Source organism: Streptomyces tagetis (assembly GCF_018069565.1).
In the GTDB taxonomy this organism is placed as follows: Bacteria; Actinomycetota; Actinomycetes; order Streptomycetales; family Streptomycetaceae; genus Streptomyces; species Streptomyces tagetis.
Genome location: NZ_JAGPNL010000005.1, coordinates 509,954 through 559,047, shown reverse-complemented (window position 1 = coordinate 559,047; position 49,094 = coordinate 509,954). Strand labels below are relative to the sequence as shown.

Here is a 49,094-nt window from a genome sequence, read left to right as displayed (position 1 = left end):
GTGGTTATAGCGTAGGGGAAACGCCCGGTTACATTCCGAACCCGGAAGCTAAGCTCTACAGCGCCGATGGTACTGCAGGGGGGACCCTGTGGGAGAGTAGGACGCCGCCGAACAATCATTGAAGAAGACCCCGTGCCTTTTGGGCACGGGGTCTTCTGCGTTTATGGTCCTTTCATGCGCTACGAACTGGTCCTCTTCGACAACGACGGTGTCCTCGTCGACAGCGAGCCGATCTCCAACCGGCTCCTCGCCGGCTACCTCACCGAACTGGGACACCCGACGTCGTACGAGGAGTCGTTGCGCGACTACATGGGGGCCGCGCTGCACCGCGTCCACGACCTCGTGCGGGAGCGGACCGGGCAGCGGCTGCCCGAGGAGTTCGACGACGTCTTCCACCGGCGCGTCTTCACCGCCTTCGAACGGGAGCTGGAGCCGGTCCCCGGCGTCGACGGCGTCCTCGGCAAGCTCGCCGCGGACCAGGTGCCGTACTGCGTGGCCTCCTCCGGGAGCCACCGGCGGATCAGGGTCGGCCACCGCAGGACCGGACTGGACCGGTGGTTCGACGACGAGCGCGTCTTCAGCTCCGAGGACGTCGGCCGCGGCAAGCCCGCGCCGGACCTCTTCCTCCACGCGGCGCGGCGGATGGGCGTCCCGCCCGAGCGGTGCGTCGTCGTCGAGGACAGCCCGCTCGGCGTCCAGGCCGCCGTCGCCGCCGGCATGGACGTCTACGGGTTCACCGCGATGACGCCCGCCGAGCGGCTCACCGGGGCCACCGGACTCTTCGGGGACATGGCCGAGCTGATCGGCCTCCTCGCCTGACGGAGCGGGTCCTCGCACCGGAGACGCGCCGGGGACACACCGGCGACGGCCCCTCATAGCTGAGGAAAATTCATCTTCGGCGAGATCTACCCACCGGTAAGCCGGGGCCCTACGCTCGCCGCCATGACGGATGTGCTGCGGCGCGGCAGGGCCTCGCTGGCCTTCTCCTTCTTCACCCAGGGCGTCGCCTTCGCCCTGCTCGTCACGCGCATCCCGGCGGTCCAGAGCCGGTACGGCGTCTCCGACGCGCTGCTGCCCGCCTTCCTGGCCGCCGTGCCCGTACTCGCCGGGGCCGGCAGCGTGGCCACCGAGCGGCTGGTGCGCCGGGTGCGGCCCAGCCGGGTCCTGCGCTGGTCCCAGCCGGTCGTGCTCCTCGCGCTGCTCGGCGTCGGCGCTGGCGACCGGGTGGCCCTCCTCGCCGTCGCCCTGGCCGTCTTCGGGCTCGCCGTCGGCGCCCTGGACGCCTCGATGAACATGCTCGGGGTGAGCCTCCAACGGGCGTACGGGCGCAGCATCGTGATCGGGTTCCACGCGGCGTACAGCCTCGGCGGCATCCTCGGTGCCTCGCTGGCCTGGGCAGGGGCCCACTGGCACCTGGCGCTGTGGGTGTCGTACCTGCCGGTCGTGGCCCTGCTGCTGCCGGCCGCGCTGACGGGCAGCCGGTGGTACGTCGACGGTGAAAGAAGCGGGGGCGAGCCCGACCACACGAGCGAGCGCACAGGTCAGCGCACGGGCGACCGCCCGACCGGCATCGGCTTCCGGATGCTGCTGCCGTTCTGCCTGGTGATGACGTTCGCGTACATCGGCGACTCGACCGTCTCCAACTGGAGCGCCAAGTACCTCCAGGACGTGCTGGGCGGTTCGGAGCAGCTCGCCACCGTGCCGTACAACGTCTACATGGTGACCACGCTGGTCGGGCGGACCGTCGGGGACGCCGGGGTGCGGCGCTTCGGCGCGGCGGCCGTCGTACGGGCGGGTGCGGTGCTCGCGGCGGGCGGGTTCGCCGTGGTGGCGGCGGCGCCCGGGGCGTGGCTGGGCATGCTCGGGTTCACGCTGCTCGGGCTCGGGCTGTGCGTCCTGGTGCCGCAGACCTTCGCGGCGGCCGGGCGGCGCGCGTTCGACCAGGGCGGCGCGGCGGCCTCCGACGCGGCCGTGGCGCGGCTCAACATCTTCAACTACGTCGGCTTCCTGGTCGGTTCGCCGCTGGTCGGAGCGCTCGGCGGTGTCTGGAGCTACCGGGGCGCGATGCTCGTGCCGATGGTGCTGGTGCTGGTGACCCTCGGGTACGCCCGCTCGTTCGCGCCATGGCCGGACCGATACGGTGTCGGGCATGAGCGGCCGCGCACAGTTGATGTGGGACGAGGCAGTGACGGGCTATGACTTCGGTCCCGAGCACCCGATGGACCCGGTCCGGCTCGCGCTGACCCGGCGGCTGGTCGACGCCCTGGGCCTCGACCGTGAGGTCGACGTGGTCGCGGCCAAGCCGGCCGGTGAGTCGACGCTGCGGCTCGTCCACCGCGAGGACTACATCGACGCGGTGCGCACGGCCTCCGCGGAGCCGGACGCGGCCGACGCCTCGTACGGGCTCGGCACCCTCGACGATCCGGCCTTCCCCGGGATGCACGAGGTGTCCGCGCTGATCGCCGGCCAGTCGGTGGGCGCGGCCGAGGCCGTGTGGCGGGGCGACACGCAGCACGCGGTGAACTTCGCCGGCGGACTCCACCACGCGATGCCCGGCGCCGCCTCCGGGTTCTGCGTCTACAACGACGCGGCGCTGGCCATCGCCCGGCTGCTGGAGCTGGGCGCGGAACGGGTCGCGTACGTCGATGTGGACGTGCACCACGGGGACGGCGTGCAGGCGGCGTTCTGGGAGGACCCGCGGGTCCTGACGATCTCGCTGCACGAGCATCCGCGGACCCTGTTCCCGCAGACCGGGTGGCCCGAGGAGACCGGGGCGCCCGGCGCGGAGGGCTCGGCGGTCAACGTCGCGCTGCCCGCCGGGACCGGCGACGCGGGCTGGCTGCGGGCCTTCCACGCGGTGGTGCCCGAGCTGATCGCCGACTTCCGGCCGCAGGTGCTGGTGACGCAGCACGGCGCCGACACCCACTTCGAGGACCCCCTCGCGCACCTCGCGGTGTCGCTGGACGCGCAGCGGGCGGTGCAGAACGCCTGCCACGAGCTGGCGCACGCGCACGCCGACGGGCGCTGGGTGGCGCTGGGCGGCGGCGGGTACGCGGTGGTCGAGGTGGTGCCGCGGTCGTGGACGCATCTGGTGGGAATCGCGGCCGGGCGTCCGGTGGAGCCGGAGACGGTGATCCCGGAGGGCTGGCGGCAGGAGGTGTACGCGCGGACCCGGCAGCTCGGGCCGATGCGGATGACGGACGGGCGGTGGCCGGTGCGGTGGTCCGAATGGGAGGCCGGGTACGACCCCGCGGACCGGCTGGACCAGGCGGTCCTGGCGGCCCGCCGCGCGGTGTTCCCGCTCCGGGGCCTGCTGGCCTGACCCGCCGGCCCCGCCTGGACCTGACCCGCCGGCCCCGCCTGGACCTGACCGCCGCCCCGACCTGACCCGGCCCGGCCCGCACCGACCCCGCGGGGTCCCCGCCGTCCCCGCCGTCCTCGCCGCACCCGCCGTCCCCGCCGCGCCCGCGATACGACACCGCGCCCGTCGGCGCCCGCCGGATTACCCCGGCCGTGGGGTGTTTCCCCGTTCCGGGGACCCTGGCGGTGGGCGTCCGGCACCATCCTGCGGGTGCTGAGCCGTGACGCCCTCAGGGCGCATCTCCTGGACACCCGCCTCGCCGGGGAAGTGGCCACCACCCGCGAGGCGAGCCTGCGCAGCTACCGGCTGTTCGCCGCCCGCGACCCGCGCGCCCTGATCGGGCTCGATCCGTACGGAACGTGGGAGCATCGGGAACTGATCGCGCTCATGGCCGACCGGTGCGGGGTCTCGGCCGATCCCCGGCACACATCCGGCCAGGACGTGATCGACCCCGAGCGGACGCTGACCGCGCTGGACGCCTTCGCCGACCGGATCGGCGCCGTCGCTCAGCGTGGCGGACCGGTGCTCCTCGGCACCGGTCACCCGCACCGGCTCCTGGGCTTCTACGCCGCCCTCGCAGACGCCCTGTCGGCGGCGGGATGTGAAGTCCTCACCCCCGCGCAGGGTCGCCGTGTCGACATATTGACCCGGTTCGGTCTACGCACGCACCGCCTCGACTACGTCCGCCGCGTCGCCCTGGTGCGGGAACCCGGCGCACAACGCGCCGGTGGTGAGCCCGGCGCACACACCCACTCCCCGCTGCCGGTCAGGGCGGTGCTGGACGCCGCCGCGGAGGCCGGCGGACCCCTGCCGGAGCTGGTCATCGGAGACCACGGCTGGGTCTGCGGGGCAGGTCAACTGGGGTTCGAGGCGATCGGGCCGGCCGACACGGACGATCCGGCGCTCTTCGTCGGGGAGGCGGAGGGCGTGGTCGCCGTCGCGGTCCCGCTCGACGACGCGGTGCGCTCCGTGTACTACCGACCACTCATCCGCTACGTACTCAATCGAGCGTGTCTGTCACGGTAGGCATGCGATGGGTGCACCTCTTCCCCATTCGCATCACCCGCCCCTAGTCTGGGGAGTGAGCACGCAGCGACGAAGAGTCACCGGAAGGGGAAGCCGGTGGCCGTCGCGTGCGGAAGGTTCAGGTGTGTCATGGCTCAAGTCGGCGAAAGGCCTCTGAACGAGGTTCAGTTCCTTACCGTGGCGGAGGTCGCCTCGGTGATGCGCGTGTCCAAGATGACCGTGTACCGCCTGGTGCACAGTGGTCATCTGCCCGCGATCCGGGTCGGACGGTCGTTCCGCGTCCCGGAGCAAGCGGTGCACGAGTACCTCCGCGAGAGCTACGTGGGGGTGGAAACGGCCTGAGGCGGTCCGGGGGAGGTCCAGACGGGGGCGTTCCAAGGGCCTCTCCCGGTCGTCACGACGCTCCGCCACTTCTCGGTCCGGGTTCGATTCACCTCGATTTACGACCTCGGTCACTGGGCGGGTAGGCTGGCCCCTCGTAGGTCGTGTGGGCCCATGGCGCCCAACAACCGAGTCATGAGAAGTGAGCGAGGGTAAGTCGTGGGCTCTGTTATCAAGAAGCGGCGCAAGCGGATGGCGAAGAAGAAGCACCGCAAGCTGCTCAAGCGCACGCGCGTTCAGCGTCGTAACAAGAAGTAGGCGACGCTGCGCCGTCTGTGTGTCCTGTGGCCCCCCACCGCGTCCGGTGGGGGGCCACAGTCGTTCCCGCGCCCGCGAAAACGCGTCATCCGCCGCCCCGGCGGTCGCCGCGGCGCCCCCCGGACCGGCTAAGTTGTGCCGCGTAACGGGAACGCGGCACGGGACGGACCGCGGGACGGACCGCGGGCCGGACACCGCACCGTACCGGTCGCAGGGACCGGCTCGCGGAGCAGGGCGGAAGGAAGGCGCTGGGCGTGGGGAAGATCGTGCTCGTCACCGGCGTGGCCCGCCGGCTGGGAGGCCGCTTCGTGCGGCGCATCCAGCGCGACCCCGACGTGGAACGGGTCATCGGCGTCGACGCCGTACCGCCCGAGCACGGCCTGGGCGGCGCCGAGTTCGTCCGGGCCGACATCCGCCGGGCCGGCATCGGCCGGGTGCTCGCCGAGACGGGCGCCGACACCGTCGTGCACATGGACGTCACCGGCACACCGCTGGGCGGCGGCAGCCGGACGTCGGTCAAGGAGACCAACGTCATCGGCACCATGCAGCTCCTCGGCGCCTGCCAGAAGTCCCCGGCCGTGCGGCGGCTCGTCGTCAAGTCCAGTACCAACGTCTACGGTTCCGCCCCCCGCGACCCCGCCGTCTGCACCGAGTCCACCACGCCCAAGTCCCTGCCCAGCGGCGGCTTCGCGAAGGACGCGGTCGAGGTCGAGGGGTACGTACGGGGCTTCTCGCGGCGGCGTCCGGACGTCGCCGTGTGCGTGCTGCGGTTCGCCAACATCCTCGGCCCCGGCGCGGAGACACCGCTCGCCTCCTACTTCGGGCTGCCGCTGCTGCCGACCGTCTTCGGCTACGACCCGAGGCTGCAGTTCGTGCACGAGGACGACGTGATCGACGTGTTGCGGATCGCCGCGCACCCGGCCCGGCGCTCCACGCTCAACAGCGGCACCTTCAACATCGCCGGGGACGGCGTGCTGCTGCTCTCCCAGTGCGCCCGCCGGCTCGGCCGCCCCACCGTGCCGGTGCTGCTGCCGGCGGTCACCTGGGCCGGCTCCCTCGTGCGTACGCTGGGGATGACGGACTTCTCCCCGGAGCAGATCCGGCTGCTCACCCACGGGCGGGTCGTGGACAGCACGCAGATGCGCGAGACCCTCGGCTTCCGGCCCGCCCACACCACGGCCGGGACCTTCGCGGCCTTCGCCGCCGCCCAGGGACCCGGACTGCTGCCGCCGGCGGCCCTCGCGGGGGCCGTCGACCGGCTCGCGGCGCTGTCCTCGCGGGGCGGCGGCCACCTCCCGACCCAGAGCGCCAACTGAGGAGCGCATCAACGATGGCGGACGCCAAGGTCATTCCGTTCGACGACGACCGGTCGCGGGGCGGCGCCGCGCAGCGCCCGACGCGGCGCCGGGGCGGGGGGACCCGGCGCGGCGGCGGGGGCGAGCCCGCGCCGGTGCGCGAGATCCAGCCCCTGCCCGAGTCCGAGGACCCCCCGCACGGCCAGGGGCCGCCGCCCGGCGACGACGACGGGCTGGAGCGGCGGGTGGCGAGCGGGCTGGCCTTCCTGCGCCGCCGCCTCACCGGCGAGTACGAGGTCGACGACTTCGGCTACGACGCCGAACTCACCGACCAGGTGCTGATGTCGCTGCTGCGCCCGCTGTACGAGCGGTACTTCCGGGTCGAGGTGAAGGGCATCGGCAACATCCCGTCCGAGGGCGGGGCGCTGATCGTCGCCAACCACTCCGGGACGGTGCCGCTGGACGCGCTGATGATGCAGGTCGCCGTGCACGACCACCACCCGGCCGACCGGCACCTCAGGCTGCTGGCGGCGGACCTGGTCTTCGTGCTGCCGGTCGTCAACGAGCTGGCCCGCAAGCTCGGTCACACCCTCGCCTGCACGGAGGACGCCGAACGGCTGCTGGGCCAGGGCGAACTGGTCGGGGTGATGCCGGAGGGCTTCAAGGGCATCGGCAAGCCCTTCGGGGAGCGTTACAAGCTCCAGCGGTTCGGGCGCGGCGGTTTCGTCTCCACGGCGCTGCGCAAGGGCGTGCCGATCGTGCCCTGCTCGATCGTCGGGGCGGAGGAGACCTACCCGCTGATCGGCAACGCCAGGACGCTGGCGCGGCTGCTGGGGTTCCCGTACTTCCCGCTGACGCCGACCTTCCCCTGGCTCGGTCCGCTGGGGGCGGTGCCGCTGCCGACGAAGTGGACGATCCAGTTCGGCGAGCCGATCCCGACGGACGGGTATCCGCCGGAGGCGGCGGACGATCCGATGCTGATGTTCAACCTCACCGACCAGGTGCGGGAGCAGATCCAGCACACGCTGTACAAGCTGCTGGTGCAGCGCCGCTCGGTCTTCTTCTGACCCGCCACGCCCGCGACCGGCCCTCCGCCACGCCCGCGACCGCCGCCCGCGACCGCGACCGGCCCTCCCCGCGACCGGCCCTCCGGCTGCCGCGCGGCACAGGTGGCACAGGGAAAGGCGCCGGGCGCACCCCCGTCGTCTGGGTGCTCCCGGCGCCTGGCCGTGCCGTCAGCCGGTCAGTCGGCGTCCTCCCCGTGGATGCCCAGGCCGGGCAGGAGACCCGGCAGGAGCGGCGGGAGGGTGACGTCCGGGCGGACGGGCGTGGAGGGGCCCTCCGGGGACTGCGAGGCGCTGCCGCCGCCGGTGTCCTTCGGCGGGTCGAGCAGGCCGCCGGTGCCGCCGCCGAGGAGGCCGTCGACGGGGTTGTCGGAGCCGGCCGACTCGCTGGGGCTGGTGCGGGTGTGGCCGCCCGGCGAGGAGCCGGTGGCGTCGCCGGGTGCCGGGGACTCGTGGGCGCCGGGCGTGCCGGTGACCTCCGAGTCGGGCCGGCCGCGGTGCCGGCCGGTGCCGCCCTCGTCCTCCTGGGGGGAGGGCGCCGGCAGCATCGGACGCAGCGGGGCCACGTCGTTCTCTATGGCGTCGAAGACCGAGGAGACCTGCTCGCTCACGTCTCCGAGCTGCACGGGCAGTTGGTCGCGCAGCGCGCTCCAGGTCTCCCGGTGCGAGCGGGAGAAGGCGGAGAGCGCCTGCATGGGGGCGAGCGAGTCGGGGTCCCGGGCGAAGACGGCGCTGAGCAGCCGGTGGCCCTCGGAGGCGTCGTGCCGCATCCCGGACAGGGCGCGGCGGACCTGGCCGAGGGACTCGTGGTCGAGGTCGCCGAGGCGACCGCGTTCCATCAGCCGGCGGGCCTCGCTGAGCCGGGTGGACGCCTGGTCCAGGTAGGCCTGCCCGCGCTCGTCGTCACCGTCGGTGAGACCGAGCCGGAAATCCTCTATGCCGCGTTTGAGGCCGTAGAGGGAGTCGCCGGGCAGGGCGTCGGAGCTGGCGGCGGCGACTCCGCCGAAGGCCCCGGCGGCGACGCTCACACTGAGCCCGCCGGCGGTGAGCCCCTTGGCCAGCCGGGAGCGTGGACGGAACTTCTTGAGCGGGGCCGCGCGGTGGGCGCCGCGGGCATGGCGTTGTCCGGGTACCGAAGGATTCGTTTCGCCCCCCGCGGTGCCCTCCTGGAGCATGGCCTCGAACGCCGCCACCAGCCGTGCGCGCTGGACGACTTTGACCTCGGGGTCCAGCTCCGGCTTGGGCAGCGTGTCCAGGTCGGCGGTGAGGGCCAGCAGGCGCCCCCGCTCGGCCTGGTCCGCGGTGGCCCCGGTGGGCGGCGATCCTTCGGGCTGCTCGGTCGCCGCCCCCGGATCGGACTGCTCCTCCAGAGCCTGGGCGAAGGCGTTCGCCCGCCGGTGTGCCGATACGTTCGCGATCACTGGCGGCACCTCCTCTCGTCATGACGGTCGACTCCCCAGGGGGTCCTGAGGGTCGCACACCCCGGCCCCGACCACACGCGAGTGCGGCCGGAGTCGGCCAGGGGCGATTGACCACAGGGAGCCTGCATCCCGCACAACGAGCGGCGCGGTACTTGGGTTACGGACGGTGGGTGATCGGACCGCGGTCTCAACTGACTTTCACCGATGGTGATTTGGGGAATGCGGAGGGTGGTGACGCCCCGGCGGGGCGCCCGGGGCTCAGCGAGCGTCTTCCGGCAGCAGCCGGGCGAGGGTGCGGACGGCCCGGTACTGGAGCGTTTTGATGGCTCCCTCGTTCTTGCCCATGACGCGCGCGGTCTCGGCGACCGAGAGGCCCTGGAGGAAGCGGAGGGTGACGCACTCCTGCTGCTGTGGGTTGAGCCGGCGTACGGCGTCGAGCAGGGCGGCGTTGGAGAGCGATTCGAGGACGGAGTCCTCGGGGGAGCGCTCGACCTCGTTGGCGTCGAGCATCTCGCCGGTGGTGATCTCCAGCCGGAAGCGGCTGGACTTGAAGTGGTCGGCGACCAGGTTGCGGGCGATGGTCACGAGCCAGGCGCCGAAGTCACGCCCCTGCCAGGTGAAGGTGCCGATGCGCCGCAGGGCGCGCAGAAAGGTCTCGCTGGTCAGGTCCTCGGCCGTCGCCTTTCCGCCGACGCGGTAGTAGATGTACCGGTACACGGTGTCGCTGTACTGGTCGTAGAGCCGGCCGAAGGCGTCGGCCTCACCGGCCTGGGCCCGCTCGACGAGGTCCATCATCCGGGCGCTGTCACTGTCCGCGGCGGGCCGGCGGTGGGTGGTGGCGGCACCGGACGAGGACGAGCGGGCGCGTCTGCCGACGGCGGCGCTGCCGTCGGCGAGTGCGTAGCACGGGCCGGCGGGGGCGGTGACCGCCGCGGCGAGTGCGGGGACGGCGTACGCGGTGGGGACGAGAGCGCGCAGCAGGTCCTGGGCTGTTTTGACCGTTGCGCGCAGCGTAGCCAGGCCCGAGGCGTCAACCCCGACGTGTGGGTACACGGGACTCCCAGAGGCAGAGCTTCCATCACGTGCAGTGCGGAACCGTTCACCCGTCGTAGCGACGGACGGGTACCGAATTGCGTCTGAGGAGAATAACGCTTCGTACAGGGACTGCTACACCCAGTTGCTCAAATCACCGATTACGTCGTTTCCGTAGCCGGTTGATGACTGAGTGAGTACGGGTTGCTGATCAGATCCTGATCGAAAACTTTCGAGTTCCGATGGGTGACCGTGCGGGTTGTGGCCAAAGTGCGCACGGGTGGACTGGAGGGGTTCCCTCCGGGGTAGGGCCGTCCGATCGGGCCGTTCACCGGCGGTGGTACGGCCCCGCCGTCAGCGGCGGCGGCGGTGCAGGGCGATCGCGGCGGCGGTGCCGCCGGCCACGGCGCCGACGCCGGCCGCCGCGGGGATGCCGACCTTCGCCGCCTTGCGGCCCGTGCGGTAGTCGCGCAGGCGCCACTCCAGGTCGCGGGCGTGCTTGCGCAGCTTGGAGTCCGGGTTGATCGCGTAGGGGTGGCCGACCAGCGACAGCATCGGGATGTCGTTGTGCGAGTCGCTGTAGGCGGCGCAGCGCGACAGGTCCAGGTTCTCCGCCGAGGCGAGGGCGCGTACCGCCTCCGCCTTGGCCGGTCCGTGCAGCGGTTCGCCGACCAGGCGCCCGGTGTAGACGCCGGCGACGGACTCGGCGACCGTGCCGAGGGCGCCGGTCAGGCCGAGCCGCCCGGCGATCACCTGGGCGATCTCCACCGGGGCCGCCGTGACCAGCCAGACCCGCTGGCCCGCGTCCAGGTGGGCCTGGGCCAGGGCCCGGGTGCCGGGCCAGATCCGCCCGGCCATGTACTCGTCGTAGATCTCCTCGCCGATGGAGCGCAGCTCGCTGACGCGGTGGCCCTTGACGATGGAGAGGGCCGAGTCGCGGGCGTCCCGCATGTGCTCGGGGTCCTCGGTGCCGGCCATCCGGAACCACGCCTGCTGCCAGGCGAAGCGCATCAGGTCGCGGGTCTCGAAGAACTTCCGCTTGTACAGGCCGCGGCCGAAGTGGAACAGCGCGGCGCCCTGCATCACGGTGTTGTCGAGGTCGAAGAAGGCGGCGGCGCGGTCGTCGCCGTGGACCGGGAACGGGGCCTCCCCGCCTTCGGCGGCCCGCTCGGCGGACGCGGCCTCGCGGAGGGTGGACTCGCGGGCGGCCTCCGCCGACGCCTCGCCCGCCAGCACACTGCGGGCCGTGGCGGAACGTCTGCGGGGGGAGAGCCATCGAAGAGCGGCCATGTCCGTGAGCATAGCCATTCTGTTCGGGTGTTCCGGAGCCGAGAGGTGGTGGGCACGTGAACCCGCGGCGACGGCGGCGTTGCCGGGTCCGGCGCACAGCGGGACGAGGCGGACGCCGACGCGGGGGCTCCCGACGGGCCGGAGCGCGCGAGAATGGCCGGCATGAGCCCCCTCTTCCGCCGGAGGGACCGGGAGACCGAGCAGTCCCCGCAGTCCCCGCAGCCCGCGCAGGCGCGGCCGTCCTCCCCGAGTACCGAGTCCCATGTCGTCACCCTCGTCCGCAAGCCCGGCTGCCACCTCTGCGACGACGCCCAGTCGGTCGTCGAGAAGGTCTGCGCCGACCTCGGCGTCGCCTGGGAGGCGAAGGACATCACCGAGGACCGCCGGCTGCACGACGCGTACTGGGAACAGATCCCGGTCGTCCTGGTCGACGGCAGGCAGCACACCTTCTGGCGTGTGAACGAGGAACGGCTGCGCAAGGCACTGACCGATCAGTTCAGGTAGTCCGGATGGTCGCTTAGGATCGATGGTGACGTGGTCCCGGGGGCGTTGATCGTGAGGAGTGTGCACGGCTTTGCCCCCGATGAGTGAGGAACGAGGGTGCGTATGCGCCGGTTCCACATCAGTGCGCCGGGGTCGCGTGACCCCGGTCACGTTGGCCGGGCAAATCGGACACCATCTTTGTGCACGCGTTCACAAAGACATAACCTGCATCCGACGGGGCGGTCATGTAGGGACGTATGACCGCCTACAGCCCCGCTCTACCCGCAGGAGCATCGTGGCAACTGGCCGAGCACACCGACCGGCGACCCGCAGCCGAGGGATTCCCGAGGCCACCGTCGCCAGGCTTCCGCTGTACCTCCGCGCGCTGACCGCGCTCTCGGAGCGTTCGGTGCCCACGGTCTCCTCCGAGGAGCTGGCCGCGGCGGCGGGCGTCAACTCCGCGAAGCTGCGCAAGGACTTCTCCTACCTCGGTTCCTACGGGACCCGCGGGGTGGGCTACGACGTCGAGTATCTCGTGTACCAGATCTCGCGTGAACTCGGGCTGACCCAGGACTGGCCGGTTGTCATCGTAGGAATCGGCAATCTCGGCGCCGCGCTCGCCAACTACGGCGGCTTCGCCTCCCGTGGCTTCCGGGTCGCCGCGCTCATAGACGCCGATCCGTCGATGGCCGGAAAGCCCGTCGCGGGCATCCCCGTGCAGCACACCGACGAGCTGGAAGCGATCATCCGGAACGACGGTGTCTCGATCGGCGTGATCGCGACCCCCGCGGGCGCCGCCCAGCAGGTCTGCGACCGCCTCGTGGCCGCCGGCGTCACCTCCATCTTGAACTTCGCGCCGACCGTCCTGAGCGTCCCCGACGGTGTCGACGTGCGGAAGGTCGACCTCTCCATCGAGTTGCAGATCCTCGCCTTCCACGAGCAGCGCAAGGCCGGCGAGGAGGCGACGTCCGGCGGCGCCGCGCCGCCGCCGCCCGCCGTGCGGACACGGCCGGCCGACGACGGACCGGACGGGGAAGTCCCCGCCGTGATGCCGGCATGAGTCTTCTCGTCGTCGGGCTGAGCCACCGCAGCGCGCCCGTGAGCGTGCTGGAGCGTGTCTCGCTGAGCGCGGACGCGCAGTTCAAGCTGGTCCAGGACACGGTCGCCGCCGAACCGGCCACCGAGGCGGCCCTGCTCGCCACCTGCAACCGCATCGAGCTCTACGCCGACGTGGACAAGTTCCACGCCGGTGTCGCCGAGCTGTCCACGCTGCTCGCCCAGCACAGCGGGGTCGGCCTCGACGAACTCACCCCGCACCTGTACGTCCACTACGAGGACCGGGCCGTGCACCACCTGTTCTCGGTGGCCTGCGGGCTGGACTCGATGGTGGTCGGCGAGGGGCAGATCCTCGGCCAGATCAAGGACTCGCTCGCCCGCGCCCAGGACCAGCACTCCGCCGGACGGCTGCTCAACGACCTGTTCCAGCAGGCGCTGCGGGTCGGCAAGCGCGCCCACTCCGAGACCGGGATCGACCGGGCCGGACAGTCCCTGGTCACTTTCGGACTGGAACAGCTCGCCGAGGGCGGCGACGTCGAGACCTGGGCCCGGGGCAAGAAGGTGCTGGTCATCGGCGCCGGTTCGATGTCCTCCCTGGCCGCCGCCACGCTGGCGCGGGCCGGGGTCGCCGAGATCACCGTCGCCAACCGCACCGCCGAGCGCGCCGAGCGCCTCGCCGCCATCCTCACCGAGGGCGGGACCGGCGTACGGGCCCGCGCGGTGCCGATGGACGCCGTACCGCACGAACTGACCCGCGCCGACCTGGCCGTCTCCTGCACCGGCGCGACCGGGCTCGTCCTCACGGCCGAGGCCGTGGCCGAGACCGTCGCCGCCCGCACCGGCGCCCCCGCCGAGCTGTTCCCCGCCGCCCGGGAGACGGGCGCCCGGGACAAGGGTGCCCGGGAGACGGGTGCCCGGGAGACGGGCGCCGCCGCCGAGACCATGCCCGCCGCGCGGGACGGCCGGACGCCGGCCCCCGCCGCCGAGGAGAACTGCCCGCTCGACCTCGCCTCCGTGCCCTCCGGCTTCTCCGTCATGGGCGACGCCGCCGTGGCCGGCATGGACGCGGCGACGCTGGAGCAGCACGCGGCCTGGGCCGCCGGCGGCACCGCCACCGAGCGGCGCGAGAGCGCACGCCGTGACCAGCGCGGCCCCGGCACGGACGCCGAGCTGATCACGGCGCTGGCCGCCACCGCGACCTCCGCCGGACGCGTCCCCGAGCGGCGCCGGCCCGAGCCGGTCGCCGAGGTGCCGCGCCCGAGGCCCTCCCTGTACCTGCTCGACCTCGCCATGCCGCGCGACATCGACATCGCCGTGCACCGGCTGGCCGGGGTCCGCCTGGTGGACATCGAATCGCTCGCCGAGGCGTCCGCCGACGCCCCCATGGCCTCCGATGTCGACCAGGTCCGCCGTATCGTCGGTGACGAGGTCACGGCGTTCGGCGCGGCGCAGCGGGCCGCGCGCATCACGCCCACCGTCGTCGCGCTGCGCAGCATGGCCGCCGACGTCGTGGCGGGCGAGATGGCCCGGCTGGAAGGGCGGCTGCCGGGCCTCGACGCCAAACACCGCTCCGAGATCACCCAGACCGTCAAGCGTGTGGTCGACAAACTGCTGCACGCGCCGACGGTCCGGGTCAAGCAGCTTGCCGCCGAGCCCGGCGGCGCCGGGTACGCGGACGCGCTGCGCACCCTGTTCGACCTCGACCAGGAGACGGTGGCCTCCGTCTCACGGGCCGAGAACAGCACTGAGAAGAACCGAGGGCCGGCATGACTGAGAAGGCACTGAGGCTTGGGACCAGGCGCAGCAAGCTCGCCATGGCCCAGTCCGGGCAGGTGGCGGACGCCGTGAGCCAGGTGACCGGACGGCCTGTGGAGCTCGTCGAGATCACCACGTACGGCGACACGTCGCGTGAGCACCTGGCACAGATCGGCGGCACGGGCGTGTTCGTGGCCGCGCTGCGCGAGGCGTTGTTGCGGGGAGAGGTGGACTTCGCGGTTCATTCGCTCAAGGACATCCCGACCGCACAGCACCCGGGGCTGGTCCTGGCCGCCGTCCCCGTGCGCGAGGACTTCCGGGACGTGATCGTCGCCCGCGAGGCGACGAAGCTGACCGACCTGCCGAACGGGGCACGCATCGGCACCGGGGCGCCGCGCCGCATGGCGCAGCTCAACGCGTACGCGCGGGCCCACGGGCTGGACATCGAGACCGTCCCGATCCGGGGTAACGTCGACACCCGTATCTCCTTCGTGGAGCGCGGGGAACTCGACGCGGTCGTGCTCGCCGCCGCCGGGCTGAACCGGGTCGGCCGCATCGACGAGGCGACCGACTTCCTGTCGCCCGACGTCATGCTCCCCGCGCCCGGCCAGGGCGCCCTCGCGGTCGAGGCCCCAGCGGGCGACCCCGACCTCATCGCCGCGCTCGCCGAACTCGACGACCCGTTCACGCGGATCGCCGTGACGGCCGAGCGGTCACTGCTCGCCGCCCTGGAGGCCGGTTGCAGCGCGCCCGTGGGCGCGCTGGCCGACCTGCTGGCCGAAGGGCAGGTTGTCAAGGAAATGCGCCTGCGCGGAGTCGTCGGTACCACCGACGGCGCCACGATGGTGCAGTTGTCCACCACCGGTCCCGTGCCCGAGACGCACGAGCAGGCGCTGGCGCTCGGTCGTGACCTCGCCACCGAGATGCTCGCCCAGGGCGCGGCCGGTCTGATGGGGGAGCGAGCACATTGAGCCCCACCGCCTTTCCCGCCTGTCCCGAACACGGGCACGTCACCTTCCTGGGTGCCGGACCCGGAGATCCGGGACTGCTGACTCTGCGCGCCGTCGAGGCGCTGGCCCACGCGGACGTCCTCGTCGCCGAGCACGAGGTGCTCGACGTGGTCCGCACGCACGCGCGGCAGGGCGTGACCGAGGTGCATACGGACGCGGACGCGTCCGCGGACTCCTCGGCGCAGCCCGGTCCGGGCGCAGGCGTGCCCAGGCTGGCGGTAGTTGACGGTTCGTCGACCACCACCGGCACCCCCGCCGTGCGGGATGCCGCACATCTTGTCATGGAGGCCGCGCGGGGCGGCAGGCGGGTCGTCCGTGCGGTCACCGGTGACCCGGGGCTGGACACGTACGCCGCCGAGGAGATGCTGGCGTGCGCCGCCGCGGGGGTGCCCTTCGAGGTCGTCCCGGGCATCGCCACCGCCGTCGGCGTGCCCGCGTACGCGGGGGTGCCGCTGAGGGACGCGGAGGGGACCGACGTGAGGTTCGTGGACGCGCGGACCGCCTCGGACCGCTGCTGGACCGAGCTGGGCGCCTCCGACGGCACGGTCGTGGTGTCGACGACGCTCGACTCGGTGGCCGCCACCGCCGGGGAACTGGTCGCCGCGGGCCGCAAGCCGGACACCCCCCTCACGGTGACCGTCGCCGGGACGACGACGCGCCAGCGCACCTGGACCGCGACGCTCGGCACGATCGCCCAGACGCTCAAGCAGGCCAAGGTGCTGCCCTCGCCGGACGGTGGGCGTCCGGTGATAGCCGTGGTCGGCGAGCGTTCCGCCACCGCCCAGCGCGAGCAGCTCTCGTGGTTCGAGTCCAAGCCGCTCTTCGGCTGGAAGGTCCTCGTGCCGCGCACCAAGGAGCAGGCGGCGTCGCTCTCCGACCAACTGCGGTCCTACGGGGCCGTGCCGCACGAGGTGCCGACCATCGCGGTCGAGCCGCCGCGCACGCCCCAGCAGATGGAGCGCGCGGTCAAGGGCCTGGTGACCGGCCGCTACGAGTGGATCGCCTTCACGTCGGTCAACGCGGTCAAGGCGGTCCGGGAGAAGTTCGAGGAGTACGGGCTCGACGCCCGTGCCTTCGCCGGGATCAAGGTCGCCGCGGTCGGCGACCAGACCGCCCAGGCCCTGATCGACTTCGGCGTCCGGCCCGATCTGGTGCCGAGCGGCGAGCAGTCGGCCCGTGGCCTGGTCGAGGACTGGCCGCCCTACGACCCGGTCTTCGACCCGATCGACCGTGTCTTCCTGCCCCGCGCCGACATCGCCACGGAGACCCTGGTCGCCGGGTTGATCGAGCTGGGCTGGGAGGTCGACGACGTCACCGCCTACCGCACGGTGCGTGCCTCGCCGCCGCCGGCGACCACGCGGGAGGCGATCAAGGGCGGTGGTTTCGACGCGGTCATGTTCACCTCGTCGTCCACCGTGCGGAACCTGGTCGGCATCGCCGGCAAGCCGCACAACGTCACGGTGATCGCCTGCATCGGCCCGGCGACCGCCAAGACGGCCGAGGAACACGGCCTGCGGGTCGACGTGATGGCCCCCGAGCCGTCCGTGCACAAGCTGGCCCAGGCCCTGGCCGACTTCGGCCTCCGGCGCCGCACCGCCGCCATCGAGGCGGGCGACCCGGTCACCCGGCCCAGCGAACGCCGCCCCGGCGCACGCCGCCGCCGCTCGACCACCTGACCGACCCGGCACCAGGAGCCCCGACAAGGAGGCGGAACGTTCTGCAGGAACGCTCCGCCTCTTTGTTTTCCTGGGCCGTCCCCGGTCGTCCCGGGCGCTGTCGAGGTGCTACAGGGTGGTGGACCACGACCCTCGGCTCAGGGTCGTCTCGCCGTCCGGGGTGATGCTGACCCGGGCTCCGTAGACGGGCAGCGAGCCGCTTCGGTTGAGTCGGTGGCGGATGCGTTCGAGGCGGTCCCAGAGCCGCTGTGGTCCGCTCTCGTGCACGACCGGCGAGTCCAGGAACCCGGTCGCCGAAGCGCGGGCCCACGACCCGTCGGGGTGCAGCAGCCACACGGTGCGGGTGCCGCCGGCCTCCCGGACCCGGTAGTCGATGCCGGGGCAGGTCAGCTCCAGCATCGACATCACGTCCCACGCGTCCCGCGGGTCGAGCAGCGGGTAGCGGCTGGTGCTCGTCTCCTCGCCGTCGCCTTCGCCGGCCTCCTTCCAGTGGGAATCGGGATGGTGAGAGCCGTCACCGTGCCGTGCCGCCATGAACCCGGCACGGTCCCACTCGATACGGCCGTCGGCGCCGCCGTCCGCGTTCTTGTCCGCGGTGAGGATCAGGCCGGTGCCGGAGACCGTCGTCACGAGCCTGCCGCCCGGCCTCAGCGCCCGCAGCCAGGAGACCGGGATCTGCCGCACCGACACGGTGGTCACGATCCGGTCGTACCGGCCGGGCAGAGGTCCCGTGATGTCGCGGACGAGCATCCGGGGAGCCTCCCCGTGGAGGGCGAGCCGGTCCGTGGCGAGCCGCACCAGGTGCTCGTCGACGTCGATGCTCGTGACCCGGCCGGCGCCGAGTCGGGCGCACGCGAGGGCGGTGCCGTAGCCGCTGCCGGTGGTCACGAGGATGTCGTCGCTGTCGGAGATCATCGCGTGCCGGTACATCCGTACCACCAGGCTGGGCAGCGTCGACGACGAGGCCGGACGGCCACTGGCCAGGACCGGGGCCTGTCCGACCAGGTCGGCGTGATGGCCGCCGACCTGGGTCACGAGCGTCCGGTCGCTGTACGCCGTCTCCATCCAGGTGACGGGGTCGTCGGGCCCGCTGTGCAGCCGCCACCCGTCCGCGTCGTCTCGTTCCCACCAGCCGGGCACGTACGCGTGCCGCGGCGTGGAGGCGACCGCGGCATGCCAGCGAGACTCCGGCCGGACGACCTGGTGTGCCAGGCGCCGGGCCGACGGTAGCCACTTCATCTTCACTGCCCTCTCAGTAGGCGGGGTCGCACGCCTCGGTGTTGGCCGGGTCGCAGTCGCCGGAGTCGTCGGGCGGGCAGGCGGTGACCCTGCGCGGCGGGATGCTCGCGGCGGTCTCCCGCCACCGCTGCCCGGCGAACACCGCGGCGAGGCCCTCGGCCTTCACGTTGCCCGTGCCGAGGAACCGTCCCAGAACGCACGGCGTGATGCCGCCGTCGGTCATGACGGCAGCCCGGCCGTCCGCGCAGCGCCCGCACAGGTCCGCGGTGCTTGGGACGTGAACCTCCCCCCGGCCGACGCTACGGACCCGGTCCACGTTCACGGTGCGCACCCCGAGCGCGAGCAGCTCCTCGCGGGCCTGCGCGGTGCGCTGTCCCTCGAAGACGTGGACGATGCCGACCTGGAGCGGGATGCCCCGGTCGAGTGCCTGCACGATGTTCGCGCGGGTAGCCCGGTGGGAGCCCTGCCGGCCGGTGACACGGTCATGCTCCTCGGCGACATCGCTGTGGTACGAGGTCGCCAGGGACGCCTTCGGGTGACGGAAGAGGTCCCAGTGACCGGCTCGGACGCGGTAGAGGTTGCTGTAGGTCTGCACGGCGAGGCCGAGGTCCAGGGCGTGCTGTGCCAGCGTCTCGAAGTCCGGGTGCGTGGTGGGCTCGCCGCCGATGAGCTGCACCCGCTTCACGCCGATCTCGGCGGCCTCGCCGATGACGCGCTTCCAGTCGTCGGTCGTCATGCTGCCGTGGCCCTCGGTGGGGCCGGCCTCGGCGTAACACAGGGACGGGCAGGTGAGCTGGCACTTGCCGGTGATCTCCAGCTCCAGGAACTCCGGGGCCTGCCGGGTGGGCGCCTCAGGGGCGACGGTCATGAGTGGTCTCCTGTTCGAAGGATTCGAAGGAATGGGACATGGCGGCCCGCCCCAGGCTCGACCTGTCCATGGTGGGGGCCTGGGGCGGGGGTATGAGAAGGTGCCGCCCCTCAGAGCTGCGGGTTCTTCAGCTCGAGGTGGCGCAGGGCCCGGCCGGTGTCGCAGACGCTCGGGTCGTCGACGCACTGCTCGCACGTCTCAGGGTGTGCGGTGTATGCCGTGAGTGCCGCCTTGCGGACGCAGGCGAGGCAGCCGCGGGGGTACCAGGCGGTGACGGCCCCGGCGAAGGTTCCCGAGCGTGCGCCGAAGTCGATCGCGGTCTCGATGGAGAGAGGGGTCTCGCACCAGACGCAATCGGCGCCTCGGATCTGTTCCTTGGTCAGACGGCCGGTGGCAAGGTCGGACAGAACCAGCAGTGCGAGCGTCTCAGCGGTGTAGGCGGAGGGGCTGATGCTCGACGGCGTGCTCACGGGCACTCCCTGGGCTGTGGGTGTGGGCGTGGCGGCGCCGGCCCGACGCTCTGTCGGGGGTACAGGGCCGACGCCGACCTTGTGATGATGACGCTACGCACATGTGCCATCACAGCCCAGTGGCGTAAGCCACCAGTCACGCCGTCAAATCCCGGCCATCCAGGGCGTGTTGTCCTACCTGATCACCAGACGGGCTCCATGCCGAGCCGCGCGGCCAGGGAGCGGAGAGGGGCGGACCGCCGCCGCTCCCCCTCCAGCATCTCCCGCACCGTGGACATGGCCAGAGCCTGGAACCGCATCCATTCGGGCTGGTCTTCCTCGACTTCCAGCAACGTCGTGAGGGCGCTGTCGCTGTCGCCGGTCTGGTACTGCGCCTGCGCGAGGTCCAGCCGGTACGCGGCGGAGTGCACGGGCCGGGAGATCGCCTCCACGTTCACGTCGTCGGCGAAGCCGAGCGCGGCGCCCGGCCGTGGTTCACTCCCCGCCAGCGAGATGTTGACCTTCTGGGTGCGGACGTCGACCACGCTGAACGCTGTCCCGTAGGCCCGCACCTTCCCGGAGCGGACGGCTGCGGCCTCCGCCGCGCTGAGGAACTGCTGGGCGTCGTCGTGGTTGTTCCGGCGGGCGGCGGGGGTGGCCGCGGCCACGAGCAGGTTGCCGTAGACGGCGAGCTGAGCGGGCGGCGACTTCAGGAAGGACGGCTCCAAGGACTCGGCCTTGCGGACGGCGATGTCCTGGGCCTGCTCCCACCGGCCCTGCCGCAGAAGCACCCACGAGAGCGTGCTGACCGCCATGCCCTCCAGGAGCGGGTCCGACGCCCGTGCCGCCGCGGCGAGTTGCTTCTCGACGGCTGTGTACGCCCAGTCGAGGTGTCCCGCCTGCGTGGCCAGGCACGCCGCGAGCTGGTAGACGAGCGCGAGTTGCCGCCACACGCGCTCGGTCGGGCCCTCGCGGACGGCCGCGAGCCCGTCCCGCAGGAGCAGTGGCAGCGTCCCCGCAAGCTCGGAGTAGTGGCCGTGCCAGTATTTCGAGGTCGCGTCCCGGACGTCGTCGACCCACGCGTCTTCCGTGGGCGGGTCCTCCAGGTTGTCCCCGGCCAGGACGCCGGGGAGCGTGCTGATGTCCTGGATGGCGTCCCGCAGGGCGATCAGACCGCCGCCGTCGTCGGTGAGTTGCCGGGTCACAGTGACCTGTCCCACCAGTCGCTCAAGCTGTACATCGAGCGCCCGCGCGAGGGCACGCAGCGTGGTGAGACGCGCGGACTGGCGCTGCCCCTGCTCCAGCTTGCGGATGGTGTCGACGTGGACGCCGGCCCGGTCGGCGAGTTGCTCCTGCGTGAGGTCACGGAACTCGCGCAGGCTGCCGATGCGGTCACCGAGGCTGGTGTTCATGAGTACCCCCGCCAGAAGGTATGCGTCCCTCCACGGTACTGCCGCGGCCTGGCCTGGACGCGCGAAAGCGGCCCCGCTCTTCCCGTACGAACGTCCCGATTCGTCCGCGAGGGCGCGGATCGAGGCGTCGGCGCCGTACCTCTTCCGTGCATCGCCACCGAGACGGGTTCTTCCTCTTCGCGGGCGGTGATGTCGGGCACGAAGGGGGGTCCGGGCCTGCGTCCGGCTCATGCCGCGATACCGGCGACGGGACGGTGGGGCTCGATGACCCGTCCGTCCGGCAGCAGCTCGCCGGTGTCCTCGAAGAGGATGACCCCGTTGTACAGGAGGCTCCAGCCCTGCTCCGGGTGGTGCGCCTTGGGACGCGCGGCCTCCCGGTCGGCGGGGGCAGCGAGGGCCAGTGCGTCGAGGTTGCCGACCTCACCGCTACTGCGACGCGCTGACGCAGGCTGGGGATGGGCGCGATGTTCGGCGCCTCGTCCAGGAACGGTCGAACTTCTCTTCCAGGCGGCCAACCGCTCGGAAGGTCCGGCCCTCGGTGAACTCGCGGCGGCCCGTACCCGGGGAGTCGGGTACGGGCCGTGTGTGTCGGCTTCGTCAACGCGCGGACGCGTACGGCAGGAAGGCTGTCCAGGTGGTGGGGGTGAGGGTGAGGCGGGGGCCGTGGGGGTTCTTGGAGTCGCGGACGAGGACCTGGCCGGGCACGGTGGCCATCTCGACGCAGTCGGGGCCCTCGTCTGTGCTGTAACTGCTCCTTATCCACGCGAAGTCGGGACGGGCTCCGGCATAGGGCTTGAGGGTCATGTCTCTCCAAGCACTTTCTCGATGAGGGCCATCGACTCCCGTGGGTTGAGAGCCTGCGCCCGGATGGTTCCATAACGCATGTCGAGGAGCTGCACTTCCCTCGGATCGGCGATCACGCGGCTGATGTGCTGCACTTCGACGTGTCCGACCGTGGTGCCGTCCTTGAGCCTGAGGAGTCTGAACGACCCGGCCAGACCCGAGTTCTCCTCATGGCTCAGTGGCAGCACCTGGAGGTCGACGTTGGGCAACCTGGCGACCTGCAACAGCCGTTCGAGTTGCCCACGCAGGACCATCCTGCCCCCGATGGGCCGACGGAGCGTCGACTCACACTGGACAAAACTGAAGAGGGGCCGAGCCGTTGCCTCGCTGATGATCTCCTGACGTGACACTCGGGCCGACAGCCGCTCTTCGAGTTCGTCCGTCGTGAAAGGGGGCCGCCGAGAGCCGAACACCGCCCGCGCGTACTCCGTGGTCTGCAACAGGCCGTGGACGACGGAGTTGTTGTAGGCCCCCAGCTCGACGGCCTCCGCTTCCAGCCTCTTCAGGCCGCGTACCTTCTTCGGGTACCGGACCTCCGCCACGTCGTGTTTGAGGGCGGCGATCTTGCCGCCCGCTCGCAGGGCCTCGTCCGCCGCGTCGAGGTATTCGGGCCGGGGGATTCTCCGGCCGCGTTCCACCGACGAGACCAGTTCCTCGCCGTAACCGATCGCCGTGCCGAACTCCGCCTGGGTGAGGCCGGCCGCCTCGCGCCACAGCTTCAGTTGGCGTACGACCGCGCGCATCATGGCGCCGGTCTCCTCGTCGTCCGGTCCCGTCTCCCACCCGCTCATGCCCGTCGTCCTTCCGCAGCGCGCCCGTCCCCGGACCAACGCCGGACGGCCGGGGCGGGTCACCCCGGGCGGGCCCGGACGGAACCGGGCGGAAGGCGGACAGACGGCGCGGGGTCACCCCCCGGCGGGGTCCTCCGTGGCGGCGAGGATCGCGGTCAGCAGGCCGGGGAAGCGCTGCTCCAGCTCCGTGTCCCGCAACTCGCTGTAGCGCGAGGTGCCTTCCTCGAACTGGGAGATGACGCCGCTCTCCCGCAACACCTTGAAGTGGTACGTCGAGGTCGACTTGGAGACAGAAAGCCCGAACGAGCTGCAGTTCATGGGGTGTTCGGACTGGGCGAGGGAGCGCACGATGCCCAGCCGCAGCGGTTCGCCGAGGGCCCGCAGGACCAGGCTCACCGGGACCTCGCGCAGGTCGGGGTGGGGCAGGGCCTTCTTGGCGGGGGCACGTCTGGCACGGGTGGACACAGGAGAAGTCTACGTCGGACGGTGGCAATGGTACGTTGAATCTCGTAGTACGAGAAAATTCCGACAATGGTCCTGTCGCAGATCGCAGATCGCAGACGGCCACGGCGTAACGGAGAGACCCCTTGACCGACCCCACCCCGCAGCACGGCGCGACCGACGACCCGCTGTTCTCGCCCTTCGTCCTCGGCGGTGTCCGCCTGGGCAACCGCACCGCGCTGGCCCCCATGACGCGGGTCAGCGCCACCGAGGACGGGCTGGTCACCGAGCGCAACGCGCGCTACTACGAAGGCTTCGCCCGTGGCGGCTTCGGCCTCGTCATCACCGAGGGCGTGTACACCGACACCGAGCACAGCCAGGGGTACCTCCACCAGCCGGGGCTTGCGACGGCCGCCCAGGGCGAGGCGTGGCGGCCGGTGGTGGAGGCCGTGCACGGCGCGGGCGGGGCGATATTCGCGCAGCTCATGCACGCGGGCGCGCAGGCCCAGGGCAACCGCTTCCGTGAGGAGAGTGTCGGCCCCTCCGCCGTCGCGCCGCGCGGTGAGCAGCTCCCCTTCTACCGGGGCAGCGGCCCCTACCGCACGCCGAGGGCGCTGGACGCCCGCGAGATCGCGCAGGTGCGCCGGGGCTTCGCGGACGCGGCCCGCCGGGCGGCCGACGCGGGCTTCGACGGGGTGGAGGTGCACGGCGCCAACGGCTACCTGCTCGACCAGTTCCTCACCGACTACCTCAACCGGCGTGAGGACGGGTACGGCGGCGGCGTCGAGAACCGCGTGCGGCTGGCGGCCGAGGTCGTCGACGAGGTGCTCCAGGCCGTGGGCTCCGAGATCGCGGTCGGCATCCGCGTCTCCCAGTCCAAGGTCAGCGACTTCCACCACCGCTGGGCCGGCGGCGCCGACGATGCCGAGGCCGTCTTCACCACCCTGGCCCGTACCGGCGCGCACTTCCTGCACACCACCGAGTACCGGGCGCTCGACCCGGCCTTCCCCACCGGTACGGAGACGCTGGCCCGGCTCGCCAAGAAGTTCGGCGGGCTGCCGGTGATCGCCAACGGCGGGCTGGAGGACCCCCGGGACGCCCGGACCGTGCTGGAGTCCGGCGCCGCCGACGTCGTCGCGCTCGGCAAGGGCGCGCTCGCCCAGTGGGACTGGCCGCACCGGGTGCGCGAGGGCCTGGAGCACGCGAGCGAGCCGCGCCCCGACACCCTCGCACCGCTCGCCGACATCAAGGAGTGGGAACTGACCCGGTGACCCGGTGAACCCGGTGAACCCGGTGAACCCTGTGAACACAGCCGGGCCCGCCCCCGTCCGGGGGCAGGCCCGCGTGACGGGTGCCGTCAGGCCACCGTGCGGATCAGCTTCTTGTTGACGAACTCCTCGATGCCGGGCCGGCCCAGCTCGCGGCCGAAGCCGGAGCGCTTGATCCCGCCGAAGGGCAGCTCCGCGCCCTCCGCGCCGACGCCGTTGACGAAGACCATGCCCGCCTCGATGCGGTCGGCGACCCGCGCGGCCTGGGCGGGGTCGGTGGTGAAGACGTACGAACCCAGGCCGTACGGGGTGTCGTTGGCGATGCGGACGGCCTCGTCCTCGTCGGCGGCCGGGAAGACCAGGGCGACGGGGCCGAAGAGTTCCTCGCGGGCGGCGGGGTGGTCCGGGGCGAGGCCGGTGAGGACCCCGGCCGGGAAGTACGCCCCGCGCCGTTCGCCGCTGCTGTGCAGGGTGGCGCCCTGGGCCACGGCCTCGTCCACCTGGTGGGCGAGCCGCTCGGCGGCGGCCACGGAGGAGAGCGGGGCGTCCGTGGCGCTCGCCAGGAGCCTGGCCGTGAACCGCTCGACGAACGCCTCGTACAGCTCCTGGACGACGACGAACCGCTTGGCCGCGTTGCACGCCTGCCCGGTGTTGTCGAGGCGGGCGGCGACCGCGGCGTCGACGACCGCGTCCAGGTCGTCGGTGGAGAGGACGAGGAACGGGTCGGAGCCGCCCAGTTCGAGGACGACCTTCTTCAGGTGCCGGCCGGCGATCTCGGCGACGGCGGCGCCGGCCCGCTCCGAGCCGGTGAGCGAGACGCCCCGCACCCTGGGGTCGGCGATGACCTGCGCGACCTGCTCGTTGGTGGCGTACACGTTGACGTAGGCGCCGTGCGGGAAGCCGGCCTCGGCGAAGAGCCGCTCCAGCAGGGCGGCGGTGGCCGGGCACTGGGGGGCGTGCTTGAGGACGATCGTGTTGCCGAGTGCCAGGTTCGGGGCGGCGAAGCGGGCGACCTGGTAGGCGGGGAAGTTCCACGGCATGATGCCGAGCAGCGCGCCGACGGGGCCGCGCCGGATGACGGCGCCGCCGGGGCCGGAGGTCACGTCGAGCGGCTCGTCGGCGAGGAACTCCCCGGCGTGGTCGGCGTAGTAGTGGTAGATGTCGGCGCAGAAGCCGACCTCGCCCTCCGCCTCCGCCAGGGGCTTGCCCATCTCGCGGACGATGCCCGCGGCCAGTTCGCCGCGGTGCTCGGTGTGCAGGTCGCCGAGGCGGCGCAGCAGGGCGGCGCGCTCGGCGACGGTGCCGGTGCGGCCCCATTCCGTGGCCGCGTGGGCGGCGGTGACGGCCGCGGCGACCTCGGCGTCGGTGGCGGTCGGGTAGGTCTCGGCGACTTCGCCGGTGGCGGGGTCGGTGACGGCGTACATGGGATCTCCGTAAGGTGTTCGGCGGCCCGGGGGTGGGGGGTCGGTGGCGGGCGCGGACCGGCTCAGGGTTCCAGGATGGTACGGACCCCGGTGTGGGAGCGGAGGTCGTCGAAGGCCGCCGCCGCCTCGGAAAGGGGCCGGGTCCGGCCGATCAGGTCGTCCAGCGGGAGCCGTCCGGCGAGGTAGAGGCGGGCCAGGCGGGGGATGTCCCGCTCGCCGATGCTGGAGCCGTAGTTGCAGCCGAGGATGCGTTTGCCCTGGTCGGCGAGGTCGAACAGGTTGAAGGAGCCGGTCGCGTCGGTGGCGGCCATGCCGACCAGCACGGCGGCGCCGCCGGAGGTCAGCATGGCGGGCAGTGTCTCGACGACCCGGGGGCTGCCGATCGCCTCGAAGGCGTAGTCGACGCCGCCCAGGTGCTCCTGGCACCAGGCCGCCACGTCCGTACCGGCGCCGTCGAGGGTGTGGGTGGCGCCGAACCGGCGTGCCACGGCGAGGCGTTCGGCGGAGAGGTCGACGGCGACGATGGGGTCGGCGCCGGCCAGGCGCAGCCCCATGACCACGCTGAGCCCGACCCCGCCGGTGCCGACGACGACCGCGGACTCGCCGGGGCGGACCTGGGCGGTGTTCACGACCGCGCCGACGCCGGTGGTGATGGAGCAGCCGAGCAGCGCGCCGATGCCGAACGGCAGCTCGGCCGGGACCTTGACCGCCGCGCTCTCGGGGACGACCAGGCGGCGGGTGAAGGCGCCCAGGCCCAGGTAGGGCCAGAGCGGCTCGCCGTCGGCGCCGGTGAAGGGGGTGGTGCCGTCGGGCAGGGTGTTGGCGACGGCCTGGGTGCCGGTGCACAGCCACGCCTGGCCGGCCACGCACTTGCGGCAGCGCCGGCAGGGGGCGAACCAGGAGAGGACGACGTGATCGCCGGGGCGTACGGAGGCGACGCCGGAGCCGGTGGCGGTGACCACGCCGGCCGCCTCGTGGCCGAGGACGAGGGGGCGGTCGGTGGGCCAGTCGCCGGTGACGATGTGCAGGTCGGAGTGGCAGACGCCGGCGGCCCGTACGTCGATCTCGACCTCGCCCGGCCCGGGGGCCCGTGCCGCCACCTCGCGGGAGCCGAGCCCGCCCGTGGGGTCGTAGACGACGGCGGGGGAGAGTTGCGACGGCATCAGGACGCCTCCACCTCTTCTGCGTTCGGGTGCGGTCCCGCGGCCTGCGGGAGCCGGGTGTGGGGCTTGGCGAAGACGACGTAGGCGGCGCCGAGGACGAAGAGCACGGAGAAGACCAGGATCACGGCCCAGGTCTGGACCCAACTGCCGCCGACCGGGGCGAGTTCGGTGCGCGGCCAGGCGATGTTGACGGCCTCGAAGAGCAGCCACACCACGGCGGCCACGTTGACGATCAGGCCGGTGCGGCCGAGCCGCAGTTGTCCGGCGGCGGGGTTCCACCGGCCGCTGAGCCGGGCGAGGAGCGCGACCAGGGCGACGGTGAGGAAGATGAAGTAGAAGCCGCCGGAGCCGAAGGCGATCAGGGTCGCGGCGGCGTTGCCGTTCAGCCCCAGCAGGAGCCCGAGTGCGGCGAGGACGGCCGTCGCGATGAGCGAGACGTAGGGGATCTGCCGGGGGCCGATGGTGGCCAGGGTGGTGGAGAAGGGCAGTTGCCGGTCGCGGGCGAAGGCGAAGACGGCCCGCCCGATGTAGGTCTGGATCGAGATGGCGCAGGCGAAGAACGCGATCAGGACGACGAGGATGAAGGGCTTCTCGCTCCAGGCGCCGAGCCCCTCGGTGACTGCGGTGAAGACGGGGTCGGCCAGGGTGCCGGCGACGGCGTCCCGGGGCTTGGCCAGTGCCATGGTCACGGCGAGGCCGGTGAGCAGCACGGTGAAGGCGACGAACAGGTAGGCGCGCAGCAGGGCCCGAGGGACGCTGCGCCGGGGCTGTTCGGTCTCCTCGGCGACCTGGGTGGTGGCGTCGAAGCCGAGGAAGGCCCAGCCGGCGACGGCGAGGCAGGTCAGGAAGCCGGCCAGTACCGATCCCTGGGAGGCGCCCTCGGCCCCGAGGGTCTCGAAGAGGATGCCGAAGCCGTTGTGGCGGGCGAAGAGCAGCAGGATCAGGCTGACCGCGATGGAGGCGACGCCCTCGGCGACGATGCCCGCGTTGAGGAAGTGCTTGACCGGGTTGACGCCGAGGAGGTTGATGCCGAGCGCGACGGCGACGAAGACCACGCCGAGCAGGACGTGGGTGAGCGGGGACGGGGTGCCGTCGGCGACGAGCATGTACAGCCAGACGGCGCCGAGGTAGGCGACCGTGGTCAGGGAGGCGACGGCCGAGGCGAGGTAGAGCCAGCCCGTCAGCCAGCCCAGCCGGGGGCCGCCGAGCCGGCGCACCCACTGGTAGACGCCGCCGGTCATCGGGAACTGGGAGGACAGCTCGGCGTAGACGGTGGCCACCAGGAGCTGGCCGAGGAAGGCGACGACGACCGCCCAGATCCAGGCGGGACCCGCGAAGACGAAGCCGAGCTGGACGACGGCGTAGATGCCGACGACGGGGGAGATGGTGGCGAAGCCGATCGCGAAGACGGCCCAGGCGGACAGGGTGCGCCTGAGTTCCTGCTGGTAGCCGTATTCGGCGAGGTCACCGGCGTCGGTGCGGGTGTCGTTCACATGCGTCTCCTGACCATGGTGCGTGCCGGAGGGCGTTATTGGCCGGGTGACCAATTGCTTAATTGGTCGCATACTCAATAGCATCCGTCCCATGACGTCAAGGGGTCCGGGCAAACGAGTGCGCAAGGCGCCGGCCGAGCGCCGCAACGAGATCGTCACCACCGCCGCGCGGGTGGGCCTCACGGAGGGGCTGGAGTGCGTGACCCTGCGCCGGGTCGCCGACGAGCTGGGGGTCCAGGCGGGTCTCGTCGGCCACTACTTCCCGGCGGCGGACAAACTCGTGGCCGAGGGCTTCACCAGCGCCACGATGACGGAGCTGGACGCGCTGCTGCCGGAGGCGGACGCGGCGGACCCGCCGGGCACGCTGCGGAGCTTCTTCGGCCTGATCTCCAGCACCGAGTTCGACAACGTCAGCCGGCTGTGGCTGAACGCGCGGCACCTGTCCCGTTACCGTCCGGTGCTGCGCGAACACGTGGTGGAGCAGGAACTGCTGTGGTGCCGGCGCATCGAGCGGGTGGTCGCCGCCGGGGTCGCGGCGGGGGACTTCCGCTGCGCCGACCCGTGGGTGGCGGCGGTGCGGATTCTCGTGGCGATCGACGGGACCACCGCGTACATCAACACCAGCACCGACCACCGCGCGGCGGCGACGGGCGACATGGTCCGCACCTTCGCGGAAGCCGAACTGGGCCTGGCGCCGGGGGCGTTGGACGCGTCGGCGGCGGGCTGAAAGGCAGATCTCAGACCCCGGGCCGGCCGCGCCGCCGACCCGGGTGACCCAGGGGCTCCGGCGCGGGTCGGACACCCGCACGGAGCCCCGATTCGTGTGGGGGCGGTGTCCCGCCGGGGGCGGCGCCGGCCCGAGGCCGTCCGGGCGATACCGGACCTCTCCCCGCAGACCCCTTGACACCTCAGGAGCCCCTTCAGGACTATATGAACCAACGGTTCGCTAAATGAACCAGCGAGCCTGATCCCTGGAGGAGAGCCGTGCGCATTCGGGTCCGCAAGATCATCAAGCAGCTCGATGAGACGAGGCTGGAGAACGGCCGGGCGGTGGAGCCGGTGCACCGGGTCGCGTTCGTCGGGGCCGTCATCGAGAACCCGTACCCCCGCGAGTACGTCCAGGACCTCGTGACCCTCGCCGACGAACTGGGCGAGGAGATCGGTGAACTGGTCGGACCCGCCTGTGTGGAACTGCTCGGCGGCGAGGTCGAGGCGTTCGGCAAGGCCGCGCTGGTCGGGATCGAGGGCGAGGTCGAGCACGGCTCCGCCCTCATCCACAACCTGCGCTTCGGCAACGTCTTCCGCGGCGCCGCCGACGGCACCGAACTGCTGCCCGCCGCCGAGAAGGTCGGCCTGCCCGGCAGCCCGATCGACATCCCGCTCAAGCACAAGAAGGACGCGAAGACCCGGTCGCACCACCAGACGGTGACGCTCCAGATCGCCGACGTGCCCCGGCCCCGCGAGATCCTCGTCGTCTGCGCCGCCGCGAACGCCGGACGCCCGCTGGCCCGGCTCGCCACCTTCGGCGCCGAGACCCGGACTTCGTAGCGGACGAGCATCCCACCCCCGTACGCAGCAGCCGACAACGACGAGGAGGGCCGTCCGTTGACCATCACCGAGACCGACGCGTGGACCGGGCAGCGCGTCAAGCAAGCCGACACCGAGTACGTCATCCACTCCTGGTCCGTCCAGGGAGCACTCGATCCGATCCCGGTGGCCGGTGGCTCCGGGTCCTGGTTCTGGGACTACGAGGGCAACCGCTACCTCGACTTCCAGTCCCAGCTCGTCAACCTCAACCTGGGCCACCAGCACCCCAAGCTGGTCGAGGCGATCCAGGAGCAGGCGGGCCGGCTGTGCTACATCGGCCCCGGCTTCGCCGAGCGCTCCCGCGCCGAGCTGGCCGAGATGCTGGCCGACCTCACCCCCGGCGACCTGAAGATGAGCTTCTTCACCACCGGAGGGGCCGCCGCCAACGAGAACGCGATCCGCCTCGCCCGCCACGTGACCGGCCGCCACAAGGTGATCGCCCGCTACCGCTCCTACCACGGCGCCACCAACGGGGCGATGTCCCTGACCGGCGACCCGCGCCGCTGGTCGGCCGAGCCGGGCGGCATGCCCGGCGTGGTGCGGATGCTCGACCCGTACACCTACCGCTGCCCGGCCGGGCACCCCGACCCCTGCCCCGTCTGCTCCGGCGGCCCGCACCTGGAGGAGATCCTCCAGTACGAGAACCCGGAGACCGTCGCGGCGGTGATCATCGAGCCGGTCACCGGCACCAACGGGCTGATCTACCCGCCCGAGGGCTATCTGCGCTCGCTGCGCGAGGTCTGCGACCGGTACGGCATCATGCTGATCTTCGACGAGGTGATGGCCGGCTTCGGCCGCACCGGCGAGTGGTTCGCCTGCAACCACTGGGACGTCACCCCCGACATCCTGACCACCGCCAAGGGCCTCAACTCGGGGTACGTCCCGCTCGGCGCGATGACCGTCTCCTCCCGCATCGCCGACTGGCTCCGGGACCACATGTTCTGGGGCGGGCTCACCTACGCCGGGCACCCCCTCGCCTGCGCCTCGGGCGTCGCCTCCCTGCGGATCATGCAGGAGGAGAACATCGTGGAGAACGCGCGGGCCCGCGGCGAACACCTCGGCGCCGGACTGGCCAGGCTCGCCGAGAAGCACCCCAGCATCGGCGAGATCCGCGGCCGGGGCCTCTTCCACGGCGTCGAGCTGGTGAAGGACCGGGCCACCCGCGAACCCCTGGTCCCCTTCAACGCCAAGGGCCCGGCCGCCGCCCCGGTCGGCAAGCTGGTCAAGGCGGCGATGGCCCGCGGCCTCTACCTCACCGCCAACTTCAACGTGCTCCGGCTCACCCCGCCGCTCGTCATCACCGACTCCGAGATCGATCTCGCCCTCGACGTGCTCGACGAGGTCCTGGGCCTGGCCGACGAGCACTACGTAGGGTGAGGCGCAGCGGTGAGGTGCGGCCGGACGCACTCCGGGAAAGGGAAGGCACCATGGGTTCCACGCTGATCAGAGGCGGCACGGTGGTCAACGCCGACGCCGCCGTCCGGGCCGACGTACTGATCCGTGACGGGGTCGTCGCCGCGCTCGGCACGGGTACGGAGGAGTGGGCCGCCGACCGGGTGGTCGACGCGGAGGGCATGCTCGTCATGCCCGGCGGCATCGACGCCCACACCCACCTCGAATACCCGATCGACGGTTTCACCACCCGGACCGCCGACGACTTCCACAGCGGTACGGTGGCCGCCGCCCACGGCGGGACCACCACGGTCCTCGACTTCGTGAAGAAGGAGCCGGACCGCGGCCTGCGCGACACCTACCGGGCCCGGCGCGACACCGCGGCGGCCAAGGCGGTGGTCGACTTCGGCCTGCACGCGATCGTCCCGCCGCGCGCACAGCAGCCCGACGTCCTCGACGACCTGCGCGAACTGGCCGGGGAGGGCGCCACGAGCTGGAAGTTCTTCATGGCCTACCCCGGCACGCAGATGGTCGACGACGGGGAGCTCCTGGAGGGCTTCGACCTCGCCCGCAGCCTCGGCGTGCTGCCCATGGTGCACGCCGAGAACGGCCACATGATCGACCGGGAGACCCGGCGGCTGCTGGCCGACGGCCGCAGCGCCGAGGTCTTCCACGCCACCGCCCACGGTCACGAGGCCGAGGCGGAGGCCGTGCACCGCGCGGTGGTGCTCGCCGAGTCCGTCGGCACCCCGCTCTACGTCGTGCACGTCTCCAGCGCCGCCGCGGCCGACGAGATCGGCCGGGCCAGGGCCGCCGGGGCCCGGGTGTGGGGCGAGACCTGCCCCCAGTACCTGGCCGTCGCCTACGAGGACTACGCCGAGCTGGGCGAGAAGGCCGCCGCCTACCTCTGCTCGCCCCCGATCCGGGAGCGCGGCAACCAGGCCGGGCTGTGGCGCTCCCTGGTCACCGGCGCGCTGTCCACGGTCGCCACCGACCACGCCGGGTTCTGCCTGCACCAGCCCGAGGACCTGCCGCCGCAGAAGCTGCGCAGCCCCGGGTACTTCCCGAAGGTCCCCAACGGGGTCCCGGGGATCGAGGACCGCCTCATGGTGCTCTGGGAGACCGGGGTCGCCGCGGGCCGCTTCGACGCCTGCCGGTTCGTGGAGCTGGTCGCCACCCAGCCGGCCAAGCTCTTCGGGATGTTCCCGCACAAGGGCGCCGTCGCCGTGGGCGCCGACGCCGACCTGCTGGTGTGGGACCCGGCCGCCGACCACGTGATCACCGCGGCCGGCAGCCACATGCGCACCGACTACAACCTCTACGAGGGGATGCGGGTGACCGGCCGCCCGGTCCGCGTCTTCTCGCGGGGCGAGCAGCTCGTGGGGCCCGACGGGTCCTTCGAGGGGGCCGCCGGCCGGGGACGCTTCCTCACCCGCGGCGCGTCCACCCGCACCGACAACCCGTACTGAGGGTCCGCCCCCGCCTCCCCCGCACCGATCTCCCGCACCGACATCCCCCCACACCGAGATTCCACCCCGTACGGAGACCCCCCTGCTTCGACGGGTACGCCCACCGCGTGTGCCCCGCGTGCGGAACCTGATGGTCCGGTTCCGCGCCTCCCGGGACGCGCGCCACGCACCACGAACGGAAACGGTGGCTCGATGAAACTCCCCCTGGGCATCCACGTCGGCGAACGGCTGAGCCTGGAGCAGACCTACTGGCAGGCCGAGCTGGCCGACCGCAACGGCTTCGAGTCCGTCTGGGTCGCCGAAGGACGGCTGGCCCGCGACGGCATCGTCCCCGCCGCCGTGATCGCCAGCCGCACCGACCACGTCAAGATCGGCACCGGTGTCGTCAACAACAAGAGCCGCAACGCGGCCCTGATGGCCGTCACCTTCAAGACCCTGGACGAACTCGCCCCCGGCCGCGCCATCCTCGGCATCGGCGCCTGGTGGGAGCCGCTGGCCACCAAGGTCGGCCAGCCGCTGCGCAAGCCGATCGCCTCGATGCGCGAGTACATCACCGTGCTCCAGACCTTCTTCCGCAACGAGGTCGTCTCCTTCGACGGCGAGTTCGTGCAGATGCAGGACGTGCGCTTCGACAGCATGTACCGCGAGAACAAGCCGGTCGACATCCCCATCTACATCGGCGCCGTCGGCCCGCGCATGCTGGAGCTGGCCGGTGAGATCAGCGACGGCGTCCACATGGACTTCCTGCTGCCGCCCTCGTACCTGACCGGTGCCAAGGAGGCGATCGCCAAGGGCATCGCCAAGCGCACCGACGGCAAGGACTCCATCGACCTCACCCAGATCGTGGCGTGCAGCGTCAACGACGACGATCCGCAGGAGGCCATCGACGCCTGCAAGGCGTTCCTCACCCTCTACCTCGCCCAGCAGCCGCACATCGCCGAGCACTGCGGCGTGGAGCGCGAACTCGTCGACCGCATCCAGGAGCGCGCCGGGTGGCCCGCCACCCCGGAGGCGATCAAGAAGGCGATGCCGCTGGTCCCCAACGAGCTGGTGCAGAACGTCACCGCCTGCGGCACCACCGCCCAGGTCTTCGACAAGCTGATGGAGTACCACGAGGCCGGCGTCCGCTGCCCGATCATCTCCACGCTCGGCGACAAGGAGCAGACGCTGACCCGCCTCGCCCAGGCCGCGAAGGACTGAGGGCGATGAGCGACGTCACACGCGCCCCCGTCGCCGTGGTCGGCGGCACCGGGCCCCAGGGCCGGGGACTGGCCTACCGGCTCGCCCGCGCCGGTCACCCCGTGGTGCTCGGCTCGCGCGACGCGGGCCGGGCCGCCGAGGCCGCCGCGGAGCTGCGGGCCCTGCCCGGCGTGACCGCGCCGGTCGACGGCGCCGCCAACGAGGACGCCGCCCGCGGGGCGGAAACGATCCTGCTGGCGGTTCCGTACCAGGGCCACGCCGAGCTGGTCGCCTCGCTCGCCGAGAGCCTGGCCGGCAAGGTCCTCGTCTCCTGCGTCAACCCGCTGGGCTTCGACAAGGGCGGCCCCTACGGCGTGCCCGTCCCCGCCGGCAGCGCCGCCGAGGAAGCCGCCGCACTGGTGCCCTCCGCCACGGTGGTCGGCGCCTTCCACCACCTGGCCGCCCCGCTGCTGCTCGACCCCGAGGCCGACCTGCGCCACGAGGACGTCCTGGTGTGCGGGGACGACGCCGACGCCAAGGCGCGGGTGCTGGCCCTCGCCGCCGACGTCACCGGCGGCCGGGCGGTGGACGCGGGCCGGCTCCGGCTCGCCGCCCAGCTCGAACCGCTCACCGCGGTACTGATCTCCGTCAACAAGCGTTACCGGACCAGATCGGGCATCGCCCTCACCGGTCTGCCGTCCACCGCCGAGAAGGAGGAAGTGGCATGAAGCTCGCCGCCGTCCAGCTCCGGGCCACCGACGACCGGGCCGAGACCATCGAACGCGCCGGCGACCTGCTGGACGCCGCCGCCGACCAGGGTGCCGGGATCGTCCTGCTGCCCGAGCTGTTCGCCGTCCCGTTCGTCCAGCCCGACCCCGACCCCGAGTACTTCCGGCTCGCGGAGAGCCTGGACGGGCCCTCCAACACCATGGCCGCCGAGCGCTCCCGCCGGGCCGGCATCACCGTCGTCTCCTCCATCTTCGAGGAGGGCGAGGTGCCCGGCGTCTACTACAACACCGCCTGCACTTACGTGCGCGGCGAGCTGAAGTCGGTCTACCGCAAGTCCCACCTGCCCTTCTCCAACGGCTTCCCGGAGAAGTTCTACTTCCGGCCCGGCGGCACCGAGCCCGAGGTGGTGGACACCGGCGAGACCGGCGTCGGCACGATCATCTGCTACGAGCGCCACTTCCCCGAGCTGAGCCGGATCGTCGCCCTGCGCGGCGGCTCCGTGCTCTGCGTCCCGGTGGCCTCGGCGAGCGCGCCGATGCGCGAGGTCTTCCAGCTCGAACTGCGCGCCCACGCCGTCTTCAACGGCATGTTCGTCATCTGCTCCAACCGCGTCGGCACCGAGGGCGTCAAGGAGTACTTCGGGCTCAGCGCGGTCTACGGACCCGACGGCGACGTCCTCGCCCAGGCCGCCGACGACCGCGACGACATCGCCGTCGCCGAGGTCGACCTGGACCGGGTGGCCGCCACCCGGCGCAGCCGTCCCTTCCTGCGCGACCGCCGCCCCGAGCTGTACGGCCGGCTGACCGGCATGGGACCGGCGGCGCCGTGACCGGGTCGCGGACCGCGCCATGACCACGCCGTGGATCGCGCTGGTGCCGGCGAAGTCCCTCGACCGGGCCAAGTCCCGGTGTACGGGGCTCACTCCGGCCGCCAGACGGTCCCTGGCGCGGGCCATGCTGACCGATGTGGTGCGGCGGCTCACAGGGGTGCCCGCCGTCCGCGCGGTCGTCGTGGTGACGACGGACCCCGAGGCGTCGGCGACGGCCCTCGCCTCGGGGGCCGCCGTCTGCGGAGGGCGCCTCTCCGGCCTCAACGAGGAGGCGGGGGAGGCCCTCCGGACGGTCGGCGGTGCCGACCCCGCCGCCGCACTCGCCCTGGTCATGGGCGATCTGGCGGGGGCGGACACCGCCGACTACGCCGCGGCCCTCACCCTGGCCGGCCGCCACCGGCGCGCGGTCGTCGCCGACGCCGACGGCACCGGGACGACCCTGCTCACCCTGCGCTCCGCGGCGGAGTTCCGGCCCTTCCTCGGACCGGGCTCCCTCGCCCGCTTCCGGGCCGCCGGACACCGCCCCCTCGACGTGGACCCCGCCTCACCGCTGCGCCGGGACGTGGACACCGTCGACCACCTGCTGTCGCTGCCCCCGCACACCCTCGGTCCCGCGACCCGGCACTGGCTCGCCGCCGTCGCGCCGGACGGGGCCCGGCCGGGCACGACGGCCCCGTACGAACGAAGGGTCGGAACACCGTGAACGGCCTTCCCCTTCCCACCCGCTCGGCCATGAACCGGGCCCTGCGCCGGGCCCGCGACGCCGTGACCCTCGACGCCGCCGAGGCGGAGGTGCTGCTGCACGCGCGTGGTGCCGACCTCGACCGGCTCTGCGAGGCCGCCGGCCGGGTCCGTGACGCCGGACTCGACGCCGCCGGGCGGCCCGGCGTGATCACGTACTCCCGCAAGGTGTTCGTGCCGCTGACCCGGCTGTGCCGCGACCGCTGCCACTACTGCACCTTCGCCACCGTCCCCGGCCGGCTCCCCGCGCCCTACCTCGGCCCGGACGAGGTGCTGGAGATCGCCCGCGCCGGGGCCGCCGCCGGGTGCAAGGAGGCGCTGTTCACCCTGGGCGACCGGCCCGAGGACCGCTGGCCCGCCGCCCGCGACTGGCTGGACGCCCACGGCTACGACGACACGCTCAGCTACGTGCGGGCGATGGCGATCCGGGTGCTGGAGGAGACCGGCCTGCTGCCGCACCTCAACCCCGGGGTGCTGACCTGGACGGACCTCCAGCGGCTCAAGCCGGTCGCGCCCAGCATGGGGATGATGCTGGAGACCACGGCGACCCGCCTGTGGTCCGAGCGCGGCGGCCCCCACCACGGCTCGCCCGACAAGGAACCCGCGGTGCGGCTGCGGGTCCTTCAGGACGCGGGCCGCAGCAACGTGCCGTTCACCACCGGCATCCTCGTCGGCATCGGGGAGACCCCCGCCGAACGGATCGACGCCCTGCGCGAGATCCGCCGGATCTCCCGGGCCTACGGGGGCATCCAGGAGGTGATCGTGCAGAACTTCCGGGCCAAGCCGGACACCGCGATGCGCGCCGCCCCCGACACCGGCCCCGCCGAACTGGCGGCCACCGTCGCCGTCGCCCGGCTGCTGCTCGGCCCCGGCGCCCGCATCCAGGCCCCGCCGAACCTGGTGGGCGAGGAGTACGCGCTGATGCTGCGGGCCGGCATCGACGACTGGGGCGGGGTCTCCCCGGTGACCGGCGACCACGTCAACCCCGAGCGGCCCTGGCCGCAGATCGACGAACTCGCCGCGCACACCGCCGCCGCCGGTTTCACCCTGCGCGAGCGGCTGACGGTCCACCCCGAGTACCTGCGGCGCGGCGAACCCTGGCTGGACCCCCGCGTCGCCCCGCACGTGGCGGCCCTCGCCGACCCGGTGACCGGCCTCGCCGCCGAGGGGGCGCGGCCGGTGGGCCTGCCCTGGCAGGAGCCGGAGACCCCGCTCGTCGCGGCCGGCCGCACCGACCTGTTCGCCGCCGTCGACACCGAGGGCCGCACCACCGACCGGCGGGCGGACTTCGACTCGGTGTACGGCGACTGGGCGGCGGTGGCCGGCGCCGTGCCGCCGGAGGCCCGCAGACCGGGGGCGCCGGGCGCCGTCGCGGCGTCCGTACCGGCCCCGGCGGGCCGGCCGCAGCGGCTGCGGCCCGAGTTCGCGGCGGCGCTGCGCGCGGCGGAGGCCGATCCGGCGGGACTGCCCGCCGGCCCGGCGCTCACCCTGCTCGGCGCCGGTGCGGGCGCGGAGATCGAGGCGCTGGCCGCGCTCGCCGACGCCCTGCGCGCGGACGCGGTCGGCGACGAGGTCACCTACGTCGTCACCCGCAACATCAACTTCACCAACGTCTGTTACACCGGCTGCCGTTTCTGCGCCTTCGCCCAGCGGCGCACCGACGCCGACGCCTACACCCTCTCCCTGGAGCAGATCGGGGACCGGGCCGAACAGGCGTGGTCGGTGGGGGCGAGCGAGGTCTGTCTCCAGGGCGGCATCCATCCCGACCTGCCGGGCAGCGCGTACTTCGACATCGCCGCCGAGATCAAGCGCCGTACGCCGGGGCTGCACGTGCACGCCTTCTCCCCGATGGAGGTGGTCAACGGCGCGGCCCGGATGGACCTTTCGGTGCGCGAGTGGCTCCAGGGGGCCCGGGAGGCGGGCGTCGACTCGCTGCCGGGCACGGCCGCGGAGATCCTCGACGACCAGGTCCGCTGGGTGCTCACCAAGGGCAAGCTGCCGGCGGCCCAGTGGATCGAGGTGGTCACCACCGCGCACTCCCTGGGCATGCCGACCACGGCGACGATGATGTACGGCCATGTGGACACCCCGCGCCACTGGGTGGACCACCTCAAGCTGATCGGCCGGCTCCAGGAGGAGACGGGCGGCTTCACGGAGTTCGTGCTGCTGCCCTTCGTCCACACCAACTCGCCGGTCTACCTGGCCGGGATCGCCCGCTCCGGGCCGACCGTGCTGGAGAACCGGGCCGTGCACGCCCTGGCGCGGGTCCTGCTGCACGGCAGGATCGCCAACATCCAGACGAGCTGGGTGAAGCTGGCCCGGCAGAGCGTCCTCGACGTGCTGCGCGGCGGGGTCAACGACCTCGGCGGCACGCTGATGGAGGAGACGATCAGCCGGATGGCGGGCTCCGCCCAGGGCAGCCACAAGAGCGTCACCGACCTGGAGTCGCTGGCCCGGGACGCCGGCCGCCCTGCCCGGATGCGGACCACGCTGTACGGAGCCGTGGACGCGGAGCGGGAGGCGGTGGCCCGCGCCCACGACGGGGTGTGGCGGCCCCGGCGGGCGGTGCTGCCGCTGGTGTAGGGGCGGGGGAGGGGGAACAGCCGGGGTCCGGTACGGGAATTCGTCCGGCCTCGCGGCCGGGCGGGAATGCCGCCGGCTCCGGTTCCGTCCCCGCTTCCGGCTCAACCCGTCTCCGCCCGCTTCTCTCCCGCCTTCCTCCCGCCTTCCTCCCGCCTTCCTCCCGCCTTCCTTCCAGCTCCCTTCCGGCTCCCTTCCGCCTTCCTTCCGGCTCCCTATTCCGGATTCCCGGGGAATCCCGCTTTCCCGGAAACGCCTTTCCGTTCTTCCCGGGGAACGGTCCCGCAGGGGCCCGGGAGCCGCCCCGCCAACGCCCGCCAATGCCCGCCAATACCCCGCCAATACCCCGTCAACGCCCCGTCAACGCCCCGGAGGGGCCGGCCGCGTACTCGGCCTGCCCTTTTCCGGGGCGTTCCGCGTGGGCCCGCGAAACACCCGCCGACGCTTCCGGAACGCCTCCGGAAGATCCTCCGGAACGCCCCCGGAACAAGTAATTCCGAGAGTGCGCGGAAATCGGCCACGCGTTTCGGTCAAACCGTTGACGCGAGCCGGACCGGCCTCTAGCGTGAACCACCAGTTCACTCAGTGATCCAGCTACTGGGTGACCGCACAGGTTGGCAGGGCGGCCCAGACCCCCTCCCTGGACGACACAGGACGACACATCCGAAGGATTCGGAGAGTGCCCGAGCATGACTGCGACCAACATCTCTGCCTCGCCCAGACCACCCGCGGCCCGCAAGAGCCCGAAGCCCGCGGCCCCCCGAGAACCGGGACGCGACGGTGCCCTGCTGCGCCGCCTCACCGACCCGCTCGGCGCGCTGCTCGTCGTGGTCGCCCTCGCCGCGCTGTGGGAGGGGTACAAGGCGTTCGGCCGGGCCGTCGACGACCGGTTCCTCGGCCTCGGCCTCCCGGTCGCCACCGACGACCTCTCGATGCCGCACCTGTGGACCATCGTCGGCTCGCTCGCCGCCCCGGCCCGCGCCGGGGACTCCACCTCGCTCGCCGTCTACCTCATCGGCGAGACCACCGTGACGCTCCGCGAGGCGCTGTACGGGCTGGGCGCCGGATCGCTGCTCGGCCTCGTGCTCGCCGTGCTCTTCGTCCACGTGGCCCCGCTCAACCGGGGCCTGATGCCCTGGCTGGTCGCCTCCCAGACGGTGCCGCTCGTCGCCATCGCCCCGATGATCGTCATCTGGGGCGGCAAGGCCGGACTGCCCCCGTGGGCCGGCGTCACCGGCATCGCCGCCTACCTCGCCTTCTTCCCCGTCACCGTCAACTCCCTGCGCGGACTGAAGTCCCCGCCCACGGTGCAGCTCGACTTCATGCGCAGCGTCGGCGCCGGGCAACTGCGGGTGCTGTGGTCGCTGCGGTTCCCCGCGGCCCTCCCGTACGTCTTCGCCGGGCTGCGGCTCGCCGCGACGGCGAGCGTGGTCGGCGCCATCGTCGGCGAGCTGTCGGCCGGTACCGGCCGCGGCATCGGCCGCGCCATCCTCACCTCCGCCTACTACTACTCCAACGGTCCGGAGAAGCTGTACGCGGCCGTCCTCGTCGCCGCGATCGCCGGAATCCTCTTCGTACAGGTCCTCGCCCTGCTGGAGCGGTTCGCCCTCCGCCACCGGCACGCCCGTTAGCCGAGACCCCTCACCCCCTGGAGCTCCTGATGGCCGAGCCCGCAATCATCTCCGTCCGCGGAGTAGACAAAGTCTTCAACGGCGGCTCCGACCGTGCGGTCACCGCTCTGCAGGACATCGATCTGACCATCGGGCGGGGCGAGTTCATCTCCCTGCTCGGGCCCAGCGGCTGTGGCAAGTCGACCCTGCTGCGGGTGATGGCCGACCTCACCGCGCCCACCGGCGGCACCGTCACCGTCAACGGCAAGACACCCGGCGCCGCCCGCGCCGCCCGCGACTACGGCATGGTCTTCCAGCAGGCCGGCCTCTTCGAGTGGCGCAGCGTCCTGCGCAACGTCGAACTGCCGCTCCAGGTGGCCGGCGCCAAGAAGGACGTGCACCGGGCCAAGGCGCTGGAGATGCTGGAGCTGGTCCGGCTGAGCGAGTTCGCCGGGCACTACCCCTGGCAGCTCTCCGGCGGCATGCAGCAGCGCGTGGCCATCGCCCGCGCCCTCTCCGCCGACCCGGAGATCCTCTTCATGGACGAACCGCTCGGCGCCCTCGACGAGATGAACCGGGAACGGCTCCAGGGCGAGTTGCTGCGCATCTGGGGAGACACCCGCACGACCGTCGTCTTCGTCACCCACAGCATCTCGGAGGCGGTGTTCCTCTCCTCACGCGTGGTGGTGATGTCCGCGCGGCCCGGCCGGATCGCCGCCTCCATCGACGTGGACCTGCCCTACCCGAGGACCGCCGAGACGCGCACCACGCCGGAGTTCTTCGAGAAGGTCACCGAGGTCCGCAAGGCCCTGCACGGGGCCCCGAGCGAGCAGGCGGCGGCATGAGCACCCTCCGGCTCTCCCGCCCCGGCGGCGGCTCCGCGCTGCGGGCCCGGATCGGCAGGCTCACGCCGGTCGCGGTGACCGCCGTGGTGGTGCTCGGCCTCTGGCAGGCCGTGATCGCCCTGTTCGACGTGCCGGTGTTCATCATGCCGACGCCGGTCATGATCGCCGAGGCGTTCCAGGACGACGCCGGCGCGATCCTGTCGGCCTCCCGGGCCACCGTCGAGGCCGTCCTGCTCGGACTGGCCCTCGGCTCCCTCGGGGGCGTCGCCACGGCCCTGATGGTCAGCCGCTTCCCGAGGATGTCCGGCCCGGTGCTGAACGCGGCCGTGCTGATCAACTGCGCCCCGGTCGTCGCCCTCGCCCCGATCTTCAACAACTGGTTCGGTGTGACGAGCCTGCTCTCCAAGGCCGGCGTCGCCGCCGTGATGGTCTTCTTCCCGGTCTTCGTCAACACCACCCGGGGACTGCTCCAGGTCGCGCCCCTGCACCTGGAGATCATGGAGTCCCTCGCCGCCCGCCCGCGCCATGTGGCCCTGATGCTGCGGCTGCCCAACGCCCTCCCGTTCGTCTTCAACGCGCTCAAGCTCGGCACCACCCTCGCCGTGATCGGCGTCATCGTCAGCGAGTACTTCGGCGGCAGCACCGAGGCGCTCGGCGTCTACATCGCCTACCAGGCGGCCCTTCCCCGGTTCGACTACGCCTGGGCCGGAATCCTGGTGTCCGGCGCGCTCGGGCTCGCTCTCTTCGGGGCGGTGACGCTGCTGGAGCGGCTGCTGATGCCGTGGCACGCGTCCCTGCACGAAGAGACGTCCTGACCACCGGCCGCCTTCCTCCCCTCTCCACCTCCCCCCCCGGCTGTTCCCGTCCACCCCCTTTCTTCCTTCCCGCGCGGAGGTAACGTGTCCAGAAACCGAGCACCACTGTCCAGATCCGCCCGCCGAGGCGTCCGGTCGGCCGCGGTCCTGTCCGCCGGCGCGCTGCTGCTCGCCGCCTGCGGCGGCATGTCCGAGAGCGGGAGCGAGGCCGCCGCCGAGGCGGGCAAGGACTGCACCTCCCGTACGAAGGTCCGCGTCGTCCTCCAGTGGGTCGCCCAGGCCCAGTTCGCCGGGTACTACGCGGCCAAGGAGAAGGGCTTCTACGACAAGGCGTGCCTCGACGTGACGATCCAGGAAGGCGGGGTGAACATCGTGCCGCAGCAGGTCCTGTCGGCCGGCAACGCCGAGTTCGCCGTCTCCCACGTCACCAAGACCATGATCACCCGGGAACAGGGCGCCGACCTCGTCAACATCGGCCAGGAGTTCCAGCGCGGCGCCTACCTCCAGGTCGCCTGGGCCGACTCCGGCATCAAGACCCTCGCCGACCTCAAGGGCAAGCGGGTCGGGAGCTGGGGCTACGGCAACGAGCTGACCCTGTTCGCCGCGATGCGCGGCTCGGGCGTCGACCCGTCGAAGGACGCGGAGGTCATCCAGCAGCCCTTCGACATGTCCCTGCTGCTCAAGCGGGAGGTCGACGCGGCGCAGGCCAAGACCTTCAACGAGTACGCGCAGCTCCTGGAGACCACGAACCCGAAGACCGGCAAGCTCTACCAGCCCTCCGACTTCGTCGCCATCAACCTCCAGGACGCCGGCTACCAGACCCTGGAGGACGGCATCTACGCCAAGGAGGACTGGCTCGCCAAGAAGGAGAACCAGGAGACCGCGGTCAAGTTCCTCAAGGCCACCTACGAGGGCTGGGGCTTCTGCCGCGACGAGTTGGAGGGCTGCGTCGACATCGTCCTCAAGAACGGCAGCGCCCTCGGCAAGGGCCACCAGACCTGGATGCTCAACGAGGTCAACAGGCTGATCTGGCCCGCCGAGCAGGGCGTCGGCATGGTCGACGAGAAGGCATGGGACCAGACCATCGACATCGCCGTGAAGGCCGGGCTCCTCAAGGCGCCGCCCACCGAGGGCGCTTACCGCACCGACCTGACCGAGAAGGCGCTCAAGGAACTGAAGGCGGAGGGATTCGACGTGACCGGCTCGTCCTACCGGCCCGAGACGGTCGAGGTCACACCGGGCGGCAAGTGACCGGGCGGGCCCGGCGTGCGCCGGGTCCGGCGGCACGCGGCGGCCGGGCCGTCCCTGCCTGCCAGGATGGACGCACCGCCCGGCAGCGAACCCGACGTGACAGACGGAGGAACAATGGCACCCAGTGAAGCAGGTCTGGTCCGCAGGACGATCTGGCTCCTGCGCACGGTCGCGGCCCATCCCGAAGGGGTCGGACTCAGCGAGATCGCCCGGGAGTCCGGCATCCCCAAGGCCACCTGCTACCGGGTGCTCACCGTCCTGGAACGGGAGAGCTGGCTCAACCTGGACCCGGTGACCCGCCGCTACCGCGTCTCGCTGGGCCTGCTCTCCATCGTCGGCGGGCTGCTGGACGGCGGCGGTGCCTACGGCCACATGCGCGACGTGCTGCGCGATCTGGCCAAGGAGACCAAGGAGACGGCCGGCTTCGACGTGCTGCTCGCCCCGAACGTCATGGTCGTCGCCCAGGTCCCCGGCCCCTCCCTGATCGGCCAGACCCTCAAACCCGTACCCCGGACCCAGCCGGTGTGGGCCACCTCCACCGGCAAGGTCCTGCTCAGCGCCCTCGAAACGGACCGCATCCGGGCCGAGTTCGGCGAGGAGTTCGAGGCCAACGCGCCCGAACAGCTCGGCGGGCTCGACGCGTTCATCGAGTCCATGGGCGAGGTGCGCACCCGCGGGTACGCCGTCGCCTACGACGAACTGGAGGTCGGCGCGGCCTCCGTCGCCGCCCCCGTCCGGGTCGGCGACGCCACCACCTACGCCGTCTGGATCGGAGGACCCACCTACCGGCTGACCCGCCCGCGCATCGACGAGGTCGCCGAGGCCGTCCAGAAGGCGGCCCGGCAGCTCGGCGAACTGCTCAGCGTCACCGGCATCGAACTGCCCACCGGATTCACCGAGCGCTAGCCCACAGCGGCAGCGGCGCCCCGGTCCCCGGGACGGGCTCACCCCACGGCCACCACCGCCCGGTGGGGCCGCGGAGCGAACGAGGAGGAAGCCAATGGCGGCACTTCAGGAGCGGCTGCGCGCCGCCCGGGAGGTCGTGGAACGCACACCCCAGGGCCTGTTCGTCGACGGCGAATGGCGCCCGGCCCGCAGCGGGGCGACCCTCGCCGTCGAGGACCCCGGCACCACCGAGGCGATCGCCGAGGTCGCCGACGCCGCCCCGGCGGACGCCGCGGACGCCCTCGACGCCGCCGTGCGCGCCCAGGCGTCCTGGGCGGCGACCCCGCCCCGCGAACGCGGCGAGGTCCTGCGCCGGGCCTACGAGGCGATCATCGCCCGCACGGACGAGCTGGCGCTCATGATGACCCTGGAGATGGGCAAGCCGCTGGCCGAGTCCCGCGCCGAGGTCGCCTACGCGGCCGAGTTCCTGCGGTGGTTCTCCGAGGAGGCCGTGCGCATCGACGGCGGGTACATGACGGCCCCCGGCGGCGGCTCCCGGGTGGTCACCCTGCGCCAGCCGGTCGGCCCCTGCCTGCTGATCACCCCGTGGAACTTCCCCATGGCGATGGGCACCCGCAAGATCGGCCCGGCGCTGGCGGCCGGCTGCACCGTGGTCGTCAAGCCCGCCCGGCAGACCCCGCTGTCCATGCTGGCCCTGGTGGACATCCTGCGGGAGGCCGGGGCGCCCCCCGGCGTGGTGAACGTCTTCACCACCAGCCGCTCCGGCGAGGTCACCGACCACCTGCTGCACGACACCCGGCTGCGCAAGCTGTCCTTCACCGGCTCCACCGGGGTCGGCCGCGCCCTGCTCGCCGGCGCCTCCCGCACCGTGCTGCGCACCTCCATGGAGCTGGGCGGCAACGCCCCCTTCCTGGTCTTCGCCGACGCCGACCTGGACGCGGCCGTCGAGGGCGCCTTCCTGGCGAAGATGCGCAACACCGGCGAGGCGTGCACCGCCGCCAACCGCTTCTACGTCCACTCCTCGGTCGCCGCGGAGTTCGGCCGGCGCCTGGCCGAGCGGCTCGCCGCCCTCCCGGTGCGGCACGGGCTCGACCCGGAGTCCCAGGTCGGCCCGCTGATCGACGCGGCGGCGGTGAAGAACGTCACCGCCCTGGTCACCGACGCCACCGAGGCCGGCGCCACCCTGCTCACCCCGGACGCCGACGTCCCCGCGGACGGCCACTTCCTCGCCCCGGCCGTGCTGGACGGGGTCCCCCTCGGGGCGCGCGCCCTGCGCGAGGAGATCTTCGGCCCGGTCGCCCCGATCGTCGCCTTCGACGACGAGGAGAGCGCCGTGGCCCTCGCCAACGACTCCGAGTACGGGCTCGCCGGGTACCTCTACACCGAGAGCCTCGACCGGGGGCTGCGCGTCTCCGAGCGACTGGAGTGCGGCATGGTCGGGCTCAACCAGGGCGTCATCTCCAACCCGGCCGCGCCCTTCGGCGGCGTCAAGCAGTCGGGCCTGGGCCGCGAGGGCGGCGCGGTCGGCATCGACGAGTACCTGAGCCTGAAGTACCTGGCGATCAGGGCGGACCGATGACCGGCTTCCTTCTCGCGGGCCTCCAGTACGAGCCCGTCCTGCGCGATCAGGCGGCCAACATCGCCACGTCCTCGCGGCTCGTCCGCGAGGCCGCGGCGGCCGGGGCCCGCCTGGTGGTCCTGCCCGAGGCCGCCTCGGCCGGGTACATGTTCACCGACCGGGACGACGCCCGCCGGCACGCCGAGCCCGTCCCCGGCGGGCCGGTCGCCTCCGCCTGGGCCGCGCTCGCCGCCGAGCTGGACCTGTGGATCGTCGGCGGCATCACCGAGCTGGCGGTGGAGGAGGGCCGGGAGAAGGTCTACAACGCGGCGGCGCTCTTCGGCCCCGACGGTCACGTGGGCACCTTCCGCAAGGCCCACCTGTGGAACTTCGAGAAGGAGCTCTACGACCGCCAGGAGGACGGCTTCCCCGTCTTCCGCACGCCGCTCGGCAACATCGGGATCGGCATCTGCTACGACGCCTGGTTCCCGGAGACCTTCCGCAGCGCCGCGCTCGGCGGCGCCGACCTGCTGGCCCTGCCGTCCAACTGGGTGCCCGTACCGGGGCAGCCCGAGGACGCCCCGGCGATGGCCAACCTGATGTGCATGACCGCCGCCCACAGCAACCAGTTCTACGTCGCCGGGGTCAGCCGTACCGGCGTCGAGGGCGACCAGCCCTTCATCGGCCGGTCGGTCATCGTGGGCCCCGACGGCTGGCCGCTGGCCGGACCGGCCGGCGGCGAGGGCGAGGCCGTCCTGCTCGCCGAGGTGGACCTGATCGGTTCCCGCGAGGAACGCCACGGCAACCCCTTCAACCAGCCGCTCGGCGACCGTCGTACCGACGTCTACCGCAGCGGCGACTTCACCCCGGAGCCCCCGCGGCCGGCCGGCGACCCCGCCTGACCCCGCACACCCTCAGGGCTCCGTCCGCCCCCCGGGGGCCGCGTCCACGGCGTCGGCCCCCGGCCAGGGGTTCCCTCCCTCACGGGCTTCTCCCCCTTCGGGCTTTCCCCGCTTCGGGGTTTCTCCCGCTTTTCCCTGCCTTCCCTCCGTCTTCCCCCTGTCTTCCATCGAAGGAGGGACACACCGGCGTCTATTGACAGGCCGGTGGCCCTCCCACAGACTTCTTCCCACCCTCTGAACCCCTGGTTCACTCTATGGACCAAAAGGTGAACGGTTATGCGAGCGAACGAGCGCAGCGACGCACAGGTGGAGCTGACCGACCCGAGCAGTATCGAGAGCAGTCCGCTCTACAACGCGGACCTCGCCCCCGTACCCCTCTCCGGCCGGACCTGGACCACGTACAACTACGCGGCCCTGTGGATGGGCATCGCCCACGGTATCCCCACCTACTACCTCGCCAGCGGGCTCATCGACCTCGGCATGAGCTGGTACCAGGCGGTCATGACGATCGCCCTCGGCAACCTGATCGTCCTGGTGCCGATCCTCCTCAACAGCCACGCCGGCACCAAGTACGGCATCCCGTACCCCGTCTTCGCCCGCGCCGCCTTCGGCACGCTCGGCGCCAACGTGCCCGCGCTGCTGCGCGCCCTGTCCGCGTGCGGCTGGTTCGGCATCCAGACCTGGATCGGCGGCCAGGCCATCTACACGATCACCGGCGCCTTCGCCGGGGACGGCTGGCTGCACGCGGGCGAGCTGTGGGGCCACCCCAAGACGCTGTGGGTGTCCTTCGCCGTGTTCTGGCTGCTCCAGATCGCGCTCATCGTGCGCGGCGTGGAGTCCATCCGCCGCTTCGAGAACTGGTCCGCGCCGCTCATCCTGGTCGTCGCCGCCTTCCTGCTGGTCTGGATGGTCGTCCAGGCCGACGGCTTCGGCCCGCTCGCCACCGAGGGCTCCCGACTGGGCTGGGGCAGCGACTTCTGGCTGCTCTTCGCGCCCTCCCTGATGGGCATGGTCGCCTACTTCGCCACCATGTCGGTGAACATCGCCGACTTCACGCGCTTCGCCAAGGGCCAGCGCGAGCAGATGCGGGGGCAGTGCCTCGGCCTGCCCACCACCATGACCGTCTTCTCCATGATCGGCGCCCTGACCACCTCGGCCACCATCGCCGTCTACGGACACGCCATCTGGGACCCCATCGACCTGGTCAGCCGCTTCTCCAACCCGGTCGTCATCCTCTTCGCGCTGCTCTGCGTCATCGTGGCCACCATCGCCGTCAACGTCGCCGCCAACACCGTCGGCCCGGCCTACGACTTCTCCAACGCCTTCCCGCGCCTGATCAGCTTCCGCACCGGCGGCGTCATCGCCGGGGTCATCGGCATCCTCATGCAGCCCTGGCGGCTGCTCTCCTCGCCGGAGCTGTACATCTTCACCTGGCTCGGCGTGACCGGCGCCTTCCTCGGCGGGGTCGCCGGCATCCTCGCCGCCGAGTACTGGCTGCTGCGCAAGCGGGTGCTCGACCTCGCCGGCCTCTACACCCGCGGCGGCCCCTACGAGTACGCGCGCGGCTTCAACTGGCGCCCGCTGCTCGCCCTCGCCATCGTCCTCTTCCTCTCCCTGGCCGGCGCCTACTCCGAGGACGGCTCGGGTCCCTTCCCCGCCGACGGCTACGTCCCCTTCCTCAAGCCCCTGTTCGACTACAACTGGGCCGTCGCCTTCCTCGGCGGCATCCTCCTGCACACCCTGTTCAGCAGGATCGTTCCGCCGCGCGCACCGCGCCCCGAGGCCGAGGCCCCCCACAAGGCCACGGTCTGAGCCCCGCCGCCCGGCGCCCCGGCGCCGCCGCACCCCGAGCCGCCCCTCGCCCCGACCTCGCTGGAGGCCATCCGATGAAGACCCGTGCCGCCGTCATGACCGCCCCCGGCAAGGACTGGGAGATCACCGAACTCGACCTGGCCCCGCCCCGGGCCGGTGAGGTCCTGGTCCGCTTCACCCACGCCGGGCTCTGCTACTCCGACGAACACGTCCGCACCGGCAACATGGCCCCGCTGCCCATCATCGGCGGCCACGAGGGCTCCGGCATCGTCGAGGCGGTCGGCGAGGGCGTCTCCCGCCTCGCCCCCGGCGACCACGTCGCCGCCTCCTTCAAACCCTCCTGCGGACACTGCCGTTGGTGCGCCGGCGGACGCGCCAACCTGTGCGACG

At 72.4% G+C, this 49,094-nt stretch carries 46 protein-coding genes, 1 rRNA gene and 1 pseudogene (1 of these 48 cut by a window edge); 33 read left to right on the top strand and 15 right to left on the bottom strand.

The window, feature by feature from the left end:
* From rrf to J5Y05_RS20840, 9 genes are all read left to right on the top strand, one after another.
* Positions 1 to 113, top strand: a 5S ribosomal RNA gene (rrf, locus tag J5Y05_RS20880); the annotation flags it as partial.
* A 61-nt stretch (positions 114 to 174) separates the two neighbouring features.
* Positions 175 to 819 (top strand): HAD family hydrolase, encoded by a 645-nt coding sequence (locus J5Y05_RS20875; protein ID WP_210874539.1) that lies wholly within the window; start codon positions 175 to 177, stop codon positions 817 to 819.
* Between the two features lie 123 nt (positions 820 to 942).
* Positions 943 to 2,199, top strand: coding sequence for an MFS transporter (locus J5Y05_RS20870; RefSeq protein ID WP_210874538.1), 1,257 nt, complete (start codon positions 943 to 945; stop codon positions 2,197 to 2,199).
* Positions 2,150 to 3,322, top strand: a complete 1,173-nt coding sequence (locus tag J5Y05_RS20865) for an acetoin utilization protein AcuC (RefSeq protein WP_210874537.1) — start codon at positions 2,150 to 2,152, stop codon at positions 3,320 to 3,322. Before J5Y05_RS20870 ends, J5Y05_RS20865 begins: the two co-directional genes overlap by 50 nt.
* 249 nt (positions 3,323 to 3,571) lie before the next feature.
* Positions 3,572 to 4,387 (top strand): phosphatase, encoded by an 816-nt coding sequence (locus J5Y05_RS20860; RefSeq protein ID WP_210874536.1) that lies wholly within the window; start codon positions 3,572 to 3,574, stop codon positions 4,385 to 4,387.
* A gap of 129 nt (positions 4,388 to 4,516) precedes the next feature.
* Positions 4,517 to 4,729, top strand: a complete 213-nt coding sequence (locus tag J5Y05_RS20855) for a helix-turn-helix domain-containing protein (RefSeq protein WP_030422657.1) — start codon at positions 4,517 to 4,519, stop codon at positions 4,727 to 4,729.
* A gap of 198 nt (positions 4,730 to 4,927) precedes the next feature.
* Positions 4,928 to 5,026 (top strand): 30S ribosomal protein bS22, encoded by a 99-nt coding sequence (locus J5Y05_RS20850; RefSeq protein WP_003948845.1) that lies wholly within the window; start codon positions 4,928 to 4,930, stop codon positions 5,024 to 5,026.
* A 254-nt stretch (positions 5,027 to 5,280) separates the two neighbouring features.
* Positions 5,281 to 6,342 (top strand): NAD-dependent epimerase/dehydratase family protein, encoded by a 1,062-nt coding sequence (locus J5Y05_RS20845; protein ID WP_210874535.1) that lies wholly within the window; start codon positions 5,281 to 5,283, stop codon positions 6,340 to 6,342.
* A gap of 14 nt (positions 6,343 to 6,356) precedes the next feature.
* Positions 6,357 to 7,388, top strand: a complete 1,032-nt coding sequence (locus tag J5Y05_RS20840) for a lysophospholipid acyltransferase family protein (RefSeq protein WP_210874534.1) — start codon at positions 6,357 to 6,359, stop codon at positions 7,386 to 7,388.
* A 176-nt stretch (positions 7,389 to 7,564) separates the two neighbouring features.
* Here J5Y05_RS20840 and J5Y05_RS20835 read toward each other — a convergent pair whose 3' ends face one another.
* The 3 genes from J5Y05_RS20835 to J5Y05_RS20825 all read right to left on the bottom strand — a co-directional run bounded on the left by J5Y05_RS20835 (position 7,565) and on the right by J5Y05_RS20825 (position 11,128).
* Positions 7,565 to 8,806 (bottom strand): DUF5667 domain-containing protein, encoded by a 1,242-nt coding sequence (locus J5Y05_RS20835; RefSeq protein WP_210874533.1) that lies wholly within the window; start codon positions 8,804 to 8,806, stop codon positions 7,565 to 7,567.
* A 258-nt stretch (positions 8,807 to 9,064) separates the two neighbouring features.
* Positions 9,065 to 9,859 (bottom strand): ECF subfamily RNA polymerase sigma factor, BldN family, encoded by a 795-nt coding sequence (locus J5Y05_RS20830; protein ID WP_210874532.1) that lies wholly within the window; start codon positions 9,857 to 9,859, stop codon positions 9,065 to 9,067.
* 333 nt (positions 9,860 to 10,192) lie between these two features.
* Complete coding sequence (locus J5Y05_RS20825) at positions 10,193 to 11,128, bottom strand: HAD family hydrolase (RefSeq protein ID WP_210874531.1); 936 nt, start codon at positions 11,126 to 11,128, stop codon at positions 10,193 to 10,195.
* A gap of 153 nt (positions 11,129 to 11,281) precedes the next feature.
* Between J5Y05_RS20825 and J5Y05_RS20820 the strand changes: the two genes are divergently transcribed.
* From J5Y05_RS20820 to J5Y05_RS20800, 5 genes are all read left to right on the top strand, one after another.
* Positions 11,282 to 11,632, top strand: coding sequence for a glutaredoxin family protein (locus J5Y05_RS20820; RefSeq protein ID WP_210874530.1), 351 nt, complete (start codon positions 11,282 to 11,284; stop codon positions 11,630 to 11,632).
* Between the two features lie 274 nt (positions 11,633 to 11,906).
* On the top strand, positions 11,907 to 12,671 hold the full coding sequence (locus J5Y05_RS20815) for a redox-sensing transcriptional repressor Rex (RefSeq protein ID WP_210874529.1): 765 nt from the start codon (positions 11,907 to 11,909) through the stop codon (positions 12,669 to 12,671).
* Complete coding sequence (locus J5Y05_RS20810) at positions 12,668 to 14,437, top strand: glutamyl-tRNA reductase (RefSeq protein ID WP_210874528.1); 1,770 nt, start codon at positions 12,668 to 12,670, stop codon at positions 14,435 to 14,437. Before J5Y05_RS20815 ends, J5Y05_RS20810 begins: the two co-directional genes overlap by 4 nt.
* Positions 14,434 to 15,393, top strand: coding sequence for a hydroxymethylbilane synthase (hemC, locus tag J5Y05_RS20805; RefSeq protein ID WP_210874527.1), 960 nt, complete (start codon positions 14,434 to 14,436; stop codon positions 15,391 to 15,393). The genes J5Y05_RS20810 and hemC overlap by 4 nt, the downstream gene beginning before the upstream one ends.
* Positions 15,390 to 17,108, top strand: coding sequence for a bifunctional uroporphyrinogen-III C-methyltransferase/uroporphyrinogen-III synthase (locus J5Y05_RS20800; protein WP_210874526.1), 1,719 nt, complete (start codon positions 15,390 to 15,392; stop codon positions 17,106 to 17,108). The genes hemC and J5Y05_RS20800 overlap by 4 nt, the downstream gene beginning before the upstream one ends.
* 108 nt (positions 17,109 to 17,216) lie before the next feature.
* Here the strand turns inward: J5Y05_RS20800 and J5Y05_RS20795 are convergent, their stop codons facing one another.
* The 9 genes and pseudogenes from J5Y05_RS20795 to J5Y05_RS20765 all read right to left on the bottom strand — a co-directional run bounded on the left by J5Y05_RS20795 (position 17,217) and on the right by J5Y05_RS20765 (position 23,175).
* The gene (locus tag J5Y05_RS20795) at positions 17,217 to 18,347 is read right to left on the bottom strand and encodes a methyltransferase domain-containing protein (RefSeq protein ID WP_210874525.1); all 1,131 of its coding nucleotides are present in this window, start codon (positions 18,345 to 18,347) and stop codon (positions 17,217 to 17,219) included.
* Between the two features lie 13 nt (positions 18,348 to 18,360).
* The gene (locus tag J5Y05_RS20790; protein WP_210874524.1) at positions 18,361 to 19,215 is read right to left on the bottom strand and encodes a radical SAM protein; all 855 of its coding nucleotides are present in this window, start codon (positions 19,213 to 19,215) and stop codon (positions 18,361 to 18,363) included.
* 110 nt (positions 19,216 to 19,325) lie between these two features.
* The gene (locus J5Y05_RS20785) at positions 19,326 to 19,685 is read right to left on the bottom strand and encodes a hypothetical protein (RefSeq protein WP_210874523.1); all 360 of its coding nucleotides are present in this window, start codon (positions 19,683 to 19,685) and stop codon (positions 19,326 to 19,328) included.
* Between the two features lie 182 nt (positions 19,686 to 19,867).
* Positions 19,868 to 21,076 carry a helix-turn-helix domain-containing protein gene (locus J5Y05_RS20780; RefSeq protein WP_210874522.1) on the bottom strand — a complete coding sequence of 403 codons (1,209 nt, stop codon included), beginning with the start codon at positions 21,074 to 21,076 and terminating at the stop codon, positions 19,868 to 19,870.
* Between the two features lie 93 nt (positions 21,077 to 21,169).
* Positions 21,170 to 21,307: pseudogene (locus J5Y05_RS32645) on the bottom strand (hypothetical protein); the annotation flags it as partial.
* Positions 21,304 to 21,477 (bottom strand): DUF5999 family protein, encoded by a 174-nt coding sequence (locus J5Y05_RS31945; RefSeq protein ID WP_247615069.1) that lies wholly within the window; start codon positions 21,475 to 21,477, stop codon positions 21,304 to 21,306. The gene J5Y05_RS31945 and the pseudogene J5Y05_RS32645, both read right to left, overlap by 4 nt.
* A gap of 196 nt (positions 21,478 to 21,673) precedes the next feature.
* Complete coding sequence (locus J5Y05_RS20775; RefSeq protein ID WP_210874521.1) at positions 21,674 to 21,880, bottom strand: DUF397 domain-containing protein; 207 nt, start codon at positions 21,878 to 21,880, stop codon at positions 21,674 to 21,676.
* Entirely contained in the window at positions 21,877 to 22,710 is an 834-nt protein-coding gene (locus J5Y05_RS20770) for a helix-turn-helix domain-containing protein (protein ID WP_210874520.1), read from the bottom strand. Before J5Y05_RS20770 ends, J5Y05_RS20775 begins: the two co-directional genes overlap by 4 nt.
* Positions 22,711 to 22,824: 114 nt before the next feature.
* Complete coding sequence (locus J5Y05_RS20765) at positions 22,825 to 23,175, bottom strand: ArsR/SmtB family transcription factor (RefSeq protein WP_210874519.1); 351 nt, start codon at positions 23,173 to 23,175, stop codon at positions 22,825 to 22,827.
* A 122-nt stretch (positions 23,176 to 23,297) separates the two neighbouring features.
* On the opposite strand from J5Y05_RS20765, the gene J5Y05_RS20760 reads away from it, so the two are divergent.
* Positions 23,298 to 24,422: an oxidoreductase gene (locus J5Y05_RS20760; RefSeq protein ID WP_247614967.1), complete on the top strand. Its 1,125-nt coding sequence runs from the start codon at positions 23,298 to 23,300 to the stop codon at positions 24,420 to 24,422.
* Between the two features lie 86 nt (positions 24,423 to 24,508).
* Here the strand turns inward: J5Y05_RS20760 and J5Y05_RS20755 are convergent, their stop codons facing one another.
* From J5Y05_RS20755 to J5Y05_RS20745, 3 genes are all read right to left on the bottom strand, one after another.
* On the bottom strand, positions 24,509 to 25,843 hold the full coding sequence (locus J5Y05_RS20755) for an NAD-dependent succinate-semialdehyde dehydrogenase (protein WP_210874518.1): 1,335 nt from the start codon (positions 25,841 to 25,843) through the stop codon (positions 24,509 to 24,511).
* 62 nt (positions 25,844 to 25,905) lie between these two features.
* Positions 25,906 to 27,006, bottom strand: coding sequence for an alcohol dehydrogenase catalytic domain-containing protein (locus tag J5Y05_RS20750; protein ID WP_210874517.1), 1,101 nt, complete (start codon positions 27,004 to 27,006; stop codon positions 25,906 to 25,908).
* Positions 27,006 to 28,499 carry an APC family permease gene (locus tag J5Y05_RS20745; protein ID WP_210874516.1) on the bottom strand — a complete coding sequence of 498 codons (1,494 nt, stop codon included), beginning with the start codon at positions 28,497 to 28,499 and terminating at the stop codon, positions 27,006 to 27,008. The genes J5Y05_RS20750 and J5Y05_RS20745 overlap by 1 nt, the downstream gene beginning before the upstream one ends.
* Positions 28,500 to 28,590: 91 nt before the next feature.
* On the opposite strand from J5Y05_RS20745, the gene J5Y05_RS20740 reads away from it, so the two are divergent.
* The 18 genes from J5Y05_RS20740 to J5Y05_RS20655 form a co-directional block, all read left to right on the top strand.
* Positions 28,591 to 29,226 (top strand): TetR/AcrR family transcriptional regulator, encoded by a 636-nt coding sequence (locus tag J5Y05_RS20740; RefSeq protein WP_210874515.1) that lies wholly within the window; start codon positions 28,591 to 28,593, stop codon positions 29,224 to 29,226.
* A 257-nt stretch (positions 29,227 to 29,483) separates the two neighbouring features.
* Complete coding sequence (locus J5Y05_RS20735) at positions 29,484 to 30,047, top strand: amino acid synthesis family protein (RefSeq protein ID WP_307854012.1); 564 nt, start codon at positions 29,484 to 29,486, stop codon at positions 30,045 to 30,047.
* A 57-nt stretch (positions 30,048 to 30,104) separates the two neighbouring features.
* Positions 30,105 to 31,463, top strand: a complete 1,359-nt coding sequence (locus J5Y05_RS20730) for an aminotransferase class III-fold pyridoxal phosphate-dependent enzyme (RefSeq protein ID WP_247614965.1) — start codon at positions 30,105 to 30,107, stop codon at positions 31,461 to 31,463.
* Between the two features lie 50 nt (positions 31,464 to 31,513).
* Complete coding sequence (hydA, locus tag J5Y05_RS20725) at positions 31,514 to 32,947, top strand: dihydropyrimidinase (RefSeq protein WP_210874514.1); 1,434 nt, start codon at positions 31,514 to 31,516, stop codon at positions 32,945 to 32,947.
* 192 nt (positions 32,948 to 33,139) lie between these two features.
* Positions 33,140 to 34,147, top strand: a complete 1,008-nt coding sequence (locus J5Y05_RS20720; RefSeq protein WP_210874513.1) for an LLM class flavin-dependent oxidoreductase — start codon at positions 33,140 to 33,142, stop codon at positions 34,145 to 34,147.
* A 5-nt stretch (positions 34,148 to 34,152) separates the two neighbouring features.
* Positions 34,153 to 34,854: an NADPH-dependent F420 reductase gene (gene npdG / locus J5Y05_RS20715; protein WP_210874512.1), complete on the top strand. Its 702-nt coding sequence runs from the start codon at positions 34,153 to 34,155 to the stop codon at positions 34,852 to 34,854.
* Positions 34,851 to 35,684: a carbon-nitrogen hydrolase family protein gene (locus J5Y05_RS20710; protein ID WP_210874511.1), complete on the top strand. Its 834-nt coding sequence runs from the start codon at positions 34,851 to 34,853 to the stop codon at positions 35,682 to 35,684. The genes npdG and J5Y05_RS20710 overlap by 4 nt, the downstream gene beginning before the upstream one ends.
* 19 nt (positions 35,685 to 35,703) lie before the next feature.
* Positions 35,704 to 36,387, top strand: a complete 684-nt coding sequence (cofC, locus tag J5Y05_RS20705) for a 2-phospho-L-lactate guanylyltransferase (RefSeq protein ID WP_210874510.1) — start codon at positions 35,704 to 35,706, stop codon at positions 36,385 to 36,387.
* Positions 36,388 to 36,416: 29 nt separating this feature from the next.
* Positions 36,417 to 39,008: a bifunctional FO biosynthesis protein CofGH gene (locus J5Y05_RS20700; RefSeq protein ID WP_210874565.1), complete on the top strand. Its 2,592-nt coding sequence runs from the start codon at positions 36,417 to 36,419 to the stop codon at positions 39,006 to 39,008.
* 686 nt (positions 39,009 to 39,694) lie between these two features.
* The gene (locus J5Y05_RS20695; protein ID WP_210874509.1) at positions 39,695 to 40,636 is read left to right on the top strand and encodes an ABC transporter permease; all 942 of its coding nucleotides are present in this window, start codon (positions 39,695 to 39,697) and stop codon (positions 40,634 to 40,636) included.
* 29 nt (positions 40,637 to 40,665) lie between these two features.
* Entirely contained in the window at positions 40,666 to 41,460 is a 795-nt protein-coding gene (locus tag J5Y05_RS20690; RefSeq protein WP_210874508.1) for an ABC transporter ATP-binding protein, read from the top strand.
* Positions 41,457 to 42,275, top strand: coding sequence for an ABC transporter permease (locus tag J5Y05_RS20685; RefSeq protein ID WP_210874507.1), 819 nt, complete (start codon positions 41,457 to 41,459; stop codon positions 42,273 to 42,275). Before J5Y05_RS20690 ends, J5Y05_RS20685 begins: the two co-directional genes overlap by 4 nt.
* Positions 42,276 to 42,359: 84 nt before the next feature.
* Positions 42,360 to 43,526, top strand: a complete 1,167-nt coding sequence (locus J5Y05_RS20680) for an ABC transporter substrate-binding protein (RefSeq protein ID WP_210874506.1) — start codon at positions 42,360 to 42,362, stop codon at positions 43,524 to 43,526.
* Between the two features lie 114 nt (positions 43,527 to 43,640).
* Positions 43,641 to 44,432, top strand: a complete 792-nt coding sequence (locus tag J5Y05_RS20675; protein ID WP_210874505.1) for an IclR family transcriptional regulator — start codon at positions 43,641 to 43,643, stop codon at positions 44,430 to 44,432.
* A 94-nt stretch (positions 44,433 to 44,526) separates the two neighbouring features.
* On the top strand, positions 44,527 to 46,011 hold the full coding sequence (locus J5Y05_RS20670) for an NAD-dependent succinate-semialdehyde dehydrogenase (RefSeq protein ID WP_210874504.1): 1,485 nt from the start codon (positions 44,527 to 44,529) through the stop codon (positions 46,009 to 46,011).
* Positions 46,008 to 46,892 carry a nitrilase-related carbon-nitrogen hydrolase gene (locus J5Y05_RS20665; RefSeq protein WP_210874503.1) on the top strand — a complete coding sequence of 295 codons (885 nt, stop codon included), beginning with the start codon at positions 46,008 to 46,010 and terminating at the stop codon, positions 46,890 to 46,892. The genes J5Y05_RS20670 and J5Y05_RS20665 overlap by 4 nt, the downstream gene beginning before the upstream one ends.
* Before the next feature lie 276 nt (positions 46,893 to 47,168).
* On the top strand, positions 47,169 to 48,704 hold the full coding sequence (locus J5Y05_RS20660) for an NCS1 family nucleobase:cation symporter-1 (RefSeq protein ID WP_210874502.1): 1,536 nt from the start codon (positions 47,169 to 47,171) through the stop codon (positions 48,702 to 48,704).
* A gap of 74 nt (positions 48,705 to 48,778) precedes the next feature.
* A protein-coding gene (locus J5Y05_RS20655; protein WP_210874501.1) for a Zn-dependent alcohol dehydrogenase crosses the window boundary here: on the top strand, positions 48,779 to 49,094 show its 5' portion. 806 nt of this gene lie beyond the right edge of the window; only the first 316 of its 1,122 coding nucleotides appear in the window; it begins with the start codon at positions 48,779 to 48,781; the stop codon falls past the right edge of the window.

Coding starts and splice junctions, on each gene's coding strand:
- J5Y05_RS20875 (WP_210874539.1), top strand. CDS start 175: ATGCGCTACGAACTGGTCCTCTTCGACAACGACGGTGTCCTCGTCGAC.
- J5Y05_RS20870 (WP_210874538.1), top strand. CDS start 943: ATGACGGATGTGCTGCGGCGCGGCAGGGCCTCGCTGGCCTTCTCCTTC.
- J5Y05_RS20865 (WP_210874537.1), top strand. CDS start 2,150: ATGAGCGGCCGCGCACAGTTGATGTGGGACGAGGCAGTGACGGGCTAT.
- J5Y05_RS20855 (WP_030422657.1), top strand. CDS start 4,517: ATGGCTCAAGTCGGCGAAAGGCCTCTGAACGAGGTTCAGTTCCTTACC.
- J5Y05_RS20840 (WP_210874534.1), top strand. CDS start 6,357: ATGGCGGACGCCAAGGTCATTCCGTTCGACGACGACCGGTCGCGGGGC.
- J5Y05_RS20825 (WP_210874531.1), bottom strand. CDS start 11,128: ATGGCCGCTCTTCGATGGCTCTCCCCCCGCAGACGTTCCGCCACGGCC.
- J5Y05_RS20820 (WP_210874530.1), top strand. CDS start 11,282: ATGGCCGGCATGAGCCCCCTCTTCCGCCGGAGGGACCGGGAGACCGAG.
- J5Y05_RS20810 (WP_210874528.1), top strand. CDS start 12,668: ATGAGTCTTCTCGTCGTCGGGCTGAGCCACCGCAGCGCGCCCGTGAGC.
- hemC (WP_210874527.1), top strand. CDS start 14,434: ATGACTGAGAAGGCACTGAGGCTTGGGACCAGGCGCAGCAAGCTCGCC.
- J5Y05_RS20795 (WP_210874525.1), bottom strand. CDS start 18,347: ATGAAGTGGCTACCGTCGGCCCGGCGCCTGGCACACCAGGTCGTCCGG.
- J5Y05_RS20790 (WP_210874524.1), bottom strand. CDS start 19,215: ATGACCGTCGCCCCTGAGGCGCCCACCCGGCAGGCCCCGGAGTTCCTG.
- J5Y05_RS20780 (WP_210874522.1), bottom strand. CDS start 21,076: ATGAACACCAGCCTCGGTGACCGCATCGGCAGCCTGCGCGAGTTCCGT.
- J5Y05_RS20775 (WP_210874521.1), bottom strand. CDS start 21,880: ATGACCCTCAAGCCCTATGCCGGAGCCCGTCCCGACTTCGCGTGGATA.
- J5Y05_RS20770 (WP_210874520.1), bottom strand. CDS start 22,710: ATGAGCGGGTGGGAGACGGGACCGGACGACGAGGAGACCGGCGCCATG.
- J5Y05_RS20755 (WP_210874518.1), bottom strand. CDS start 25,843: ATGTACGCCGTCACCGACCCCGCCACCGGCGAAGTCGCCGAGACCTAC.
- J5Y05_RS20750 (WP_210874517.1), bottom strand. CDS start 27,006: ATGCCGTCGCAACTCTCCCCCGCCGTCGTCTACGACCCCACGGGCGGG.
- J5Y05_RS20740 (WP_210874515.1), top strand. CDS start 28,591: ATGACGTCAAGGGGTCCGGGCAAACGAGTGCGCAAGGCGCCGGCCGAG.
- hydA (WP_210874514.1), top strand. CDS start 31,514: ATGGGTTCCACGCTGATCAGAGGCGGCACGGTGGTCAACGCCGACGCC.
- J5Y05_RS20720 (WP_210874513.1), top strand. CDS start 33,140: ATGAAACTCCCCCTGGGCATCCACGTCGGCGAACGGCTGAGCCTGGAG.
- npdG (WP_210874512.1), top strand. CDS start 34,153: ATGAGCGACGTCACACGCGCCCCCGTCGCCGTGGTCGGCGGCACCGGG.
- J5Y05_RS20710 (WP_210874511.1), top strand. CDS start 34,851: ATGAAGCTCGCCGCCGTCCAGCTCCGGGCCACCGACGACCGGGCCGAG.
- cofC (WP_210874510.1), top strand. CDS start 35,704: ATGACCACGCCGTGGATCGCGCTGGTGCCGGCGAAGTCCCTCGACCGG.
- J5Y05_RS20700 (WP_210874565.1), top strand. CDS start 36,417: ATGAACCGGGCCCTGCGCCGGGCCCGCGACGCCGTGACCCTCGACGCC.
- J5Y05_RS20695 (WP_210874509.1), top strand. CDS start 39,695: ATGACTGCGACCAACATCTCTGCCTCGCCCAGACCACCCGCGGCCCGC.
- J5Y05_RS20690 (WP_210874508.1), top strand. CDS start 40,666: ATGGCCGAGCCCGCAATCATCTCCGTCCGCGGAGTAGACAAAGTCTTC.
- J5Y05_RS20685 (WP_210874507.1), top strand. CDS start 41,457: ATGAGCACCCTCCGGCTCTCCCGCCCCGGCGGCGGCTCCGCGCTGCGG.
- J5Y05_RS20675 (WP_210874505.1), top strand. CDS start 43,641: ATGGCACCCAGTGAAGCAGGTCTGGTCCGCAGGACGATCTGGCTCCTG.
- J5Y05_RS20670 (WP_210874504.1), top strand. CDS start 44,527: ATGGCGGCACTTCAGGAGCGGCTGCGCGCCGCCCGGGAGGTCGTGGAA.
- J5Y05_RS20665 (WP_210874503.1), top strand. CDS start 46,008: ATGACCGGCTTCCTTCTCGCGGGCCTCCAGTACGAGCCCGTCCTGCGC.
- J5Y05_RS20660 (WP_210874502.1), top strand. CDS start 47,169: ATGCGAGCGAACGAGCGCAGCGACGCACAGGTGGAGCTGACCGACCCG.